This window comes from Stenotrophomonas sp. 107298_Sma, assembly GCF_056480345.1.
Genome location: NZ_CM151094.1, coordinates 2,364,256 through 2,419,583, shown reverse-complemented (window position 1 = coordinate 2,419,583; position 55,328 = coordinate 2,364,256). Strand labels below are relative to the sequence as shown.

General features: G+C 61.8%; 56 protein-coding genes (2 of these 56 only partly in view). 22 read left to right on the top strand and 34 right to left on the bottom strand.

Annotated features, from left to right (window positions below):
- Window positions 1-497, top strand: partial view of a carboxymuconolactone decarboxylase family protein gene (locus ACZK2G_RS11365; protein ID WP_478475581.1) — the 3' portion only. 193 nt of this gene lie to the left of the window's left edge; the window shows 497 of its 690 coding nt (coding positions 194-690); its start codon lies beyond the left edge, outside the window; the stop codon is at window positions 495-497.
- A 12-nt stretch (window positions 498-509) separates the two neighbouring features.
- On the opposite strand, the gene ACZK2G_RS11360 is transcribed toward ACZK2G_RS11365, so the two are convergent.
- Window positions 510-1,403 (bottom strand): LysR family transcriptional regulator, encoded by an 894-nt coding sequence (locus tag ACZK2G_RS11360; RefSeq protein WP_025877180.1) that lies wholly within the window; start codon window positions 1,401-1,403, stop codon window positions 510-512.
- Window positions 1,404-1,477: 74 nt separating this feature from the next.
- On the opposite strand from ACZK2G_RS11360, the gene ACZK2G_RS11355 reads away from it, so the two are divergent.
- Window positions 1,478-2,074, top strand: a complete 597-nt coding sequence (locus ACZK2G_RS11355) for a flavodoxin (protein WP_478473298.1) — start codon at window positions 1,478-1,480, stop codon at window positions 2,072-2,074.
- Between the two features lie 10 nt (window positions 2,075-2,084).
- Window positions 2,085-3,077, top strand: a complete 993-nt coding sequence (locus ACZK2G_RS11350; protein ID WP_478473296.1) for an aldo/keto reductase — start codon at window positions 2,085-2,087, stop codon at window positions 3,075-3,077.
- An 80-nt stretch (window positions 3,078-3,157) separates the two neighbouring features.
- On the opposite strand, the gene ACZK2G_RS11345 is transcribed toward ACZK2G_RS11350, so the two are convergent.
- Together ACZK2G_RS11345 and ACZK2G_RS11340 are read right to left on the bottom strand one after the other, a co-directional pair.
- On the bottom strand, window positions 3,158-5,134 hold the full coding sequence (locus ACZK2G_RS11345; RefSeq protein WP_088479174.1) for a TonB-dependent receptor plug domain-containing protein: 1,977 nt from the start codon (window positions 5,132-5,134) through the stop codon (window positions 3,158-3,160).
- A gap of 72 nt (window positions 5,135-5,206) precedes the next feature.
- Window positions 5,207-5,704 carry a MerR family transcriptional regulator gene (locus tag ACZK2G_RS11340; protein WP_295380848.1) on the bottom strand — a complete coding sequence of 166 codons (498 nt, stop codon included), beginning with the start codon at window positions 5,702-5,704 and terminating at the stop codon, window positions 5,207-5,209.
- Between ACZK2G_RS11340 and ACZK2G_RS11335 the strand changes: the two genes are divergently transcribed.
- Window positions 5,703-6,332 (top strand): cation efflux transmembrane domain-containing protein, encoded by a 630-nt coding sequence (locus tag ACZK2G_RS11335; RefSeq protein WP_295380847.1) that lies wholly within the window; start codon window positions 5,703-5,705, stop codon window positions 6,330-6,332. The genes ACZK2G_RS11340 and ACZK2G_RS11335 overlap by 2 nt on opposite strands.
- Window positions 6,333-6,376: 44 nt before the next feature.
- On the opposite strand, the gene ACZK2G_RS11330 is transcribed toward ACZK2G_RS11335, so the two are convergent.
- A complete protein-coding gene (locus ACZK2G_RS11330) occupies window positions 6,377-7,330 on the bottom strand; it encodes an alpha/beta fold hydrolase (protein ID WP_295380845.1) in 954 nt (317 codons plus the stop codon).
- A 168-nt stretch (window positions 7,331-7,498) separates the two neighbouring features.
- On the opposite strand from ACZK2G_RS11330, the gene ACZK2G_RS11325 reads away from it, so the two are divergent.
- Window positions 7,499-8,068, top strand: a complete 570-nt coding sequence (locus ACZK2G_RS11325) for a TetR/AcrR family transcriptional regulator (protein WP_478475579.1) — start codon at window positions 7,499-7,501, stop codon at window positions 8,066-8,068.
- Between the two features lie 61 nt (window positions 8,069-8,129).
- On the top strand, window positions 8,130-8,606 hold the full coding sequence (locus tag ACZK2G_RS11320; protein WP_049458548.1) for a nuclear transport factor 2 family protein: 477 nt from the start codon (window positions 8,130-8,132) through the stop codon (window positions 8,604-8,606).
- Between the two features lie 78 nt (window positions 8,607-8,684).
- On the opposite strand, the gene ACZK2G_RS11315 is transcribed toward ACZK2G_RS11320, so the two are convergent.
- The 6 genes from ACZK2G_RS11315 to ACZK2G_RS11290 all read right to left on the bottom strand — a co-directional run bounded on the left by ACZK2G_RS11315 (window position 8,685) and on the right by ACZK2G_RS11290 (window position 12,786).
- Window positions 8,685-9,116, bottom strand: coding sequence for a hypothetical protein (locus ACZK2G_RS11315; RefSeq protein WP_478473293.1), 432 nt, complete (start codon window positions 9,114-9,116; stop codon window positions 8,685-8,687).
- A gap of 39 nt (window positions 9,117-9,155) precedes the next feature.
- Window positions 9,156-9,512 carry a hypothetical protein gene (locus ACZK2G_RS11310; protein ID WP_478473291.1) on the bottom strand — a complete coding sequence of 119 codons (357 nt, stop codon included), beginning with the start codon at window positions 9,510-9,512 and terminating at the stop codon, window positions 9,156-9,158.
- A 454-nt stretch (window positions 9,513-9,966) separates the two neighbouring features.
- Entirely contained in the window at window positions 9,967-10,722 is a 756-nt protein-coding gene (locus ACZK2G_RS11305) for a hypothetical protein (RefSeq protein WP_478473289.1), read from the bottom strand.
- A gap of 174 nt (window positions 10,723-10,896) precedes the next feature.
- The gene (locus ACZK2G_RS11300; protein ID WP_478473287.1) at window positions 10,897-11,385 is read right to left on the bottom strand and encodes a YybH family protein; all 489 of its coding nucleotides are present in this window, start codon (window positions 11,383-11,385) and stop codon (window positions 10,897-10,899) included.
- A gap of 26 nt (window positions 11,386-11,411) precedes the next feature.
- Window positions 11,412-12,398 carry a zinc-binding dehydrogenase gene (locus ACZK2G_RS11295; protein WP_136639021.1) on the bottom strand — a complete coding sequence of 329 codons (987 nt, stop codon included), beginning with the start codon at window positions 12,396-12,398 and terminating at the stop codon, window positions 11,412-11,414.
- 10 nt (window positions 12,399-12,408) lie between these two features.
- Window positions 12,409-12,786 carry a YybH family protein gene (locus tag ACZK2G_RS11290; RefSeq protein ID WP_136639020.1) on the bottom strand — a complete coding sequence of 126 codons (378 nt, stop codon included), beginning with the start codon at window positions 12,784-12,786 and terminating at the stop codon, window positions 12,409-12,411.
- 132 nt (window positions 12,787-12,918) lie between these two features.
- On the opposite strand from ACZK2G_RS11290, the gene ACZK2G_RS11285 reads away from it, so the two are divergent.
- Window positions 12,919-13,809 carry a LysR family transcriptional regulator gene (locus ACZK2G_RS11285; protein WP_248298485.1) on the top strand — a complete coding sequence of 297 codons (891 nt, stop codon included), beginning with the start codon at window positions 12,919-12,921 and terminating at the stop codon, window positions 13,807-13,809.
- A 291-nt stretch (window positions 13,810-14,100) separates the two neighbouring features.
- Here ACZK2G_RS11285 and ACZK2G_RS11280 read toward each other — a convergent pair whose 3' ends face one another.
- The 11 genes from ACZK2G_RS11280 to ACZK2G_RS11230 form a co-directional block, all read right to left on the bottom strand.
- Window positions 14,101-14,481, bottom strand: a complete 381-nt coding sequence (locus tag ACZK2G_RS11280) for a hypothetical protein (protein WP_478473285.1) — start codon at window positions 14,479-14,481, stop codon at window positions 14,101-14,103.
- A gap of 562 nt (window positions 14,482-15,043) precedes the next feature.
- Window positions 15,044-15,403 carry a DUF3653 domain-containing protein gene (locus tag ACZK2G_RS11275; protein WP_478473283.1) on the bottom strand — a complete coding sequence of 120 codons (360 nt, stop codon included), beginning with the start codon at window positions 15,401-15,403 and terminating at the stop codon, window positions 15,044-15,046.
- 393 nt (window positions 15,404-15,796) lie between these two features.
- Entirely contained in the window at window positions 15,797-16,342 is a 546-nt protein-coding gene (locus tag ACZK2G_RS11270; protein WP_126412179.1) for a hypothetical protein, read from the bottom strand.
- Between the two features lie 826 nt (window positions 16,343-17,168).
- The gene (locus ACZK2G_RS11265) at window positions 17,169-18,215 is read right to left on the bottom strand and encodes an ATP-binding protein (RefSeq protein WP_072167141.1); all 1,047 of its coding nucleotides are present in this window, start codon (window positions 18,213-18,215) and stop codon (window positions 17,169-17,171) included.
- A gap of 22 nt (window positions 18,216-18,237) precedes the next feature.
- Window positions 18,238-20,088 carry a hypothetical protein gene (locus ACZK2G_RS11260; RefSeq protein WP_024956856.1) on the bottom strand — a complete coding sequence of 617 codons (1,851 nt, stop codon included), beginning with the start codon at window positions 20,086-20,088 and terminating at the stop codon, window positions 18,238-18,240.
- The gene (locus ACZK2G_RS11255; RefSeq protein ID WP_049401583.1) at window positions 20,081-20,797 is read right to left on the bottom strand and encodes a hypothetical protein; all 717 of its coding nucleotides are present in this window, start codon (window positions 20,795-20,797) and stop codon (window positions 20,081-20,083) included. The genes ACZK2G_RS11260 and ACZK2G_RS11255 overlap by 8 nt, the downstream gene beginning before the upstream one ends.
- A 375-nt stretch (window positions 20,798-21,172) precedes the next feature.
- Window positions 21,173-21,496, bottom strand: a complete 324-nt coding sequence (locus tag ACZK2G_RS11250) for a hypothetical protein (RefSeq protein ID WP_024956858.1) — start codon at window positions 21,494-21,496, stop codon at window positions 21,173-21,175.
- Window positions 21,497-22,216: 720 nt separating this feature from the next.
- Window positions 22,217-22,456 (bottom strand): hypothetical protein, encoded by a 240-nt coding sequence (locus ACZK2G_RS11245; protein ID WP_126412177.1) that lies wholly within the window; start codon window positions 22,454-22,456, stop codon window positions 22,217-22,219.
- 916 nt (window positions 22,457-23,372) lie between these two features.
- Complete coding sequence (locus tag ACZK2G_RS11240; protein WP_464816522.1) at window positions 23,373-23,897, bottom strand: Pycsar system effector family protein; 525 nt, start codon at window positions 23,895-23,897, stop codon at window positions 23,373-23,375.
- On the bottom strand, window positions 23,842-24,624 hold the full coding sequence (locus ACZK2G_RS11235) for an E2 domain-containing protein (RefSeq protein WP_369332838.1): 783 nt from the start codon (window positions 24,622-24,624) through the stop codon (window positions 23,842-23,844). The genes ACZK2G_RS11240 and ACZK2G_RS11235 overlap by 56 nt, the downstream gene beginning before the upstream one ends.
- 92 nt (window positions 24,625-24,716) lie before the next feature.
- The gene (locus tag ACZK2G_RS11230; protein WP_043033494.1) at window positions 24,717-26,249 is read right to left on the bottom strand and encodes an adenylate/guanylate cyclase domain-containing protein; all 1,533 of its coding nucleotides are present in this window, start codon (window positions 26,247-26,249) and stop codon (window positions 24,717-24,719) included.
- A gap of 133 nt (window positions 26,250-26,382) precedes the next feature.
- On the opposite strand from ACZK2G_RS11230, the gene ACZK2G_RS11225 reads away from it, so the two are divergent.
- Window positions 26,383-27,303 carry a TIR domain-containing protein gene (locus ACZK2G_RS11225; protein ID WP_088428977.1) on the top strand — a complete coding sequence of 307 codons (921 nt, stop codon included), beginning with the start codon at window positions 26,383-26,385 and terminating at the stop codon, window positions 27,301-27,303.
- 2 nt (window positions 27,304-27,305) lie between these two features.
- The gene (locus tag ACZK2G_RS11220) at window positions 27,306-28,007 is read left to right on the top strand and encodes an adenylate/guanylate cyclase domain-containing protein (protein WP_024956864.1); all 702 of its coding nucleotides are present in this window, start codon (window positions 27,306-27,308) and stop codon (window positions 28,005-28,007) included.
- Window positions 28,008-28,175: 168 nt separating this feature from the next.
- Here ACZK2G_RS11220 and ACZK2G_RS11215 read toward each other — a convergent pair whose 3' ends face one another.
- The gene (locus ACZK2G_RS11215) at window positions 28,176-30,140 is read right to left on the bottom strand and encodes an AAA family ATPase (protein WP_049402765.1); all 1,965 of its coding nucleotides are present in this window, start codon (window positions 30,138-30,140) and stop codon (window positions 28,176-28,178) included.
- A gap of 101 nt (window positions 30,141-30,241) precedes the next feature.
- Window positions 30,242-31,318 carry a site-specific integrase gene (locus tag ACZK2G_RS11210; protein ID WP_049401586.1) on the bottom strand — a complete coding sequence of 359 codons (1,077 nt, stop codon included), beginning with the start codon at window positions 31,316-31,318 and terminating at the stop codon, window positions 30,242-30,244.
- 104 nt (window positions 31,319-31,422) lie between these two features.
- On the opposite strand from ACZK2G_RS11210, the gene ACZK2G_RS11205 reads away from it, so the two are divergent.
- The 3 genes from ACZK2G_RS11205 (at window position 31,423) to ACZK2G_RS11195 (ending at window position 34,414) form a co-directional block, all read left to right on the top strand.
- Window positions 31,423-32,397, top strand: coding sequence for a DNA-binding protein (locus ACZK2G_RS11205; RefSeq protein WP_049402764.1), 975 nt, complete (start codon window positions 31,423-31,425; stop codon window positions 32,395-32,397).
- Window positions 32,398-32,545: 148 nt separating this feature from the next.
- The gene (locus ACZK2G_RS11200; protein WP_033836002.1) at window positions 32,546-33,151 is read left to right on the top strand and encodes a hypothetical protein; all 606 of its coding nucleotides are present in this window, start codon (window positions 32,546-32,548) and stop codon (window positions 33,149-33,151) included.
- Window positions 33,152-33,385: 234 nt separating this feature from the next.
- On the top strand, window positions 33,386-34,414 hold the full coding sequence (locus ACZK2G_RS11195; protein WP_049402763.1) for a hypothetical protein: 1,029 nt from the start codon (window positions 33,386-33,388) through the stop codon (window positions 34,412-34,414).
- A gap of 589 nt (window positions 34,415-35,003) precedes the next feature.
- Here ACZK2G_RS11195 and ACZK2G_RS11190 read toward each other — a convergent pair.
- Together ACZK2G_RS11190 and ACZK2G_RS11185 are read right to left on the bottom strand one after the other, a co-directional pair.
- Window positions 35,004-35,627, bottom strand: a complete 624-nt coding sequence (locus ACZK2G_RS11190) for a TetR/AcrR family transcriptional regulator (protein WP_208043166.1) — start codon at window positions 35,625-35,627, stop codon at window positions 35,004-35,006.
- A gap of 5 nt (window positions 35,628-35,632) precedes the next feature.
- Entirely contained in the window at window positions 35,633-35,968 is a 336-nt protein-coding gene (locus tag ACZK2G_RS11185; protein ID WP_043033500.1) for a hypothetical protein, read from the bottom strand.
- A 26-nt stretch (window positions 35,969-35,994) separates the two neighbouring features.
- Between ACZK2G_RS11185 and ACZK2G_RS11180 the strand changes: the two genes are divergently transcribed.
- Window positions 35,995-36,348: a hypothetical protein gene (locus ACZK2G_RS11180; RefSeq protein WP_043033501.1), complete on the top strand. Its 354-nt coding sequence runs from the start codon at window positions 35,995-35,997 to the stop codon at window positions 36,346-36,348.
- A 215-nt stretch (window positions 36,349-36,563) separates the two neighbouring features.
- Here ACZK2G_RS11180 and ACZK2G_RS11175 read toward each other — a convergent pair whose 3' ends face one another.
- The 3 genes from ACZK2G_RS11175 to ACZK2G_RS11165 all read right to left on the bottom strand — a co-directional run bounded on the left by ACZK2G_RS11175 (window position 36,564) and on the right by ACZK2G_RS11165 (window position 38,949).
- Window positions 36,564-37,682: an NADH:flavin oxidoreductase/NADH oxidase gene (locus ACZK2G_RS11175; protein WP_049402762.1), complete on the bottom strand. Its 1,119-nt coding sequence runs from the start codon at window positions 37,680-37,682 to the stop codon at window positions 36,564-36,566.
- Window positions 37,683-37,734: 52 nt separating this feature from the next.
- A complete protein-coding gene (locus tag ACZK2G_RS11170) occupies window positions 37,735-38,262 on the bottom strand; it encodes an SRPBCC family protein (protein ID WP_223224789.1) in 528 nt (175 codons plus the stop codon).
- 177 nt (window positions 38,263-38,439) lie between these two features.
- Window positions 38,440-38,949, bottom strand: a complete 510-nt coding sequence (locus ACZK2G_RS11165; protein ID WP_033836000.1) for a lactoylglutathione lyase family protein — start codon at window positions 38,947-38,949, stop codon at window positions 38,440-38,442.
- A gap of 93 nt (window positions 38,950-39,042) precedes the next feature.
- Between ACZK2G_RS11165 and ACZK2G_RS11160 the strand changes: the two genes are divergently transcribed.
- Window positions 39,043-39,951 (top strand): LysR family transcriptional regulator, encoded by a 909-nt coding sequence (locus ACZK2G_RS11160; RefSeq protein ID WP_033835999.1) that lies wholly within the window; start codon window positions 39,043-39,045, stop codon window positions 39,949-39,951.
- Here ACZK2G_RS11160 and ACZK2G_RS11155 read toward each other — a convergent pair.
- On the bottom strand, window positions 39,911-40,714 hold the full coding sequence (locus tag ACZK2G_RS11155) for an AraC family transcriptional regulator (protein ID WP_043033503.1): 804 nt from the start codon (window positions 40,712-40,714) through the stop codon (window positions 39,911-39,913). The two genes, ACZK2G_RS11160 and ACZK2G_RS11155, sit on opposite strands and share 41 nt — an antisense overlap.
- 97 nt (window positions 40,715-40,811) lie before the next feature.
- Here ACZK2G_RS11155 and ACZK2G_RS11150 point away from each other — a divergent pair, with 97 nt between their 5' ends.
- Complete coding sequence (locus tag ACZK2G_RS11150; protein WP_043033504.1) at window positions 40,812-41,720, top strand: DMT family transporter; 909 nt, start codon at window positions 40,812-40,814, stop codon at window positions 41,718-41,720.
- 123 nt (window positions 41,721-41,843) lie between these two features.
- On the opposite strand, the gene ACZK2G_RS11145 is transcribed toward ACZK2G_RS11150, so the two are convergent.
- Window positions 41,844-42,218, bottom strand: a complete 375-nt coding sequence (locus ACZK2G_RS11145; protein WP_080334755.1) for a helix-turn-helix domain-containing protein — start codon at window positions 42,216-42,218, stop codon at window positions 41,844-41,846.
- Between the two features lie 470 nt (window positions 42,219-42,688).
- Window positions 42,689-42,934: a helix-turn-helix domain-containing protein gene (locus ACZK2G_RS11140; protein ID WP_043033505.1), complete on the bottom strand. Its 246-nt coding sequence runs from the start codon at window positions 42,932-42,934 to the stop codon at window positions 42,689-42,691.
- A gap of 94 nt (window positions 42,935-43,028) precedes the next feature.
- On the opposite strand from ACZK2G_RS11140, the gene ACZK2G_RS11135 reads away from it, so the two are divergent.
- Entirely contained in the window at window positions 43,029-43,307 is a 279-nt protein-coding gene (locus tag ACZK2G_RS11135; RefSeq protein ID WP_033835997.1) for a hypothetical protein, read from the top strand.
- Window positions 43,308-43,350: 43 nt separating this feature from the next.
- On the opposite strand, the gene ACZK2G_RS11130 is transcribed toward ACZK2G_RS11135, so the two are convergent.
- From ACZK2G_RS11130 to ACZK2G_RS11120, 3 genes are read right to left on the bottom strand one after another with little or no spacing between them, the layout of a single operon-like run.
- Window positions 43,351-46,344, bottom strand: a complete 2,994-nt coding sequence (locus tag ACZK2G_RS11130) for a Tn3 family transposase (RefSeq protein ID WP_043033507.1) — start codon at window positions 46,342-46,344, stop codon at window positions 43,351-43,353.
- A gap of 24 nt (window positions 46,345-46,368) precedes the next feature.
- Window positions 46,369-47,640, bottom strand: coding sequence for a site-specific integrase (locus ACZK2G_RS11125; protein ID WP_005413373.1), 1,272 nt, complete (start codon window positions 47,638-47,640; stop codon window positions 46,369-46,371).
- Window positions 47,637-48,050 carry a MerR family transcriptional regulator gene (locus ACZK2G_RS11120; RefSeq protein ID WP_012480230.1) on the bottom strand — a complete coding sequence of 138 codons (414 nt, stop codon included), beginning with the start codon at window positions 48,048-48,050 and terminating at the stop codon, window positions 47,637-47,639. Before ACZK2G_RS11120 ends, ACZK2G_RS11125 begins: the two co-directional genes overlap by 4 nt.
- A 90-nt stretch (window positions 48,051-48,140) precedes the next feature.
- Between ACZK2G_RS11120 and ACZK2G_RS11115 the strand changes: the two genes are divergently transcribed.
- The 6 genes in view from ACZK2G_RS11115 to ACZK2G_RS11090 are tightly spaced (at most 55 nt apart) and all read left to right on the top strand, a layout consistent with a single transcriptional unit that may run on beyond the window.
- Entirely contained in the window at window positions 48,141-50,099 is a 1,959-nt protein-coding gene (locus ACZK2G_RS11115) for a cytochrome c/FTR1 family iron permease (protein WP_043033508.1), read from the top strand.
- Window positions 50,100-50,123: 24 nt separating this feature from the next.
- Entirely contained in the window at window positions 50,124-50,741 is a 618-nt protein-coding gene (locus ACZK2G_RS11110; protein WP_005413376.1) for a cation efflux transmembrane domain-containing protein, read from the top strand.
- Window positions 50,738-51,094 carry a hypothetical protein gene (locus ACZK2G_RS11105; RefSeq protein ID WP_012480228.1) on the top strand — a complete coding sequence of 119 codons (357 nt, stop codon included), beginning with the start codon at window positions 50,738-50,740 and terminating at the stop codon, window positions 51,092-51,094. The genes ACZK2G_RS11110 and ACZK2G_RS11105 overlap by 4 nt, the downstream gene beginning before the upstream one ends.
- Window positions 51,095-51,149: 55 nt before the next feature.
- Window positions 51,150-52,427, top strand: a complete 1,278-nt coding sequence (locus ACZK2G_RS11100; protein WP_043033510.1) for a TolC family protein — start codon at window positions 51,150-51,152, stop codon at window positions 52,425-52,427.
- The gene (locus tag ACZK2G_RS11095) at window positions 52,424-53,374 is read left to right on the top strand and encodes an efflux RND transporter periplasmic adaptor subunit (protein WP_021201906.1); all 951 of its coding nucleotides are present in this window, start codon (window positions 52,424-52,426) and stop codon (window positions 53,372-53,374) included. Before ACZK2G_RS11100 ends, ACZK2G_RS11095 begins: the two co-directional genes overlap by 4 nt.
- Window positions 53,375-53,382: 8 nt before the next feature.
- Window positions 53,383-55,328, top strand: partial view of an efflux RND transporter permease subunit gene (locus tag ACZK2G_RS11090; protein ID WP_049402758.1) — the 5' portion only. The gene runs 1,246 nt beyond the window's last position; the window shows 1,946 of its 3,192 coding nt (coding positions 1-1,946); its start codon is at window positions 53,383-53,385; its stop codon lies off the right edge, out of view.

Below are 55,328 nucleotides of genomic sequence, written 5' to 3'. Positions count from 1 at the left end.
TGCAGCTGTATGCCTATGCGGGGTTCCCAAAGAGCCTTAACGCCCTGGGCGAACTGATGAACGTGGTGCGCAAACGCGAGGAGCAGGGGATCGCTACCGCAGCTGGGCAGCCGCCGAGCGGAAACATCCCGGTGGGTGATGCACTGCGCGCCGTGGGTACCGCAAACCAGACGCGGATCTCCGGTGCCCCGGTGGCTGGACCGGTCATGGACTTCGCGCCCATCATCAACCAGTTCCTGCAGACACACCTGTTCGGCGACATCTTCGAGCGCGACAACCTGGACTGGCAGAGCCGTGAACTTGCAACGGTTGGCGCGCTGGCGGCCTTGCCTGGCGTGGAGGCGCAGTTGCGCTCACACATGGCAGCCAGCCAGCGCGTGGGGCTCAGCCGCGCACAGTTGCAGCACCTGGCCCAGTTGCTGGCACATAGCGGATATGCGGCCGCATCTGACCGCGCAGTGCAGGCACTGGAACAGACCCCGGCACCTTCGCCATGACCGTGCCGCCGTTCAATCCCGATAGCGCAACGCATCACGCAGCACGGTGAACGCAGGCGATGACTGCCTGCGGCTGGGGTAATACAGGTGGTAGCCGGGGAAGGAGGGGCACCAGTCCTGCAGCACGTGGACCAGGGTGCCTGCCTGCACATGGGGCCGCACCAGATCCTCGGGCATGTACGCCAGCCCCAGGCCTTCCAGCGCAGCGCCCAGCCGCAGGGCGATGTTGTTGAACACCAACTGCCCTTCCACGCGTACTTTTAGCTCCTGGCCTTTCTTCTCGAACTCCCACGCGAAAATGCCACCGTGGGTCGGCAGGCGGATGGTGATGCAGTTGTGCCGGGTCAGGTCGTGCGGTGATTTCGGCTTCGGATGGCGCTGGAAATAGGCGGGCGATCCGACCACGGCCATGCGCAGGTCGGGCCCAACACGCACGGCAATCATGTCCTTGGCCACCTGCTCACCCATGCGGATACCGGCGTCGAAGCCCTCGGCCACGATGTCGGTCAGCCCGTAGTCGACAATCACCTCGATGTTCAGGTCAGGATTGGCCGGCAGCAGCTTGCCCAGTACCGGCTGCATCACGGTCAGCGCAGCGTGTTCACCTGCGGTGATGCGAAGGCGGCCGGCCGGTTTGTCGCGGTACGCGTTGAGCTGGGCAAGCTCACTATCGATCTCCTCGAAGCGCGGTGCAATCACCCGCAGCAACTGCTCTCCGGCCTCGGTCGGCGAAACGCTGCGGGTGGTCCGCGCAAGCAAGCGTACGCCCAGGCGTTCTTCCAGCTGGCGCATCGATCGGCTGAGGGCGGGTTGGGACATACCCAGCTGGGCAGCAGCCCGGGTAAAACTGCGTTCCCGCGCCACCAGCGCGAACATGGCCAGCTGATCGTAGTTCTCGACGCTCATTGATGCGCACCGGATATAAGCGATATCCGATTATGCCTCTGCACGAATGTGTTTTGGGGGCGTAGATTGGCGCCATGACGATTCCAACCCCCAATCCTGGTCGCCGGGGAGTCGTCGCTGCCTTGGCATCACTCCCGCTGGGATGTTCGGCCGCAGCGCCGCAGGAAGGCACGGCAGCTGGTCGATCAGGCGCACGGACAGTGGTTGCCTGCTTCTCACGTTCGGGCAACACCCGGGTGGTTGCCGGGCTCATTCATCGCAGCATGCCCAGCGACCTGTTCCAGGTAGAGCCTGCCATCGACTACCCGGCGGACTATCTTGAAACGGTAGCCAAGGCGCGACAGGAGCGCGACGACGGGGTAGAGCCAGCACTGCGCACCCGCATTGCCGACATTGATTGCTACGACACCGTGTACCTGGGCTTTCCAATCTGGGGCGAGACCGCGCCGCCGATCATTCGATCGCTGTTGTCGCAGCACGACATGAGTGGCAAGACCATCGTGCCGTTCATCACCCATGGCGGCTGCGGCGTGGGCAGCAGCCTGCGCGTGCTCGCCCACCATGCGCCCAACGCACGCATCCTGGAGGCATTCGTGATGCAGGCCGACCAGGAGCGCAGAACCATGGAGAGCGTCAACGCCTGGTTGGCCACTCCGCACACTGCCCGATGAGGATTCAACCATGAGGTTCCGTACCCTTGGACAAGGCCTTGAAGTTTCCGCCCTCGGCCTGGGCTGCATGGGCATGAGTTCGGCATATGGCCTGGCCGCCGACAAGCAGGAAATGATCGCGCTGATCCGCACAGCGGTGGAGCGCGGCATCACCCACTTCGACACCGCCGAAGCCTACGGCCCCTTTGCCAACGAAGAACTGGTGGGCGCGGCACTGGCGCCCGTTCGAGACCAGGTGGTGATCGCCACCAAGTTCGGCTTCGACATCGACCCGGTCACCGGTGCCCGCGGGGCAGGCACCAACAGCCAGCCTGCACACATCCGGGCAGCTGTCGAAGCCAGCCTGAAGCGGCTGCGTACCGAGCGCATCGACCTGCTGTACCAGCACCGTGTTGACCCGGCGGTACCCATCGAAGAGGTTGCCGATACCGTGAAGGCGCTCATTGCAGAGGGCAAGGTCGCGCATTTCGGCCTGTCCGAAGCGGGTGCGCAGACAATCCGCAGGGCGCATGCAGTGCAGCCGCTGACGGCTGTGCAGAGCGAGTACTCACTGTTCTGGCGCGAGCCCGAAGCAGAGCTGCTTCCCCTGCTTGAGGAGCTGGGCATTGGCTTCGTACCCTTCAGCCCGCTGGGTGCTGGCTTCCTGACTGGAAAGATCGACGAGCACACGCAGTTCGATGCAACGGATTTCCGCAATGCGGTTCCGCGCTTCTCCGCCGAATCACGCCGGGCCAACATGGCGTTGGTGGAGGTGGTGAAGGCGATGGCTGCAGGGAAGGGTGTGACGCCGGCGCAGGTCGCCCTGGCCTGGCTGCTTGCCCAGCACCCGTGGATCTCGCCGATCCCGGGTACGACCAAGCTTCATCGGTTGGATGAAAATCTGGGTGCAGTGGATCTGGTGTTGGACGAGGCCGACTTGGCACGCATCAGCGAGGACGTTGCACAGATCCGGGTCAGTGGCGCTCGGCTGCCGGAGGCTGCGTTGAAGATGACCGGCAAGTAGTCGGGGCTCGCCACTTTTCTGGTTTGACGGATTCCCGCTTTTGGCCGGAAGCGGACATCGCCTCCCGCATTAACCCAACCCTAGAACTTCAGCCTCACACCACCATTCACCACAAACCCTTCCAGCGGCGCCCATGCATCCACGGTCCACTGGCCATCGTCGGCACGGCGAGGCCGCAACATCGGGTTGTAGCCGCTCTGGCGGACGTTGAGGATGTTTTCCAGGTTGAGGAACAGGCTGACTCTTCCCAGCACAATCTCCCCCAGTGCACCCACTTCCAGATACGGCCGGCTGCGTCGACGCCAGGGATTTTCGTCAAGCGCCTGGATGCCGGTGTAGTAGGCTTCCAGGCCCACGCGACCACGGTCATGCTGCTCCCACATGGCAACCAGTCCTGCGCTGTGCCGGGGCGTGAGGGAGACCGGGCGGCGGCCAGCGCCCTCCGCGCCGGGCTCTCGCGCGTCGGTGTAGACATAGCTGCCGGTCACCGTGATGTCCTGCCAGCGGTAGCGCAACAGCAGTTCACTGCCACGGGTGCGGGTGACACCCGCCACATTGATCAGCTGCACACGTTCACCCGGGGCGGTTACAGACTCCACCAGGCGCACCGCATGGTCGATGTCGGATGCGAACACGCTGAGGTTCAGCTCCCAGGGGCCATGCACGTAGCCTGCATCGATGGACCCCGTGGTAGCGATCTCCGCACGAAGGCCACTCAGCGGCTCCAGGCGTGACAGGCCAGCGGCCTCGATCTGTTCGACGAAGGGCGTAGGAGCATAGAAGCCTCTGCCGATCGACGCGCGCAGGGTCCAGTCGTCAGGGCGGAACAATAGTGACACGCGGGGGCTGAAATGCCCCCCATAGGTGCTGTGGTCATCCCAGCGCGCACTGCCGGAAAGCGTAAGGTCATCGCGCAGCGCCTGCTCGGCCTGCACGAACAGGGCGGGCACGGTGTAGCGGTAATCAAACTGCGCGTATCGGGCGGAACGGAACCGGTCCTGCTGCGCGGCAATGCCCGCCAGCCAGCTGGTGGCGCCTACGCCGGACGCATAGCTGACTTCCGCAAAGCCGGTCTGATGGGTGTCGTTGTCCTGCTCAGAGCCATACCCGTGGTCGTGATCGGTGGACATGGCCGATGCGCGCACCTGCAGGCGGTCGCTCTCGCGCACCGGAACATCGACCACCGCGCCGGCATCAATGCGCTCCGTGCGCTGCGTGAGAGCGAAGGGCTGCCCGTCGGGCGCCCGTTGACCGGGCAGGGTCCCGCCCAGCCGACTCTCGCGCATTGCGCCTGCCGTCAGCAGCGCACGCGCACCATTTTCCGATTCCCAGAACAGCCGTGGCCTGACCGTGGCACGCTCGTAGCCGGGGATGTCAGCCCAGCCGTCTCCGTCCAGGTCGTGGCGGTCTTGGCGATGGTAGCCACCCACCACCGACAGGCCCCAGTGCGCGGCCAGCGGCCCGGCTGCGTAGCCGGTCACGTCCTGGCCGCCGCGGCTGGTGGCATTGAGCAGCATCTCGGCCTCGGCAGTCTCCTTGGGCCGGCGCGATATCAGGTTCACCACGCCACCCAACGCAGCCGGGCCGTACAACGCCGACGCGCTGCCCTTGATGATCTCGACACTACCAAGGTCGGTCGGGGGTATCTGCAGCAGGCCGATGGACGATGACTGACCGCCGTACAGCGGCAGACCATCGGCCAGCAGCTGGGTATATCGACCGCGCAGACCCTGGATGCGGATGTTCGATGCGCCCATGCCCGGCGAGGTGTTCTGCACCCGCACGCCCGCCGTCTCGGCCACAAGCATGGAGACGTTGCCCGGCGACATCAGCAGCTTCTCCTCGATCTCCTCCTGCGATACGACGTCTACCCGGATCGGTTCGTCGGAAACGCGACGCCCTGACCGGGTTGATTGCACCACCACCGCATCCAGCTCCACAGCCTCATCGTGGTGGTCGTCGTGCGCGGCGGGTGGTTCATGCGCACTGGCCGAGGCAGCGGCGGACAGCAGAGCGGCGCTCAACGCCAGGGCAAGCGGATGGGGAAACAGGGTCATGGGTCGTCAGGGCGGCGGGGCCACGCGGTGGCGAAGTAGCCCGGCGTTGTAAACCTTGATCCAGCTACAAGGTCAAGGGCCAGGCTGCGGCTGAAGGGCTTCCAGCACCCTGCAATCGGCCACGCGGCCGCCCGGGCAATTGCCGATCATTCGCTTCAGTTCGCCCTGCAGCGCCTGCAGGTCATGGATCCGGCGCGTGATATCCGCGATGTGCGCTTTCACCACGTCGTCCACCGAACTGCATTCGTGTTCGCGCTGCTCACCAAAGGCGATCAGCTCGCGGATCTGCTCGATGGAGAAGCCAAGCTCGCGGGCGCGGCGCACGAATGACAGACGCCGCTGGTCCTGGGCGCTGTAATAGCGGTAGTTGCCGTCCGACCGCAGCGGTGGTTGAAGCAGGCCGATCTTTTCGTAATAGCGGATGGTTTCGGCCTTGGTGCCGGTCTGGCGGGCCAGTTGGCCGATGGTGAGGTGGGCGGACACGGGCTTGACCTTGTAGTGGCTACAGGGTTGATAACGACTATCCCAACCTTTTTCAAGCCCGGCCACAGCCTGGCGGGAGTCATCCATGGACCACTGCTGCGGCCACAAGCGCCGGGAACTGGAAGCGTTGGCCCTCCACAGTGCGCAGCGGCGCGTACTGGTGGCGGTACTCATCATCAACCTGGCGATGTTCTTCATCGAATTCGGCGCGGGCATCGTAGCGCGCTCCAGCGCCCTGCAGGCCGATGCAGTGGACATGCTGGGCGACGCGATCGTATACGGCCTGAGCCTATGGGCAGTGAACCGGGGGGCGCGCTGGGAAGCCGGTGCAGCCCTGGCCAAGGGTCTGCTGATCCTGGGCTTCTTTGTCTTCATCGCGGTGGAGGTGGTCGGCAAGCTGGCCCACGGCGTGCCGCCTTCCAGTGGCTTGATGCTGGGGTTCGGAGCCATCGCGCTGTTGGCCAATCTGGTGTGTCTGGCACTGCTGTGGCGGTTCCGCACGCTCAACATCAACATGAAAAGCACCTTCGAGTGCTCCCGCAATGATGTCGCCGCCAACCTCGGTGTACTGGTGGCTGCCGGTGGCGTTGCGCTGACCGGACGCGGCTGGCCGGATATCGCGGCGGGCGTGGTCATCGCGCTGCTGTTCCTGAAGTCCGCGATTGGCGTCATCAACGAAGCGTGGCCCGCGTGGCGTGCGGCTGCGAAAGCGTGAGGTGATGGAAAGGGCTCCGGCGAGATGCCGGAGCCCCAGGGGACTCACTTTTCCTGCAGGAACGTCAGCAGGTCCTGGTTGACTCGATCCTTGTGGGTGTCGGTCAGGCCATGCGGCGCACCCGGGTACACGATCAGCCTGGCGCCCTTGATCAGCTTCGCCGACTGGCGGCCGGAGATGTCGATCGGCACGATCTGATCGTCGTCGCCGTGGATGACCAGAGTGGGCACATCGAACTTCTTCAGGTCTGCGCGGAAATCGGTGGCCGAGAACGCGGCAATGGAGTCGTAGGTGTTCTTGTGGCCACCCTGCATGCCCTGTGCCCACCATGCATCGATCAGACCCTGCGATACCTTCGCGCCTGGGCGGTTGAAGCCGTAGAACGGGCCGGACGGGATGTCCTTGTACAGCTGTGCGCGGTTGTCCATCTGCGCCTTGCGGATGCCATCGAACACTTCGATCGGCAGGCCGTTCGGGTTGTCGGCGGTCTTCAGCATGAGCGGCGGCACCGAGCTGATCAGCACCGCCTTCTTCACCCGGCCGGAGCCATGGCGGCCGATGTAGCGCGCCACTTCGCCGCCGCCAGTGGAGAAGCCCACCAGAGTGACATCGTGCAGGTCCAGCGTGTTGATCACCGTGGCCAGGTCATCTGCGTAGTGATCCATGTCGTTGCCTTCCCACGGCTGGCTGGAACGGCCGTGGCCACGACGGTCATGGGCAATGACGCGGTAGCCGTGGTTGGCCAGGAAGATCATCTGCGATTCCCAGCTGTCCGAGTTCAGCGGCCAGCCGTGGCTGAAGGTGACGACCGGGCCGTCCTTCGGGCCCCAGTCCTTGTAGTAGAGCTGCACGCCATCGGCGGTGGTGATGTAGCTGGCGGTGCGCGCGATGCTGGTGACTGCTGCCGGCTTGGCCGGTTCGGCGGCTTGGGCGGACAGGCCGGCCTGGACCGGGAGGGCGAGGGCGGCAATGGCCAGGGTGCGGGCGAAAGTGTTCATGCAGGGCGTCTCATGGTTGGGTGGTGAGACGTACTTTGCGACCTAAATCGGGCGTCTGGATGATGAAATGTACGCATTTCTTGATAGATCGTCTTGCATGGATGTGTGCACCCGAAACGCCGCCCATTGCCTGTTGACAAGGTAGAACGAGCGTTCTACCTTGGCATCGTGAACACAATCACCACCGATACCCAACAGAAGATCCTGGCCACGGCCGAGGCGCTGATCTACCAGAACGGGATCCATGCCACCGGCATGGACCTGCTGGTGAAGACCTCGGGTGTGGCACGCAAAAGCATCTACCGCCACTTCGAAAACAAGGACCAAGTAGCCGCAGCTGCACTGAACGCGCGCGATGTTCGTTGGCTTCAGTGGTTCCAGCAGGAGTGCGACAAGGCCGACAGCCCGGAAGCACGCATCCTCGGCATGTTCACCGTGCTCAAGGGCTGGTTCCAGTCCGAGGGCTATCGCGGCTGCGCCTTCATCAATACCGCGGGCGAGGTGGGCGATCCCGACGATCCGATTCGCCACATCGCAAAACATCACAAGCAGAAGCTGCTCGATTACACGCTGGAACTCACCACGCAACTGGATATCAAGCAGCCTGCTGCACTGGCGCGGCAGCTGCTGGTTCTCATGGAAGGCGCCATCACCGTCTCGCGCGTGATGGGCGACTACAACGCCGCAGACACTGCAAGGGATGTTGCAGCGGTGTTGTTGGAGCAGGCTAGGCGCTGACGCCTGAGTGATCAAAACCCGTCGAAGCACCCCGTTCATCCACTTGATTGGAAGCCCCACCGTGTCCACTGAAGCACCCCGTCCGCCGTTGCCGCCGTTCACCCTTGAATCGGCCATCGAGAAGGTTCGTCTTGCCGAGGATGGCTGGAACTCCCGCGATGCTGACAAGGTCGCACTGGCCTATTCGCTCGATACCCGCTGGCGCAACCGTGCCGAGTTCACCCACGGCCGCGAGGAAGCGCGGCAGTTCCTGGCCCGCAAATGGAAGAAGGAACTGGACTACCGTTTGATCAAGGAACTCTGGGCCTTCAGCGGCAACCGTATTGCCGTGCGCTACGCCTATGAGTGGCACGACGACTCCGGCAACTGGTTCCGTTCCTATGGAAACGAGAACTGGGAATTCGGAGCGGATGGGCTGATGGAGCATCGGTTCTCGAGCATCAACGACATGCCGATCAAGGAGAGCGAGCGCAAGTTCCATTGGCCGCTGGGGCGTCGCCCGGATGATCATCCGGGGCTGTCTGATCTGGGCATGTGAGCGGCCGCAGCGGCGCTGTCAAAAGTGCGCCTCGGCTTCGATGAGGCCAGCGCCCCTGTAGAGTCAAGCCGTGCTCGACTACGGCATGCCACATCGCACCCCATCAGGCACCTCGCCAGCGAGCATCTGCAGCACCCGATCCATCAGAACAGGCTCCGGCACACCAGCCAGCACCTGTTCCAGATAATCCAATGGCTCCAACTGCCATTGGAGGATTGCCCGCATCTGCAGAACTGCGGGCGCCCGCTGCTTCGCATCCAGTGACGCCTGCAACAGCACATGCGGCGCGCGCCTCTCCAGCCACAGCACCGGAACGCCTTTGCAGTGAATCTGGAACGAGGCATCCCGATGTTCTTCGACGAACTGGAAGCCCTGTCGTGGCCGAGACTCCACCAACTGCATCGCCTGGCGGCGCAGTTGTGAGAATCGATCGTCGTTGATGCTTTGGAACCCGATGGGAGATGGCAGTGGGGGCACCAGCCACCGCGTCTGTGCCGCAACCACCGCCACGAGGCACAGCGCAGTGGCCGCCCAGCAGTACCGCGCCACTCAGTCGTCCGGCCGTACTCGTGTGCTGGCGTGCGCCGTAAGTCCCAGCCCAGCCATGATCAGCCCCTCCATGACGCGCGGGCCAACGTATTGCTCCAACTCGCCGTTCTCGCGGGCACGCTGTGCGGCCAGCAGGATTTCCAGCACCACCCGAAGGCCGGCCAAGGAGCAATCGGTGTCCGCCAGGGCAATGCGCCGCCCGGGCATCTGATGGCGCTCCGGCCAGGGCTGGCCATCGGAGGCAGCGCCGGAGCCGATGCTGTGCAGCAGGGCGATGAGCGTGTTCGGATCGAGCGCGGGGCCGTTGGCAGGCGCGTCGTGGATCGGGTGCGGGGTAGGGGAGTGGGGCTCGGTCACGGCTGGCTCCTTGCGTGCATGCAGAAGCCGCCACCGATAAAGGTGGCGGACGGTGCGTGGTTCGAAACCCGGTGTTCGCTGAACCGGCAGGCACAAGGCCTCCACGCACCGCCCGCCATAGCCGACCGACGGATTGCCAGCCGGCACCACACAGGGTGATGCCGGCTGGCAAGCGTTTACTTCAGCGAACTACCGGGGTTTCGAATCCCGGCCACCCGTTTCCGGTGGCACGCAAAGGAATACGCCCGGTTGTGCGCGATGCCAATGCAGTAAGGCCGATGCCGTCACCACTTTCAACATTTTCAGAATCGTTGCATACGGCGCAATGAAGCTCGAGCCTTGGGCTGCAAGGCTATCGGCGATGTAGGTGGTACAGGCCTGCGGGCTGTCGGCATCCGGCCGGCGAGGCTGTGAGCGAGGCGGATGCGACAGGATTGCCAAAGGCCGTCAGGCGTCAGTGGCCCTTCAACGCGGCTTTGGTTCGCTCCAGCCAAGCGGCATTGTGGCTGCGCGCGTGGCGTGACCAGTGTTGGGCATCGTCGATGATGCTGGCGAACAGGCTGCGGGCCTGCTCGCGGTCGGCGGGCTGCGGTTGTGTCATCAGCCATTCGGCATACAGGCAGCGGGCGGCCGCATCGTTTCCGCATTCGACGGCGCGCTCGAACGCGGCGCGGGTGCCAGTTGCTTGGGCGGCGGCCAGTGCCTGTGCATAGAGCAGGGTCTGTTCCGGCTTGCGGCGCACATCTGGATGACGGGCGAACAGGCCGTCCGGCGTCTCAACTGCAAGCGCGGCGTGCCCGGACTCGAGGCGGGCGCGCGCCAGACCGGTAAGGATGTAGGGGTCGTCACCCAGTGGCGAGCTGGCCGCCTGCTCAAGCAGGGTCCTGGCTTCCTCCGCTTGGCCTGCATCCAGCAGCGTCATGCCGAGACGAACCCGGTTCTGCACGGTGGGCGTTCGCGACAGCTCAGCGCGTGCGTTACGCAGGTCCTGGCCCGGGTCCATGAGCTGCTTGGCGGAGCGGATTGCCTGCCGTGCGCCGCGCGAGTTGCGGGCTTCCGGGAAGTAGATCGCAAGGAAGTAGACGACGCTGCCGAGTAGCGGGAACGAGAACAGCAGGATCAGCCAGTAGAGGCTCTGGCCCGAGCGGATGGCGTGCACCGCGAAGTAGATGGCCGCCAGTACGTGGAGTCCGATTCCGATATAGGGCATGTGTGCCGCCTCGTCCTTGTGGGGGTTGGCACTATAGTGGGAGAGGGGTGGGGCGCCAAATGGGTGGTGCTGATCGGGTGTGACGCGTCACGATAATGGGGCGGGCTCTGCGGGGCAGAGCGCTGCATGTCACCACGGGGTAAGGGATTGAAGAGAAGTGTTCATGCTCATGGCTCACGGCTGACGCGGAGGATTGGTGGTGGAGAAGATGTAACGGGCGAATTTCCATTGCCCATCCTTGCCACGGTGCAGCAGGAAGATTTCCTGATTGGCTTCGGCCCCCGCCGGTCCATCCTTGGCCAGTACCTTTACCGTTCCGTTGGAACGCGTGCGGGCGAATGCCCAGTCGCGCGATAGCGGCTGGATTTCATCAATGGTGAAGTCGATGCTCAACCGGATGGTCTTGAAGATCTGCTGATAGGCAGATCGAATTGCTCCGGCTCCCGCGACCGGCAGACTGTGCTGCGGCATGAAGACCGCATTGCCCGAGTAGAGACGCATTACCGCGTCGACGTCAGAGCTGTTGAGCGCCTGCTCATAGCGCTCAAGCTGGCGGGTGATTGCCGTGGTGTCCGGGCTTGGCATGGCAGTTTTGCCAGAGGCCAGAGCTGCGAAAGGAGACAGAGCCAGTAGAACGGCGAGTGAGGCGAAATAGGTACGCATGGGATTTCTCGATTATCTGTGAGAGGTCAAAGCTGTACGACGAACTTGCCGACGGCCGCATTGCTTTCCATCAGTCGATGGGCCTGCCGGACGTCGTCGAAATCAAAGGTCCTGGTACGCGACGATGGGATCCGGCCGGCGGCGATCTCCTGCGCAATCCAGCGAAGCGGGGATTCGCTCAGCGGCAATGCTGCGGTTCCAAGCAGTCCACTCGGGAAGAAGTTCAGATGGACCGCGCCAGGAAGGTCCTGCATCAGGTGGAACGATTCGAGTACCGGTGCACCACCCAGAAGGCCGATGACCGATGCTCCGCCAAAGGGGCGAAGCGCTTTGACCGAGTCTCGCAGCGTCGCTGCGCCGACAACCTCCAGCACGGCGTCCACGCCGACCGGGATCGACCGTCGAACCAGGGCCGCGATCTCTCCGGTATCGACGATGACCTCGTCAGCACCCGCGTCCTTCAGCCGCGCTTCGTTGCTCACCGTGCGCGTGGTGGCGATGACATTCAGTCCACGTGCCTTGGCGTAAGCAACGCTGGCCATGCCGACTGCCGACGTGGCACCTCGCACCAGCAAGGTCTGCCCGCTCTGGATCCGGAGGCTGCGATCCAGCGCACCCCAGGCTGTCAGATAGGACTCGGGCAGTGCCGCCAGCTCGTCCCAGGCAAGGTCGATACCGTCAAGTGAGATGAGATTCTGCGCAAGCACGCTCACCTGTTCGGCATAGCTGCCTGGGCGGCTGAACTGCAGTCCGCCCATCGCCGTTGCGACCCGCTGTCCCGTGCGGAAGGTGCCGCTCGGATCCCGGATGACTTCACCCACGGCCTCGATACCGGGTACAACGGGGCTATCGATTGGGCCCATCTTGCCTTGGCGTCGATAGACCTCGGCACGATTCAACCCGAATGCGCGGACCCTGACGAGCACCTCATCGTTGTTGCTCTCGGGTGCGCCAATGTCGCGCAGCTGCAGAACCTCTGGGCCGCCGGCCTGTTCAATCACATATGCCTTCATGACGGATTCCTCAGGAGCGCGGCTGATTGGTGGCGAACAGGTAGCGATGGATCTTCCACTCGCCGGCCTCCAGGCGGAACACGAACAACTCGTTGTTGCCCTCAGTCACCTCGACGCCGGCGGCCAGGATTCGGGTGCGGCCGGCCGAGCTCGTGCGCACCCACGCCCACTCGCCAACCTGAACGACTTCGTGGATGTCGAAGGTCACATTGAGCTTGATGGTGGCGAATACCTGCTCATAGCCCGCACGTACGGCCTCACGCCCCTCTAGGGCAGGCGCGTTCTGCGGCATGAAGACCGGTTCGGCGCTATAGAGACTCAGAATGGTGTCGGTGTCTCTGCCATTCAGGGCGGTTTCGTAGGACTTGAGAACTGCTGCAATAGACATGGGATGTTCCAGTTGGCTCACCGGGGATCGGTGGCGTGGAGCAACTTTGCGGGTTTCACAAATGAGATAGAATCCTCATATTTGAGATCGCTCCTGCCATAAATGAGAGGCTAGATCGTGGACTTGAACGCCGTGCAGATGTTTGTCGCAGTGGTGCAGGCCGGAAGCATTTCGGCTGCAGCCGAGCGACTCCAGCTGCCTCTGCCTACCGTGAGTAGGCGGGTTCGGGAGCTTGAGCGCGAGTTGAACGTTCAGCTGTTGGAGCGGTCGGCTCGAGGCACCCGCCTGACCGACGCCGGCGCACGCTTGTACGAGCACGCGGTGCGCGGGATTGAACTGCTCGCCGAGGCACAGCAATCCGTGGTCAGTGACCAGGCGCGCCTGAAGGGACGCCTGAGGTTGTCACTTCCACCTGCGTTCGAGCCTTGGTGGGAGCTGCTGTCGCGGTTCCAGCTGCAATACCCGGACATTCAATTGCAGGTGCACACCACCGAAAGGCGCATCGATCTGATTGAAGACGGAATCGATGTTGCGCTCCGTGTCGGCACCATTACCCATGAAGCCATGGTGGCGAGACGGGTTCTGGAATATCGCCATTTGCTGGTTGCGTCTCCAGCACTGATAGAGCGTCTTGGGGTTCCGGGATCGATCGACGATCTTCATCAATTCCCGTGCGCCACTTGGGTCTTGGGTGCAAATGCACGGGGTCGTTGGCTAATCGGGGGGCACGACGTTGAGCCTCGCAGTGTCCTCGCCACGAACGACTATGCACATCTGCGCAGCCGCGCTCTGGCCGGAGACGTCGTGACCGAGCTGCCCCCCTTCCTGGCGGCAGATGCAATTCGCACGGGTGACCTCGTGGAACTGTTGCCTCAGTGTCCATTGCCCCAGCAGCAGATTCACCTGCTGTATCCCTCGCATCGGCATCCTTCGTCAATCATCAGAACCTATTTGGACTTCTGCCAGGCCGAGATCTCATTGCTCAGCAAGGACTGGCTGCAGCAAGGAGAGGTACGTGCCTGATCTATCCCATGTGAGTAGGGCTTGCAGCGACTACCTGTCTAACGGCCAAAGGTGGGCGGGCACACTAGTAGCTCTGAGGGCACGACTTGAGGCCGATCCGTTCGTCGTGTCTGCTATTGGCCAGAAGCGGACATCAGCGGGGCAGGAGGCAAGGAAGATTTATCGGGGTAGAACCCGGTGAATGGCTCCACTGCCGGGAGCAGTGAATCAGCAACCTAAAAGGGCACATCAAGCGCAAACCGGAGCTTATCTTGATACCTAGCCTGTTTCTTTAGGAGCGCAGTCACCGATTCAGATAGCTCGGAATCCTGATTCAACAGAGTGAGCTGCCGACTCAGTAAGACACTTCAAGTACTGGGGCAGGGCGCTCGCCCGAACAAAGTGCACCAAGGCGGACAGCTCTCTTCGATTGACCATATAGCGGGAAAGATGCGTGATCCCGTCTATTTCGGTCACAGTCGGCGAATTCCCCTTGTAGAAGACATCAACCAAGGGAGCATCCACGATGGACAGCAAGGTGAAGTGATACAGCCGCTTCTTGTTCTTTGCCCTGTTCGGCAAAGACTCCATATCCTTCTTGCAGCTTGCGAGCACGGCCGAGACCACCTCCAAGTCTTTATTTGTAACAGTCCTGTAGGCAATGAGATCGAGCTCTCGAGCACGCCCATCCACATCGTCTGCGTAACCCGGCGAGCTTCCGATTAACGTGACGCGTCACGGTCAACGATCTCGCGGCGAAAGGACCCAGCCCCCATCAGCATCCATCTGTCTGTATTGCTTTCCAGCAAAGCACTGCACAGCACTGGCCGGGAGGTCGCCACACCGAGAGCCGGGAAGGTTCTCCCACCCACCTTCAATTCGACGGAAGAACATCCCATTGATACAGCGCAGACCCTGCGCTTTCTGGGGTGGCTGTGCCTGCAGGCGTTCGGGAGGCGTCGATGGCATCGAACTGACAGCTGTCGACCGCTCAGGCCTCGCCGTCGACGACTGCTCAGTGGCCTCGATAGATCGCCGCACACCTTCAAAACGCTCACTCCAGGCACTGTTAGTCCGGCCAAGCGTAAGCACGCCGATGGTTGCAAGGCTCACCAGAGTCAAAAATCCGGTGATCAGCCACAGGAAATTCCAGCGCCTTCGCTCAATAGGCGGAAGGTACTCAGGCCGTTCGCGCTCCATACGCCCCCCCACAATCACGTCCAGACTGCAGGGGCAGCGCCCCTACGGAAGCGCCTTACACGCGCTGGCGCGGTCTCGGCCCACGACTCATGTAGACCACATTGGATGCCTCGGCGTCGGGGCCGGGATCACGCACGCCGAACCGTCGCTCTCGGCGAATTCTGAGAGCTTCGGCTAGGTAGATGACGCTGGATTTCGCCGTGGTCGAAGCTTTCCGCGAAGCTGAGGTCCGGGGAGCCGCCTCAGCCATCATCAGCCGCCATTTCCGTGCGATGTTGCAGGTCAGGGACCACCAGGTCATGTCGCAAGGCTCCAACTGGTGACCCTCAGGGGTGAACATGTGCCCACCTTGGAATCCAAAACCGGCCCAAGGGCCGGTCAGTTCGATGCGATCATGGGGATCGATCTTGCTCATGCTGCAATTGTCTGCCGCACCGAAAACGCCCGGCCTCTAACGCATTGATTTTAGAAGATATGGATGGGGTGAGCTTAGCCTCTTCCTGGCAGCTTCCGTCCACCAAAGATGCCCGATATTTCCGGAAGTCCACCAAAGATGCCCGATATTCCCGGAAGTTCACCAAAGACGCCCGGCATTTCCAGAAGTACATAAATAACGCCCAACAGTTCCGGAAGCCCATAAAACACGCCCACGACTGCCGGGGGTTCATTAGAATTGCCAATTAGCCCACGCGGCGGCAAAGCCTCCCCTTGTGTTGCGTACTCGCATGAAGGCTACTGCCGTTCGCAGTCCGGCACGAGACAGTGCCGTTGCCCCAATGATGGCAAAAATTGCTAAGAACTGCCTGCCTTAGGATTTCTGCTGGATTCTAGCTGTTTTTCGAGGTGTCACCCAGGCGACCCGGACTTCTCTCAAGGAACGGGCGGAACCCTGAAGCTCGATGACCGGATACCCACCTGAAGGCAGTACATCCTTCGGATTCAGCTTGAACACCCTTGCAAGCGTCAACGCCAAGCCTTCCTCATAAGCGGTTGCCAGAACCCACACAAGCGCGTCGACCAAGGCGGATCTTCCCTTAATGCTGTCCAATACCGAAGCGACGATTACGGAAGGGGACCTATCCGGCTTGTCGTTCGCGATACCAAAGGCCGCAGCGGCCAGCTCCAGCGCTGTGCCGCACGCTAACGTTACCATCGGGTCGACAACCGAGAGATTGAGCCAAGTCGCGCCGCTGGCAGAAACACCATAGGGAGCTAGGAACGACTCGTGCCGCTCTACCTCAGTGGGTCCTTGGGTGTCGTAGTGCGTTGAGCGGAAGCTCAGGACAGATAGGCCTTCAAGTCCGACCCTGGCGCATGCCGCTGCAGTGGCCCGCGTCAAAGCATCGTAGGCCATCAATGGGAGCGGAGCGCACATGAGGCCCGAGTTGCCGCCAATCATTGCCCAGCCCCAGAACGCCCCTGGCTCCGGATCGTCAGCGGATGGCTGGAAAGCCTCATACCTTACGTGAGCATTGCCATCGTCCTGGTGGACGGGCGGCATAGGAGTCGTTCTATCAATCAGGCGCGCCAGAGCTGAAGGCCAGCTTTGCGCATCACTGGGGAAGTGAATCACTCGGCCTGCCCGCTGGCGTGATGCCCAATGAAGGTAGTCATCCACCCACTGCGACACTTCACGAGCGGGAAATTGCCTGACGTCCAGTAGCGCTGTGTGGGCGTCGATTGGCTGAAATCCACAAGTACAAGTCCCGAGACCACCGGAGTGGTCAAAACTGGTGCCCAGCGTCCTTCCGCATGCCTCGCAGTGGCTGATGAGCTTCTCGCCATGCCAAGGGCACGCAGAGATGGAAGGAAGGAGAAATAGTGAACAATGGTAGCCGTGAAGTGCGCATGCGGGGCACCGCATATATGGAAGCTCACTACCCGCGAGAAGTCGAAGTGATTGAACTGGAAGCCACGCGGCCGGATTCCATAGATTCTTCGTTGTGACGTCACGGACTTCGATGGCTGACGCAAAAGTATCCTGCACCCGGCCCGGCAGAAGCAAAGGGCGGAGCATGGAGCGCCCAGTCTTACGCCTCACCCCCATGATCATGAGTTGCTCACTTGTTGGCATGCCCAGTGCAACGATCCGCTGCAGCACGCCGTAGCCCGATATGTATGGATAGAACTCATGCTCTGCGCCGACAATCCGAGGCGTAGAAGGATTTACGGCGCGAGAGCTATTCATTGCTTCCCCCTACCTGGTTTGCCGTATTCTGTATCTTCTCAATGATGGCGATTGCCTTGTCGGACATCTTCTCGCGCATGCGAATGAACTCGGTTCGCAGGTACCCGACATGCACAAGCGCAGCACGGACGTCAGATGGAGTGAAGCGTTCGAAACTCTGCTGAAACCAAGCGTTCGTTAGCAGATTCCGCACGGTCGATGTGAAGGAGCACATCGGCCAGCCACTATGTTCGGGAAGTCCCACCTCCCTCCGGAGGGCGGACACAGCATCGCAAATCATCTCCGTTTCAGATTCCAGCCGCCATCCGCGATCAAATGCGTCGGTGGCGAAGTATCTAGAAAATGGCATGTCCTCTGTCGGCCACCATGCTGCGCCGTCGTAGCGCGACAGGGCATGCCTGACCTCATCTCGCGCCGCAAGAGGAAGAAATGGGGCTGAGTCCAGAAACCACCGGCGAACAACATGTGACGGATGGTGCTGCCACATGTCGCCAAGCTCGATGCCCTGCTGGTCACTTTGGTACACAAAGACCAAAAAGAGAGTAAGCCTGTCCTTGCTCATCAAGTTATCAAGATCTTCTAAGCACTGAAACTCAAGATTGGTGAGCCGTTGAGCACTGTCGATGAACAATACGTACCTGCGTACGTCGGCGTGCCCACACGCGGCGCGCATGTGATTGTGTATTCGTGCCCTCAGCTCGTGAGGCCTGGCCGATGACCAGCGCGGCATTCCCAGTTGATGTGAAAGCGCGTGCCAGAAGCTCAGCGGGCTCCTGCATGCATCTGAGGTTGCGACGATTGCCCTGGCCACACCTGCGCGGCGTCCGTCCTCCACGAGCCAGCGCCAGTCGGTTTCGACTAGATAGTCTTGCGCCGTGGATTTGCCAACCCCGCTCTCTGAATAAAGAGAGCACCCATGATGACCCTGCTGAATGTTGTACAGAACGAAATCCGCCATGCGTTCGACAGGCTTCGTGTTGATACGGTAGCCAGACTCAATGAAAAGTGGATGGTCGGGGTCAAGGCGACGGACGGCCATGATGGCCTCCGCAAGGTCCGATCTAGTCATCAAGATTCACCTTGCCTCCCCGGGGGACTCTTACCGGGATGTGAGCTGGCTGGGACCGAATGTCGGGCAGACGGCCGAAGTGCAACTGCTGCAAGCGCGCAAGTTGGTCGACTGCGGGTTGGGACGTGTCTGCAGTAGATCGAAGATGCGCTATGAAGGCTTCAATTGCACACTCCACGCCAGCGATTGAGAAATCACTGCGCTGTTTGGACCAACGACAGATGATCCTTCGCGTCCTCTCGTCATGCGGCGCGCGCGACCAAGGCGCTCGCGCGGTAGCCACTCCGAATGGCACGGTGGCACTTTGAAGTAGCACGATTGAACGAAGATCGCGCCTATTCACGCGCGCAAGAATCCTGGTGCCAATCAGTCCCCATTTATCGTTAAGGGAAGGGGATCGGTAGTCCGCATACAAGTAGGTGACATGGGGCAACTCCCCATTATCCTTGTTGCCTTTTACGGGCAGGCTTACGATTGTCGAAGCCATATCTGCAGCATCCAGGCCACAGGTTTCCGGCGCAAACGCAAACGCTGACTCTTTGCGATTCGTGAGATACGCTAGCGGCGTCATCTGTCCGAGTGCGGAGTGAGGCGTCGCGTTGTAGTTGGCTATGATGACGTCCAGGAGCTCCTCGAGAAGGTGCATCTGGATGGGATGGGCATCCGGAGAGAAGTTGCTGATCCTGATCTTGTTTTCCCCCAGCCGTTTGGCGGGCTCAAAACCGCCGGGGATCTTACGCAGCGCACCACGTTCCAAGCGCGAGAAGAATTGCTCTACAATGGGTCGTGAGCGCGGTGTGTGCGACTTTCCGAAGATCATCACACCTCCCCGAGCCCTGCAGAATGCTGCTTCGAGTGCATGGGCCGAGTGCGCAAGGAAGTTGTCCAGTGCGACAGCGGCCGAGCGCGTGACTATCGGCGTTGCTGCCTGATAGACGGGCATTCCAGCGCCAGGTGCGTAGAAGAGGTCCGGGATCGTCAGGTCCCTGGGAGCCCAGGGTTCCATTGACTTGGACAAGCAGAGCGCTACATCAAGATTGTCATAGCTCTGGCCGACACAGAGAAGCCATCCCGTTACCGCCCTGGATTCAGTCTCTATTTCGATGAGAAGCCATAGCCGTGACACTTTGCGCGTAACACGCGCGCCATTGGGCATATCGATGGAGATCTTGCATTCAACATCGATTTGGTGCGCGTCAAACTCCGTTCTGGCGAACAGGCCCATCCGTACTGCTTGCTCCAAAGCGACAGGAGCGTTCGATGCCGATTGAGGTTCATAAAGGTCCACGTCGGCTACTGCCGACTGCCGCCGCTTGAGCAAAGCAAGCAGCGAGCGCTTCCCCTTGCCAGGATCGTTCAGGGGGAATTTGTCCTCCAGGTTGTGCTGCTTCAGCTCCGCAAGGACTCGTTGGTGCAATTTTACGAACGCGCTTGGAGGGCGGCCCGGCGGCAGATGGGTTGCAAAGCCATCGATCAAGGCTTTAACACTCGGCACAGCTTCGGAGACTTTGTGCCACGCAAATCTTCCTGGAACCAGCGGCAATTCCGCGGGTTCGAAGGAAAGCTCAGTCGAGTAACTGCCCCATGGAATGCATACGCGAAATCCGTGCGGCATGCCATCGTGGGCTATCGTGGGCGCTTTCATTGCCATGCGCTTCAGGCGTTTGTGGCAGATTCCATATCTCCGGGATATAGCGGTGATGGTGGAACGGCCCAGAAGCAAGGCGGTGAGTGCTTCCTTGGCCACGCGGAACTTGGAGAGATGATCTGGTGCAATATCAACCGGATGTGGGGAGTACCACTCGTCGAGTGTCGCCTGATCATAGATTTCGTACCTAGCCATGACGCACCTCCACGAGGGCATCCGGATCCCCTGGGCGATAGTCCACGAGTTGTACGCGGCCGGTGTAGACGAGGCTTGCCACTGCGCAAGCCACTGCGAACCGGGCCTGGCCCGTCTGCAGTTGTAATGCGCTCATGGTGAGGCGCTCAACGTTCTGGAGCATGTCCTCAATCCTCACTTCCAACTGCCTGGCCCCCGCGATCTTTGCATTGGCCCAGACAAGCGGAAGTAGTTCGTAGGCAACAGCGACCTCGCTGGCGCGAGATGCCAGAGAGTTTTCGTGGACAAGTCGCAATACGAGCCCTTGATTCAAGGCCATGTGGATGAGCTCGTCATCTGCGGGAAGCTTGACTAAGCCAACGCTCAGTGAAGCCACCCGTTTTGTAGGGATTACAAACTGGTAGTGCTGGGTGCCATCCCTCCGCCCGACCCAGAAGCTCAACTCAAGGTCGCGCTTCTCGCCTACCGTGATTCGACGCGGCCTCTCAACATACATCTCCACCTGGGGGTCAAATTCGAGCATCAGCGCCTGGCAAAAGTTGACCAGGTCGGCCACCGTTACGGTCCGCCCATTCTTCGGGGACTGAAATACAAAGATTTCGCGGCGGTCGCGCTTGCCGCGTGCTAGCTCGAGAGGGGAATGGGGCAGATGCCCCTCACGGCGGTCTTCGTCCGTCGGTTTGGCGGTCGCGCTTTTTCCTGCGGTCATCATCCTGCTCCTCAGCCGTCGGCTTGCGAACGTCTGCCCGGTCTCGAGATTGGAACAAGGTGCCCATTCAGGTTCGCCTCCGCCATATGAGATGGGGAGGAAATGGGCGCACCCCTCCGCGCGAACGGGAAGTCGCTTGACTTTGTCAAGGAAAAGGGTGAGCCTCAGGGTACAGGCTGAGTTTCACCACCATCTGCTCCAACAGATGTCACTTGCCCCCGCGCCAACGGGGGCAAGTCATTTCCAGGGTTCGGAGATGTTAGTTTCCGGCTCTTGGTACTCTCCTCGGCGCTCGGCGAGCGCATCTTCGGGGACGTCTTGAGTCTGTTCTTGAAACGCTACAAGCCCGGCCCCTTGAGTTTGGGTTGTGGGGCGTCATTCCTGGTTGGGCTTCAGAGCAGCCGCTTCATCTTGCGGGGTGCCAGATACTGCCGGCGGACTGATTGCGGCCCTCAGCCCAACCATCCAGTCGGCGATGTCCATCGCAAAGGCAAATTTGCCGCGGCGGCCGGGCACTTTGAATATCTTCACGGGCAAGGTTCCGCGTGCCTCTGCTTGGCGGAGCGCGTGGCTGGAGCGATAGCCAAGAGCTCGCGGCAAGTTTTCATAGCCGATGAGAGGCCCGAAATGAAAGGTCAATTCTCTTTCGATCTCACGGCGTTCCGGGGCCAGGATTGATTCGTTGGTCCGCTCCGTCATGGCGTGGTCACACCCCGTCGCTTGTGTCCTCCTGATTCTGCCCCTCTAATACGGATGGTGGAAGGAGTAACAAACTCGCGTTTCGTTACCCATCAAAGGTGAATGGGGAGGGGCACGGCCATGGCGCTCAAAGAGATACCCTTTTACGGCGAGGCGCGACTTGCCCGCATGCGTGCAAGCACGAGCATACTTCCCGCCAACCGAGCCGTGCCGTACTGCCTGCGATCACTCAGTGTCGGATTGTGGTTTGAATGCTTGCGAAGCCGAATGGGCCTATCCAGCGCATACGCGCTCGGACAGTCGATATCCCCGGAGCGTCCCGGCTGCCACTCCAATGTGTGGGTGAAATATGCCCATGCGGAACACGTCCCGTCCCAGGCGACGCAGGCAGCAGCCGAGGCGCGCTATCCCGGCTCCCGCATGGTTCTATGTTCACCGGTCTGGGCCGCTCTGAATGTCCACGAGGCACTTGGCGGTTGTGGAGAATCAATACTCATGTCGCTCAGTGCACCTGTGCAACTGGAAGTGTTCAGCGGAGCGAGCTTGCGAGCCGGCATGTTTGTCCGCCGAGACCGTCGGTTACGAGAGATCACCGAGGGCTTGTGCGGGCTGGGCACTCTGGATAGCCTGGCGGCACTAGTGGTGATGTTGAGGGTCGCCCATGAGCAGGGCAGACGGCATGACTGCTTTGCCTTGGGGCGTGCACTGCACGATTGCCTGCTACTGGTGGGGCAGGATAGTCCCATCCAGCTTATTGCCGAAGAGCTGTTCTGGTACTTCAGCCATTTCGTGCTTCCTTTCACAGGGTGCCGGGGTGTTCGGATTGCATCGTCGCGACGCCGCTTGCTCCTGCAGCATGAGGTTCTCTCCCGCCTCGTACTTGAGCTTGAAGACAGCGGGTTCGACTATCTCCCAGGCATGCGTCACCCGCTCTTGCGGGTAGTCCGCAATCAGCAGCATGCTCCGTCTTCGCGCTTCTTCTCGCCCGGCGTCGGACCCTGCAGCGCAACATCGCGGCAGATGGCGCGGTAGCGCTATCAATACAGAGTCTTGTTGAGACGAGGAGGCATCCAGGATGGTGAGCGCAGAGACTAAAGGCTCGACCGATTACGAAATGAGCCGCTTGTGGTGGGCGGCACGGCTGTCGCAGTCGAGTAGAGGCTCAAGATGATTGCCTATCTTGGTTGGGGGTCGCTGGTATGGCAACCCGACGGTCTACCGGTTCGTGGACAGTGGCTGGCAGACGGGCCAACGGTTTGCGTAGAGTTTTTAAGGCAATCCGGCAATGGACGGCTTACGTTGGTCATGCATGCGGCCGCGTCTGCTGTCACCTCCTTCTGGGTTGAGGCTGGTACCGACGACGAGGGCGACGCCAAGCGAGCCTTGCGTGAGCGGGAAGCCATTCCCTCAAAGAACATGGAGCGACACTTGGGGGTCTGGACACATGGCTGTCCAGCACCGGCGAGTATTCCTGGGCTCGCTGACTGGGCCGCTGCTCGCGGGATTACCACTGTGCTATGGACGGCGCTGCCACCGAAGTTCAACGGGGAAAATCAACGCGTCCCATCAGTGGAAGAAGCAGTTGCCTACCTCGCAAGCCTCTCAGGGCAAACTGCGACGCTCGCAGAAGAGTACGTCCGGCGAGCCCCGCCCCAGATTGACACCGTCTATCGTCGTGAGTTTGCTGCACGTCTAGGCTGGCATCCCCTTCCGAAAGGGAGCTAACTGCGACGTGCGTGTGATAGCCGATGGCCAAACTCCGGCAATGGCCAGCACCGTTTCTCACCTTGGGCCGACTTGGGCCGGAAGGCCCGGCCCTGTCAGCGCTGCCCGGGGCTCCGGCTCAACAACTGGATGAGCAGAAGCCACTTGTGTGTCACTTTGCCGGCGGAGGCAGCACAACGATGAGTGCCATCCATGGGGCGATTGCCAGAACAGTGGCAATGTACGCGTACTTCAAACAGCTGAATTTTGACGAGAGAATCTTGGAATTGCGCCAACATTGACCCAGGAGGTCTTCCTCGAACTCCATCAGCGTACGCTCCGCGCACTTCTGCAAGAACTCGTGCTCGGCCATGCTCGACACCCGTTCAAAGAAGATGAGCGAATTTGACCCGCCTCGCAGTTCCGGAAAATATCCGTACCACAGGTGCCAGAAGCTAACAGTAAGCGGTGTAAGGAACAAAACGCCCGCAACCGAGATCAGGGCCGTTAGTTCATCAAGTTTCGGCAGCCGCGTCGCGATCATGGCAAGCATGCCCAGGTTGATACCCAGGCCGACCGAGAGTTTTGTGTCTACACGGGAGAAGAAGCCCAAGACCAAATTCAGCTGCTGCCAAGCGGCACTAACGCGGTCGCTTTGATTTGGCGGGTGGCCGCCAGAATTTTGAGGTTCTTGCACGGGGTGAGTTCTCTGTCTTGAGGGATACGGTTTGTGTTCGTTTGATGGCAGATCGAAGACCGCAGATGTCCAGCGTTCCGCAGCAGCGCGCTCCTGCAGCCGCACAATCCTCAAGGAAAGCTGTGTCGGCCAGCGCACATCGGTGCTGTTCCAAGATGAAAGTGACCAGGGCCGCAGCGTGGTCGCCACATGCAGTGATCGCACCGTCAGGATCGCGGCCACATGGGCAGACTGGGGGTCTCCCGACCAAGGTTTCAGTGCGCGTCGACACCCGAGCAAGGAGTAGTTTGCCGTGCCAGAGCTCGAGCCTCCGCTTCTGAGGGCGCGAATCCTTGCGGACCATGAACTGCCCCGCGAGCACATCTGCCTTGAATGCCGGACCCAGTCGTTCGGCTGCCTGCTCAGCATTGGCCTGATGCTGCGCAGCACGACCGTGCGCGCGGCCGTTCTCCGCTCCAGGAAAGACCCGGCGGGCGTTCGCGCCGATCTGGTAGGTCAGGTACTGGTAGACCGTGGCCCACCAATGCCTCGCTGCTGCTTCGTCTTGGATCCGGCTCGGATTGTCTTCTCCCCAGCCGAGGCAGAAGCTACGGTCACCGTTGATATGCCGATCGGGACAGAACCCCGGCAGCATGCCGGGGTCGGCGATCTCGCGCACTGAGACGTGCTCGCCTGCAACGGAGACGAGCAATCTAAATGCGTACTCGGCTCCGCCGGCCCGAACCACTGTGATCCCAACCAGCCCCCCGACAGGGTCTACGATCAACGTGGCACCGTAGTCCGGTGCCACGCGCTGCAGCAGCTCCAAAGGCCTTGGCGTCACGTCGCGGCCACATGAGGACGGATCGGCTGCGCGAGCGCAGGAGCCACTGCGGGTGCCACTTCAGCGTAGTGTGCCTCCAGTGTTGCCTTCGCCACGCGGTCCCCGGATGCGGCGAGTTCCTCCACCGCTGCGGCATAGTCTAGGTTCGCCGCCTTTCGCTTGTCGGTAAAGACGGTCCGTATCGCGGCGCTGGCGGCCTTGTAGGCATTTTCACCAATGGCCGTCTCCACACCGTCGCAGAGTCGTTGTTGGGCTTCAGATTCCAACACCGCTCGCCCCGTGGCACACCGCAGAAGGCTCCCCTTCATGCCCAGGCGGGAAATGGCAAGGGGGCCAAGTTCGAAGCCAATGGCCAATCCCAGCTCTGCCACTTCCGCGCCTTCGGCGCTCAGTTGCTCCAGGGCAGTGGAGAAACTGCTGCGCAATGCACCCGCGCACTGGGCAGCGGTGCTGACCGTGTCCTGCGCATCTGTCGTCTGTGACGTGCCCTCCAGCAGCACCCCATGAAGGCAGTCGCCAATAAAACGGACACGACGCCCTCCAAAATCCTCGTGTACGACCGCATCCAGCTCAGAGCGCAATACGTGCAGTGTTCGAACCAGATGTTCGGGATCCTCCTCTAAGTGCTTGTCCACGAAGTCGGTGAATCCGTCAATGTCGGCATAGATCGAAACGCCATCAAATCGCCTTGAGTTCGCCGCGCTGAGCAGGGAGAAGTCCAGATCAGAAAGCGGAGGCGTCGGTCGACTGAACTTGAATTCGCCGATAGGGAGCTCGGCCTGTTCATCTTTCCAGAGTTCGATGATGCGCGACTTGGAAATGCCGAGTGCAGCGGCCTCGACGCATGCGGAAATCTGAGCATCGGTCAGCGAAGTGGTGCGGTCCTTGTTGCCGGTCAAGGTAGGCAGTTCAAGCACGGCACGTGCGCCGTGCGTCAGGTAGATGCCTTCAGCCCCTCCATGCCCGGCACACTTGGCCGCCTGATTGGCTGGGGAGCCTAAGAAAAGAGGTTCTCGGCTGGCGCGACGACCATTGTTGACGGCCAACGCCATCCCGCTGTCAATGCCGACACGAACCTGGGCATTGGGGATGTGCGCGTCCGAGTCGCCCGTTTCAGCCAGCACATCGATGGCGAGCTGGGCGATCGCAACCGCGCGCTCGATCCGGGCGCGTTCGTTGGCATCGCCGTACGGCTTGGTCACAACCGCATGCAGCCGCTGGTTGTGAAAGTCCACACGGATGGCATCACTTTCAACGAGGATGCGATGGACGGCGCGGTAGTGCTGATTCAGGAATCGAAGGGCCCGCTTGTGGCAGGTTTCGCCTTCGATGTCAGTGCAGCTAAGCATGTCCGCCAGATTGACGATGTCGATGTAGACATGCGCCCCTTGGACGCGATAGGCGCGATTGACTGGAATATCCACCAGCGAGGTTTCCCGCTTGTAATCGCGGATGTCCACGTCGCGGACTTCGGCGTAACGGGTGGCAATGCGCTTCTTGGTGCGATCTTTTTTCCAGCTGTGTCCCATCGTGCTACTCCCTGCGCCCAAGAGGAGGCCAGGCCGGGCGGGTCGCGTCGCCTACGGCGTGGCTGGCAGCCGGATTCATTCCAGCTCCTTTGGGCGTATATTGGGACCCAGTTCACACTTTCAAGGGGGCAGTATGGGGACTGGGATCGTCGAGCGCCTCGCGGCGGATGATGGCAGGCGACTGATCGCCGCCTTGGCTGAGTTCCGCCTGCTGGCCGGCTTGGACGCGGCCGCAGCCCAGCTGGCACAGGCCGGGGAATTGCTCGACGTGGGGACAGGGCAGGCCTTTATCACTCAGGGCGCCCCAGAGACCGACGTTTTCTTCATTGTCTCCGGCTCCGTGGACGTGCTGGTCAACGGCAAAGTGGTTAATACCCGAAGGGCTGGGGACCACGTCGGCGAAATGGCAGCCATCGAACCGGCGCAACTGCGGGCGGCAACTGTTACTGCACGCGAGCCGACCGTAGTGCTAAAGGTGCCGGAAATCGATTTCAGCAGGATTGCGGATTCACACCCCGTCATCTGGCGGCGGCTGGCCGCGACCCTTTCGCGCCGTCTAAAAGAGCGCAATCACATGATTACCCAACCTCGCGGACAGGTCCGGGTCTTTGTGATGTCGTCGGTGGAGGCGCTCCCTGTCACGCGGTTGCTGGTACAGCACTTCGAGCACGACCCGTTCCTGACGGTGGTATGGGACCACGGGGTGTTCCGCGCCGCCAACTACACACTTGACGAGCTCGAGCGCCAGCTGGAACAGGCAGACTTTGCCATTGCCGTGGCCCACGCGGATGACATGGTCATCAGCCGCGGTGACGAGTGGCCTGTCATGCGCGACAACGTCGTCTTTGAACTGGGTATGTTCATTGGATTCCTGGGGCGTCGGCGCGCCTTCTTGATGGAGCCGCGCGAAGACAAGCTGAAGCTTCCCAGTGATCTCACGGGGCTCACGACCGTCCCCTACCGATACACCCCTGGCCCGGACGCCCGGGCTTTGATTGCACCGGCATGCGAACAAATTCGCTCCCGCATTCTCGAAGCTGGGCCGAGGGACTGACGGTGGCACTGCTGGAAGAGATGACGGCCGCCGTGCAGGCGATAGCACAAACCCGATGGTCTACACGGAGAGGTCAAGTTGTACCCGATCCAGAAGATCTGCGATTGGGCAATGACGCAGTGGAGTTTGATCGTGCCACTGTTTTGTACGCGGACCTGAACGGCTCAACGAATATGGTCGACACCGAAGCCTGGCAGTTGAGTGCAGAGATCTACAAAGCGTTCCTGCACTGTGCAGCGACGATCATCAGGAAAGAGGGCGGCAAGATCACCTCCTACGACGGAGATCGTGTCATGGGCATCTGGGTGGGTGACCGGCAAGCCACGCCGGCGGCTAAGGCCGGGTTGAAAATCAACTATGCGGTCAAGATGATCGTCATGCCAGCGTTGAAACAGCAGTACCCCGACTGGACAGGTACCGTGAGGCATGTCGTCGGAATCGACAGCAGCCCAATCCGAGCTGCTCGCACGGGTATTCGAGGCGGCAACGACATCGTCTGGGTTGGACGCGCGGCCAATCATGCGGCCAAGCTCACGGACCTGGACCTTGCCCCGTCAACCTGGATTACCGATGAGGTGTTCATCCGGTTGGCTGATGAGTTGAAGTACGGTGGAACGCCGCCGACTCTGATGTGGGAGGCGTTCCGCTGGAACCGGCAGGGTGGTCGCCGCATTCACGGATCAGACTGGGCTTGGCGCGTCTAAAGCGCCCTCTGCGGACCCGGCATTCGCAGGGCCAGCATGGCAGGGAAAGGGCGCACTGTTAGAGGCCGATTTCATGGCGCGGGAGTCAGGCAGCCGAGTCCTGCCCTCCGATGAGTGCGCGCCGGGAGAGGAACCCGCTGCCATTGCGGAGCTCTGGCAGAGGTTCATCTACGCACCGGCCCCTAGCGCCGCATTGATCTCAGCGAAGGCCTTCTCAAAGCGCTCCAGCGTTTCATTGATGGCCGTAGTTTCCGCGGCCAGCACGTGCTGATTCTGGATGAGCCAGTTGGCGGGAGTGAAATGATCCAGGGGCGGAACGGAAGCCCCCATGACATTAAACAGTGCTTCGGCCTGTTTGACCTGGCGCGTCAGGGCACCGTCTTGGCTGAACTGCCGGGCGGAAATTTGCCCTTTTCCCTTCAGACCGTAGGCACCGTTGAGGATGTCGGCGAAGACGGCGGGTGCGAAGAAGTCCTCAATGTCGCTCTCCGCCTTTCCGGTGAAATCCGTGGCTACCAAGACGCCGGAAGTCTTCATGATCTGAGACTCCCTCAGCCGCTGCACCTTGCCTTTATCGCCATTGCCGTAGTCACACAAGGCGACCATGTGGATGCCCTTGCCAGAGAAGAGCGAGGCGAACGATTGCACTTTGTCTATGCCGCCTGTGGGGCAGATCACCCACCGGCTGTCCAAGCCTTGGCGCTTGCGTTGCTTGAGCGCGTGCGATGCCGCCTGAAGATAGAGCACATCCGAAGGTCCTTCGACCAACAGGGTATGCGCTCCCACAAACAGGCTTTGGGTAACCTCGTAACCGAGATGGGCCTGAAGGGGGAACAGCGTGTCCTGATCGACGCTCAGGACGTCCGCGGAGACCTGTGTGCCCTTAACGGTGGGGCGGCGACGCTGGTCGTAGGTGACAACGTCCTCGACGACGCGAACGTCCGCAAGACGATCGGCCGGCACCATAAAGGGCGAGTGGGTGCTGTAGATGACCTGGGGGTCGGGGAGTAGACGCTCAATGATGTAGCGGAGCAGATCAGCTTGCGCCTTTCCATGTAGCGTCAATCCAGGCTCATCCAGAAGGATGATCGCACCGGGGTTCCTCTTTCGCATCTGCTTGAACTGCGACAGGAAGGAGAAGAACCAGACGAATCCGGCGCTGCGCTCAGACAGGGGCACCGAAACCTTGTGGTTGTCATTCCGAATGCGGATTTTGGCAACAGTCCCGCTATTGAAGGGGGCGGGATCCTCGGAGAGGCCTTGGGCAAGCGCTATCTCTACACTGAGCGCGTCGTTCTGACTCCAAAACTCGAAGATCTCATCGGTAATTTCATTGGAGGCGGCTTGGCAACGTGCGTTGAGCTCTTCCAGGCGTGTGCTGGACTGCAATTCGCTGACCGACGTCCCGGCGTACTCGAGGAAGTCGAGGAAAATCTGGTCACCCGGGGAGATCGTCGCGCCGCTTTGGGTGTCACGAGACAGCTTGTCCAGCGATATCTCCCCGGACATGCGATCAAAGTGAGAGGTATAGAAGAACGCCGGCATCCTTTTCTGCAGGATATCGATGGCCGCCAGCACTGGTTTCCCCTTGCGGAAGCCGCTGATGGACCGCTTGACCGCCTGCAATTGGTCAGACGGCTCGGGGTGCGCATCTATCTCGACCACGAGTCGATCCAGCAATATCTTGGAAAACTTCTCCCGCTCCTCGCCTGCCACACCGTGCTGGTCGAGCAGAAACGCGCGCACCACGTTGGGATCGACGTGAATGCTCCAAGTGCTGTGGCCACTGTAATCTGTCGTTACGTCAACGGTCGTACTACTTAACGCGCCGGCACCCAGGACGTCGGCGACCGCCTTTTGGTCTTCGTGGCTGAGCTCCCAGGTCAGGGTGGCAACCGGTGCGGGTTCGTCGTCGTGGCGTTCCTCATACCGCGTGAGGAAGCGGCGGGGGTAATCGTGCACCGTGTCGTAAGCAAACTGGTCGGCGATGGGACGGGTACCAAACAACGCCGTCAGAATTGCAGTCTTGCCCGCCTCGTTCTTACCGACCAAGCAGGTCAGCTCTCCGACATCGAACGTTCCGGAATCCTCTGCAGAACGGAAGTTTCGGATCCGTGCCTTGACTAGCTTCATGCTGCCCCCTGATTCCTGCCGTGGATGGTGCGCGTCTTGTGCAGGATAGGGCCCGAGCGGGGCACATTCAACGCGCACTGCTGGCCGCTCGGGCCGGAGGCTCAGTCCTCATCCATCAGGCGCGCGGCGGGGTTGCTGCCGACGCCGCCCTGCTGGAAATATCCGATCACGCTGGCCACGGAGCGGTGATCGGTCATCGCCATCAGCGCCGGCAGGGCCACCCCACGCCGCGCACCTTCGGTAACAAAGCCCGAGCGCAGGCTGTGGCCGGCAAAGTCCCCGTCCAGACCGGCCAACCGCGCCCGGTCCTTAACGATGGCGGCGACCGCCTTGCCGCTGAGCGCGCCGCCCAATGACCGTGGCCAGACGCGCCGGAACAGGGGGCCGTCGGTAATCTCGGCCATGTCCAGCCAGTCCTGCAGTGCGGTGGCTGCCTCTCCCAGGATGGGCTTGTCGGGGCTGCTGCCAACCACTGGCCCGGACTGCAAGGTTTTTCCGTGATCCAAGCGATAGGTGTAGCCGCCTTCGGGCAGTCGGGTGAGGTGATTCACCGTCGCCTCGGCGACTTCGCTGCGGCGGCGCCCGCCGCTAGCAAAGGCAAAGTAGAGCAGGGCGCGATCGCGCTTCCCCTTGAGCGAGGTGTCGCAGGTGGCCGCCATTGCGCGCAGATCTGCGGCTGACAGCGCGGTCTTCTTGGCCGGGCGCTCGCCTCGTTTGTGAGAAGCCCTGCGCCCCTTGGACAGTAGGGTCCTCACGGCGCGATCCTCGCAAGGGTTGTCTTGGCGGGCCTGCTTGTGGGCCGCCGACAAGACCGCCACCCGGTGGACCAGGCTGGAGAACGCCAGCGGCCCAGGCTTCTTCTTCAGGCCCGCATGCACCAAGGCACTATCCAAGTCTGCAGGCAGATCCCAACGAAGCCCCAAATCGCCTGAGCGCCCCATGTGATCCACGATGAACTGAACCACTGCCGCCGGGGGGACGGGTAGGGCGATGGGCCTGCCATAGCGCCCTTCGAACCAGCCCGCCCAATAGCGCAGGGCGCCGGCGTAGCTGCGAATGGTGTTAGGCGCTTCGGCCTCCTGCAGGATGTCTCGCACCGCTTCTGCGGCGGAAGTGGCCAGCCGCTCCGGAACCAGCCCCGAAACGAGTTCCCCTGACGCAGCAGTGATATTATTCATATGTACTATGTATTGTGCACTATGATTAGGTTGAGCTACATCTGATAAATATGCCTTATCAGACATGGCCTGCCAATTCTCACCGTTCCGCAGAAGGACACCCAATGGCCAAGGGCATCAGCGAACTGGATGTGCACCAGGCAGCGGACGACATCATCGCCGCCGGCGAACGTCCCACCGTCGAGCGAATCCGAGCCCACTTGGGCACCGGCTCGCCCAACACCGTCACGCGTTGGCTGGAGACCTGGTGGCAGACCGTAGGCTTTCGCCTGCGCCAGCGCGCCATTGAGGCGGCGGTTCCAGGCATCCCAGAGCGGGTAGCTCACCTGAGCCAGCGTTTGTGGCAGGCCGCGCTGCAGGATGCCGGCGAGCTCGCTCAGACCCAGCTGGAGTCGACCAGGCACGCACTGGAGGAACGCGAGCGCCTGCTGGAGGAGGACCGGGTGGCCCTGACGCTGGCGATTGAGGCCAGCCAGAAGCGCGAAAGGGAGGCTCAGGTCCAGACTCAGGCCGCCGCCACCACCGCGGAGCAGTTGGCGGCACAGGTCTCCCAGATGACGGCACAAGTACAAGACCTGCTGCGCCAACGCGATGGAGCCTATGGACGGGCGGAGCGACTCGAGCAGGAACTGGATGCCGTACGCCGCAGTCTGGGCGAGGCCGCGGCCGCTCACGAAGAAGAGAGGAGGGCGCTCCAGGCGCACGTCAGGGCAGTGGAGGATCGTGCCCATACGGAGGTTGACCGGCATCGCCAGGCGTTGCGGTCAGCCGAGCAGGAGTGGGGGCGGGAGCGCATGGCCTTGGCCACCTCATTGCGAGAGAGCGAGCAACAAGCCATTGCTGCTGCCAACCGCGAGCAACAGGCATTGCGCCGACTGGAAGGCGTGAACGCGCGGGCTGATGGCTTGGAGGCGCAGCTGACGTCACTGAAGGAAACCACTCGGCAAGTTACCGAGGCACTCCGACAAGGGAGAGCGAACACGGCAACGCCAAGCAGGCAAAGCAAGCCACGCCGCACCGCGCCCAGAAGAGTGGGCGAGCCGACACAAGAACCCAATAGCAGGAAATCTAAGACTTGAGGCCATCCATTCGATCAAGGCTTCTTTCCCCGAAAGACTTGGAGGACGTACACGCCCCCCCCAAAGTTCATCCTCGACCGCGCCCGAGAGCACGGCGCGACAGGCCCCGTACGAACGGTAGAAACCAGCACGCCGGAGGAGGAACGCCATGAAGCAGGGAAGAACTGACAGAGATTGGGCGGTGGTCGCTGTGATGACCTTTGCCGCAGGAGCCGTCTTGACTTGGGCACTCATGAGCAAGCCGAGTCCCAAATCCGCCACGTTAGCGCTTGACTGGCCGGCGTGGGTGCAAGCGATCGGCAGCATCGCAGCCATCATCGCCGCGGGACTGATCCCCCTTTGGCACGCCAGAGTCAGGAGACGGGAGGTCACACAGTCCCTCATAGAGCTGATTTCCTATGCGCGATTTCCAGCGACACTGATGCTGGCGCAGTTCGAGGGAGGATTCGGCGGCCCCCGGCTGATCTTGGCGCATCTGACCCAGCTTCATAAGGCTTTCGATTCAGTCAACTATGTTGACGTGCCGAACCGATCCTTGGCGATTGCGCTGCAGCAATCAGCAACGGCTGTGAGTGCACTTAAGGAGATCCAGGAACTCTTTCTGAGAAAAGAAGAGATGAAAAAGGGGCGGGGGAGCGAGATCGTTAAAAAGTACCTGCTCATGCTCGATAGAGCCGTCGAAGAAGCAATCAAGGCAACCGGTCAGCGGCCTCGAGACTTCAACTACGACACAATCGTGCTGCCTAATGAATAGCCCATGCAAATGCTGTTCGTTACAACTACGCGGTAATAGTCACAAACCTCTCTCTAGTAATCCACTGCCGAGGGCTATCCGGCAAATCGTGCGGAGTCGGAGGGAGTAGCTGGCGTCTGAACGGGGGAACTCGCCTGGCGATGTAGCAGGGGCCTGGTGCACTGGACTGTAACAGAGCAGTTTCACTGTCACCGCGCCTTGTTACGGTAAAGAACCTCCGTTACATTCGCTGCTATGAACGACCTCGACGCCGCAGCCCGCTATCTTCAGGGTCTACTACCCGACATGGTCGGTGAGCTCGAGCCCTGGCCCAGCTCCAAGACGCGCGGCTTACCCCACTTCCTCGCCACCCTATTCGGCCTGGCCGAGCTTGACCTGCTCGGCCACAGGGTGCTGCTGGCCACCGTCCCGGCGCAGACGGAACCGTTGCCACCTTTGCGGCTGATCGCGCAGGTGCATCGATTGGCGGAAAAGGCCGGCTTGAGGGTCATTCTCGTGCTCTCCGGCGTTTCGCCCTACATTCGCTCCAAGCTCATCGAGTCTCGGGTGGATTTCGTTGTGCCTGGTAGCCAACTGTTCGCTCCGAGCTTCCTGATGAGCTTACGCGAGCGCGATTCGTCTCCAAGGGTGCTCACATCCGCTGGGGAGCGGTTGAGCCATCCGGCACAAGCGGTTCTGATCGCGGCCCTGTTGCGGCCCGACTTGGAGGAGCGCGGCATCCCTGGCAGCGTCCCGTGGGTGCCGCTCGACCTGGCGCGCGAGGCAGGCTACTCACGCATGACTGCCTCGCGGGTCGCCCGTGAACTGGTGGCGGCTAACCTCGTCAGCGCCCAGCGCGAGGGGCGGGAGACGAAGCTACGGTTCTTGAAAGCGCGCCGCTCCTTGTGGGCGGTCGCGCTGCCGCGGCTGCGCTCGCCGGTGCTGCGCACCACTTGCATCGGCAAAAGTGGCTTGGACATGCTGCTGGCCGATCATTGTCGTGCTGCGGGAGAAACCGGCCTGTCCGTTCTCACCGAACTGGCGGCGCCATCGCGTCCGATCGCTGCGATCGGACGAGACTGCTTCCGTCGGCATCCGGAGCCGGAATGGTTTCCCGTGGCCGGCGAGGGCTATGCAGACGTGCAGCATTGGGCGTACTCCACCCGCCTGGGTGGCGCGGGCACCGTCGTGGACCCGTTGTCGCTGTACCTGTCCTTGCAGGGACAGGGCGACCCGAGGCTGAACGGCGCGCTGCGGGACCTGCTCGATGAGGTCTTCGTCTGATCGCAGGCGCGCGGGAGCTCGGCGAGTGGTGCCTGAACTCCGGTACCAGTCCGCGGTCATCGGGGCCGTTGCGCTGGCCGTCGTAACGCAGGAAGCGAAGCGGCAAGTGGGGCCACGAAGGATCTGGAACGTGGTGCTGAGCGTGGAGGCGCTGACGCTTGCGTTCGGCCAGCGGTTCTCGGGGGGATATCGAGGCAGCGGCTACGAGGTGCGCCAGCCCTCGGACCGACACTCAACGTTCTATCGCTTCCGGCGGCCTGCGCCCAGAAACTGCAGGAGTGGCCGACGGGTCGTTTCGACCTGATCGTCTGCAGCGGGATGGACGACTAACCCGGGCCGGATGCCCTGCTCGAACTGCGTGACGGTGCGCATGGGGCGACGAAGGACGGTAGCCTGCTGGTGGCTTGCCAATGGCTGCCCATCCTTCAAGTAGCAATGCCTTGGGCGCATGCGCTGGCTAGGATTGTGCCGCGCTGAATCTGCTTCTGGCCGGCAGACGATCACCCTCGAAGTCGCAGGGCTAGGACAACTGATCTCAATCATGGAGGGATAGATGTGGCCTAACCCTTAACAACTCCGTGAGGGCGGCTTACATCGCATCCACAGTGATGCCATGAAGGATCATTGAAGCATGCTGGGACGCAAGTTTGTCCAGCGCAGGTGCATGCGGACTCGAGGTCCCGAACAGCTCGTGGAACAGCACACCCATTACGATCGGAGCCGTGATTGAAAAGGCCATGAGATTTGAGTCGCCGGCGCGGACGGTCCCCTTGGCCTGCGCCCGCTCGACAGCGCTTGCCACCAGCCGGATCATGCGAGATGCAACTTCGTCATGCCAGATCCTCGCAAGCTCAGGAAACATTCGGCTCTCCGATAGCACCATTCGCAATGCTGCAGACAAGCGGGCATCGCCACCTGATGAGACCGCTCGCTGGAGGAGCGTCGGGATTAGCTCCTCAATCGACCCGTCGAAGGTCGCCTGTGCCGTCTCAAGGCCTTCCAGATTTGTGGAGATCAACTGGCGCGCTGCGGCTCGAAACAGCTCTTCCTTGGTTTCAAAGTAGAGGTAGATCGTGCCCTTCGCGACTCGTGCGCGCTTCGCGATATCAGAGAGCTTTGCGGCAGCAAAGCCGTTCTCAAGGAAAACATCTACCGCAGCGTCTACAATCTCGAGCGGCCGCGCCTCCTTGCGACGACTCCACTTAGGTTGCATCTCGCTCACGTGCTCAATCTCTTGCCCATGCGGGAATCCCAATAGCGCTGCAGCTCGTCTAGGGACTGCGTTGGCTGTGCCAATCCCACCCAAGTGTCAGGCCGCAGAACGTAGACAGCGTCCTGCTGACGTCCAGCGCGGCCATGTTCTTCGTGCCAGGTAAACTCGCGAAGAGCCATGCCGCGGCTGTCGCACCAGCCCTTTAGTTCAGTACTGGCTCGTCCATAGACATGGACCTGCCAGCCGATTTGCTCTGAGATCGCGTAGTTGTCCTCACCACGCGTCTTCACCCAGGGCAGGCGATCGCCGCCTTCAATCTTTCCAGCCTTGCCCTGGCTCAAGGGGCTATGCGATCTACAGCATCATCATGATCAACGTTGTCTTCCACGTGATCCCGCTGATTCTCGGGGTCGGCTACGGCGCGGGAACGCTAACTGCGATCATCATCTTCATCCCCCTCTGCGCTTGGATGATCTACACATCCTTTGGCGCGGGTCGTATGAGCTATCGAGCACTAGCCCTTTTGGTTGGTGCGGGAGTGTTGTTCCATGCCCTACTCACTATTCCGATGATTCTCCTGCTGCAAGGTGCAATCTCAGAGACGTCCGTAGTCATGATTCAGGTAGCCAACCCCTTTGTGCTGATGGTCATCTTGTCGGCGGCGGAGCGCTCGCGCTTGAGCATGCCGGCAAGGCAGCGTCGGCCAAGTGCCTCTCGCTAGCTCGAGTCTTCTTCGGCGCCTAGTCAGACCTCCCATCCCGTCTCGCTCACGCAGCCGCTTCGGTGACCCCTGGCGGACAAGGCGGAGCAACTTTAATGGTGCCTGTCCCCGCCTGTGTTGAGGCGGGGTAGCAGCTTGCAATGGCGTTAGGGATTCTCGATGGGAGCCAGATCATTTGCCCCTATTGCTCGATGGAGGAGGGGGCTGGCTCGCTCCTATTGAGCCGACGCCTTGCCCGGGCCTTTGTATCTGCTCAGCCAATAGCTGTAAGGCGTGGGTAGCACGCTGGCTGGGAGCTCCTGGCCAAGCGCAATGGCCATTTGGTACGGATAGTGCGGATTGGATAGGTGGGCCCGCCCGATCATCACTAGGTCAACCTGACAGTCCGCTACAACGCGCTCGGCAGTCTGTGGATCATCGATGCACCAACCTGTGGCCACCGGAAGCCCAGTTTCATTAGCAAATCGCTCAGCAAGGGGTGCCAGGAACGCCTGTGTACCCCATGGGACGCGGCCACCAAGAGCACTGAAGCCAATGCTCACGTTGAGCAGATCAAGCCCCAACTCTCGCATTTCTTTGCCAATCTCAATGGAGTCGACCAGTGCTTGGCCATCGCGCGAGTTGTACTCCACAACTCCAAAGCGCGCGGTCAGCGGCAGATGCTCGGGCCAAACCTTACGGACGGCCGCCAATGTCTCCAGCAGGAAGCGTGCTCTGTTCTCCGCACTGCCACCGTAGCGATCCTCCCGCTTGTTGCTGTCGGGGCTGAAGAAGCTCTGCGCCAGATAGCCATGAGCGAAGTGAAGCTCCAGCCATTCAAATCCTGCAGCAAGCGCACGCTTGGCTGCAGCGACGAAATCCGCTTGAACGCGATGAATGTCCTCAACCGTCATCTCGTTGGGAACTCTATCGAGCGAGCCGCCAAAGGCGATCGGCGAGGGACCAAGGATCGCCCATCCTGCGGGATCATCGGCTGCGATGTGGTCATCGCCTTGCCATGGCCGATTTGCACTAGCCTTGCGCCCTGCGTGGCCGATCTGGATGCCAGCTACGGCACCGCCTTGCTTGATGGCAGAAGCGATGGCTGCCATTCCTGGAATTTGCTCATCACCCCACAGGCCAGCACATCCCGGGGTGATGCGTCCTTCCGGAGACACGGCGGTAGCCTCGACAATCACGAGCCCAGCGCCTCCGCGCGCAAGCGCGGCATAGTGGCTGAGATGCCAATCGTTGATACGGCCGTCCTCCGCACTGTACTGGCACATGGGCGGCACCGCGATACGATTCTTAAGAGTGACACCTTTGAGCTCGAATGGGCTAAACAGGGCAGACATAAACGGGGCTTTGGGGAGAGCAAGAGGAGCAAGCACGGGGATTTACTCCGGCTTAGGACGTTGACTTGGCGGCTCGAGCTGCTTCCACCAGGCCGTCCAGCCAATCCTGGTGACCATTGATCATTGGATTCGGCTTGGCCAGACGCAGGGCTTCTGCAGGCTGTCCCTTCTGCGTCTCCTGCGTGAGGATCCGCACTCGGCCACCATCAAGGTCTTCGACAATCCACGCATGATGAACGTCAAGTCGATCGGCAGACCCGGGCTCACCGGCCCAGCCATGCCAAGCGATCCGGCCCGGACCCTCGGAGGTAGGAGCCTCATGCTCGACGCATTGAGCCTCCACGGGGAAGCCAAAGGTTTCAAAGTAGAATCGATCCCCGTTTCGCAACAGAGGGCCGGCGCCATCGTGGAAGCGCACATTGGCTGAATTTCCGTAGTAGGTCGGCCACAGACGTGGCTCTTCAAGCAACGGCCAAACATCAGCTGCGGCAAGGCCGAGGACGATCAGCTCATTCGAGACAAAGTTTTCGGTGTAACCAGGAAGGTAGCCTTCCGGCCAACGAATGCCGTTCATTTTCATCATATGCTCCTTAGGGCTAGCGGCGCGGCTCGCCGATGAATCGTTAAAATTACGTTCGCCAGCTTCTAACTTGCAGACCTCTGACTTCTACAGCCGAGACACTTGCTCCGTACCGTCGTGTCTCAGTTTGGCGAGGACTGCCTGGCAGTCGAAAGCTGGCTGAGGGTGTGCGTGGAGCTAGACGTACGCGCCAGCTGAATACGTAAGCTCGTAGCTGTGGCTGTAGATCTCCAGGATGTTGCCCAGCGGATCCTCCATGTAAACCATCCGATAGGGCTTCTCCCCTGGGAAGTACTCTCGAACCGGCATTCGCTGCTTTCCACCAGCTGCCACAATCCGAGCGGCCAGGCCTTCAACGTCCGGATCCTGAATACAGAAGTGGAAGACGCCCGACTTCCAGTACTCGAAGTTGTTCGCGGGACGCTCGGCGTTATTGAACTGGAAGATTTCGACTCCAACCCGGTCACCAGTGGATAGATGTGCAATGCGGAAGCTGCCCCATCCAGGCCCAAACACATCCGTGCACATCACGCCAATTGCGCTTTCGTCTTCAGCAATCCTGGTCGGCGGCATGACGAGGTACCAGCCCAAGACTTCTGTATAGAAGGAAACCGCGGCATCGAGATCGGTAACAGACAGGCCGATGTGGGAGAAGGCGCGAGGGTAGGGAGGGGGTAGGGCAGGCACGGCACACCACTGAAGAGAGGGGTAGCCGCAAGATTAGACCCTGCAACTCAACCATGATCTGATCCATTTTTATCAGATTGATAAAATATTCTTATGCTGAATGAGCATTGGCTCCGATCCTTTCGGGCTATCGCAGAGGTCGGGAGCTTTACCAGGGCCGCAGGCCAGCTGCAGCTCACCCAGGCTGCGGTCAGTCAGCATGTACGTCATCTTGAGCAACAGCTGGGTGCCCTGTTTCTGCGCAGACCACGATTTATTGAGCTGACGCCGGCGGGAATGGCTCTATTGCAGTACTGCCAAGAGATGGATTCGGCCGATCGCCGGCTTCAAGCCAAGCTCGCGAGCGCGGACAGCGATCAGGGGGAGTTTGCGCTGATAACCCCCGGGAGTGTTGGCCTTGCTCTTTACCCGGTGTTGCTGGACTTCCAGCGCACCCATCCCGGCTTGATCATTCGTCATCGCTTCTCGCCGGACCCAGAAATCCTATCGGCGGTACTGGAGAAGAAGTACGAGGTGGGTCTACTTGCACTTCGGCCGGATGACCCTCGGCTGCGGGCTGAGCCCTTCACCGAGGAGGCGCTTGAGCTGGTAGTTCCGAGAGGTGCCTGCGCGGACAGCTGGGCGGATCTTCAAAAGTTGGGTTTCGTTGATCATCCAGATGGCCAGGCTATGGCCACCCGCCTTCTCGCCCGCAAGTTCCCAGGAAATCCAGGCGTACGCGCGCTTCCTATACACGGCTTCACCAATCAGGTTGCGCTCATCCTTGAGCCGGTATCGCTCGGGCTGGGATTCACTGTCATTCCGCGACACGCCCGTGAATCCTTCGCTCGGCAAGACGCAATTGAGGTGGTTGACTGTGGATCTCCGGTGGTTGACACCCTCTGGATGATCCATCGATCCGAATGGCCACTGTCTGGGCCAGCTAAATGGTTGACCCAACAGCTTCGAGGCCTGCCTCGATTCAGCGGGAGGAGGGCTCCACCTCTCGCTGGAGCGGACTGAGGCCCCTTCTATACTGGTCTGGGGTCCGGCCAGAGTGTCGCTTGAACATCTCACTGAAAGACGTTGAGTTTGCATAGCCCAGATCGTCTGCAATCTGCGTAATTGATCGGTCTGAACCCAAGGCATCAATTGCCCTCAGAAAACGAAGCCGACTGCGCCACTCTCCGAACCCCATCCCTAGCTCGCGCTTTGCCAAGCGCTCAAGTGATCGAACACTAATGTGGTGGCGCTCTGCGACCTCAAGTGCCGACGGAGAGTCCTGAAGGGAGGTCTCGGCATAGCTCAGAATCCGCTTTAGCACGTCACCGCTGGCCAGCGGCAGGAAGCTCGACATCACCGGCGCGGCCAGAATCAGGTCAAGGGCGACCGCGGAGAGTCGCCGGTCTTCTGGCTTAACGGCCTCGCCGATGTCACGACGGGCCAGTTCGTCCAAGATCTCCCTAAGCAACGAGCTAACCGCTAACGCAGTCGGAATGCTGGGCATCTGCGCCGACGCGCCGACCGAAAGGTATGCGGATCGATAAGCAACCGCACCACGGTTTCGGGATGAGTGGTGAACACCAGGCGGAATCCATATCGCATAGTGGGTAGGGGACACCATCCAGTCCTCGCCTACCTGTAACTCCATGACACCCTGCGCAACATAGTTGAACTGCCCCCACGGATGCACACGAGCATCCCAGTCGGAGGGAGGCAAAGTCCCTTGCCGAACGTAGATGTCTCCAGGGATGGAGCTGAACGAGGGGACGGGGTCCATTGCCATGTCGCATTCAAGATGAAGATTGGCGCAAATTATGGATGTAACGAAATTCCGCCAAGTCTACGCTACTGGCTGTTGATATCCAGTATCTGAGGATGCCATGTACTACCTGCTCCCCCTCCTGGCCTGCCTTCTCTGGGGCGCCAACACCATCGTTACAAAGCTCGCTGCAGGGACCGTCGGCCCGGTCGATATTAGCTTCTGGCGATGGCTTGCTGCGGCCATCATCTTGCTCCCATTCGCCCTGCCGCGCCTGAAGTCGAACCTAGCGGTCCTGAAAGCCAATTGGGCACGCTTCCTCGTGCTCGGTGCTTTGGGCGGTGTCATGTTCCAATGCCTGGCGTACTACGCCGCACATTTCACTTCTGCGACCAACATGGGCGTTATCCAGGCACTCATCCCGTTGATCGCTCTTGCCTTGTCGCGCATCTTCATGGGTCACGCAGTCCGCGGTGGCGCAGTGATTGGTTCGATCATCTCCTTGGTTGGGGTGATAGCGGTAGTGTCCCATGGTGACTTTGAAGCCTTGGTTTCCCATGGAATCAACAAAGGTGACGCCCTGATGCTGCTGGGCGCTTTGGCTTTTGCCACCTACAATTTGCTGATGCACAAGTGGCGCATTCCCGTAACGCTGATCGAATCCCTGTTTCTTCAAGCCATGTCTGCAACGATCCTGCTGCTACCTCTTTTCCTTGTCGCAGGCACTGGCGTCCAGGGTGGCGCAGCCATCGGCTGCATTGCATTCGCAGCAATCGGCGCTTCGATCATGGCACCGTTGGCATGGATGACCGGCCTGCATCGGCTGGGCTCTGCTCGCGTGGCCGGGTTCTTCAATCTCGTCCCGATCGTCACTGCATTGCTTGCGGTGGTGGTCCTCAAAGAGTCTCTGAGCACCTGGGTCGTGGGTGGCGGTTTGATGGCAGTATTTGGTGTGGTACTGGCGGAGTACGCAGCTCGCAAGAAGCCTGACGAGGTCATGGTCGTGGATGACACCTCGACCAAGCGCTGAAAGACAATTGCATAGCTGCAGTTCAAATGAAAACGGGCCGCTTGAGGCCCGTTCTCCTTGTTCGGGGAACGCTTCTTCGGCTAGCCAGGTTCAAAGGGCCCTCTCCTCAAGGTGAAGTTGCATCTAGACAGCGCTCTTCAGCTGAGTTGGGCACATGCCGGTTAGTCGGCGAAACATTGCAATAAAAGGGGAGGGGCCGCTATAGCCCAGCCGCTTGGCAACATCACCAACTTTGCAGTCGCTCTGGAGGAGAGGGAGGGACGCAGCAAGCTTCAGCCTCTGGCGCCACTCACAACATCCCAGGCCAGTAGCGGCAACCCAGCGTCTTGCAGGAGTCCGAGAGGATACGCCAGCAACTTCTGCCCATTGAACTAGTGACTGGCCACTTCCTGGATCGGCTTGTAGCGCATCGATGATGGGGGCTAACAAGCGCGAAAACGCCAAGAATGCGCGGCCAAAGCTTCTGTTCCGGTAACTCAGCGAATGACCGGGGATCACCCCAAAGCGGAAAGGCTAACAGTAGGAACCGGGGATGCTTCGCGGCCCAGCTGCGCATCTTGCGCTGCCGCCGCCAAGCGATAGCCTTTGCGTCTCGAAGCTTGTGTAGGGCGCAATCCTCCACGTCAGACAGTCGCGCCGAAAGGGTATAGGCCCCGCGACAAGCCCATCGGAGGCATTTAGGGGTTCGCTTTAGCGACCTGTGGAGCTGCTGTGGAGTGGGCCGGAGAAATGTCTTCACATCAACAACTGTAAAGACGTCGCTTCACCCGGATCTACACGAGGGTTCAGACCCCACGGTTCCACAAAACAGCCTAAAGTTTCGACCCGGCACGCCGAGGCCGATCTACGTCACGGATTTCCGGCAGGGCGTGCCCCTTCCATCCGGTTGGCCGTCTGTCACTGGCGTGTGCGCCTGGTCCCGACCGGCCGGCAAGAAGCGCGAACCTACCGCTACACCCTAAGGGGCTTTAGTCTTTGATTCGCTTCTCAAAGTTTGTGATCAACTTGCCCAGCGAAAGGCCTGTCAGGCGGGCGATATCTCTCAGCTCCACCACATCAACCCTTCTCTTGCCTGTTTCGACGTCGCTGATGAATGACTGGCTGCGGCCCAGCATGCTGGACACCTGGGCCTGGGTCAGACCGGCAGCTAGCCGCGCCTCGCGAACAGCCTCAATGAGGGCAGCGTACTCTTTTCGATGGATGGACTTCGACACGACCGCGCCTTGGCTGAGCGGCCTAGAAAGCTATATCCAGTTCTCCGATATCTAAAAACCAGATATTCTGTCTTCTTCATTGACAGGGGGACGCATGAGCGAACAGCCATACCGCTTCATCACCGCGGCCAGAAGCAGAGCAACACTGATCCTGGCAGCATCAGCACTGCTAGCTGCCTGCAGCGGTCCGACAGACAAGAAGATGGTTACGAATGGAACCCAGCAGCAATACCGGCAGTCAATTGACGCTATCGACGCGGAACTCAATGCCCACGAAAGAGCGGCCTTCAACTGGGCAGTCGCTGGGATGAACCTTGAAGAGGGTCGGCAGGGAATCATTACGTACAGGGCCAAAAGCTGCCTAAGCGACTGAATTTCAAAGTTGATTGCTCGTCTCTCGATCAGGTTCTCCCCATCTATGGGGTCTGTTCAAGCACCTTGGCTGTGTAGCTCAGCGGCGCCACTTCCCTTTCAAGATCCAGGTGGTAGTCGCCGAAGCGATTGATGTGGCTGGTCCGATAAGGCGACAGGCCGGCCAGGATCTCGGGCGTCAGTTCAATCCCCTCCTTCCTCATCTCGGCCAAGGTCCGGCTCATGCCTTCCACGTTGTGGAGGATGATCATGTTGGCCACCAGCTGGCTGTACTTGATGATCTTGCGCTGCTCGTGTTGGACGTTCTCAGCAATGATCCCCTGGCTGCCAAAGAACACCCATTTCACGAAGCCGTTGTATTCCTCGCTCTTGTTGGTGGCAGCATGGATCGTTTTGCGGATCTCATTGTCATCAATGTAGCGCAGCAAGAACAGCGTTCGAACGGCCTTGCCAAGTTCCCGGAAGGCGAAGTACAGCTTGTTCTTCCGGCTGTAGGTGCCCAGCCGGCGCAGGATCGAGGACGCGGTGATCTTGCCCAATCGGATTGAGATCACCACCCGCAGCATGTCGTGGAGATGGGTGGCGATCAGTTGCCAGTCGATGCTGTCCCCGAACAGTGCCTGGATGTTCTTATAAGCCCTACCCGGTTCGGGCCGAAAGAATGTCAGGTCCTTGATGTTCCGGATCCGGGGCATCAGCTGGATGCCCAGCATGTGGGCCAGGCCGAAGACCGGATAGCTTTGGGCCTGCGTGTCGCCATGGACGATCTCAGGCTGGATGTCGGAAGTGTTGGCCAACAGACCGTCGAGGATGTAGATGCCCTCGTGCACGCCACAGGGAATGAAGTGGCTGAACGGCGCTACGTATTTGTCGGACACGTGGCAGTAGCCGATGCCACCGTAGCCGCCGTAGCGGATGTGATACTCCGACAGCAGGTTGTCCTCGTAGACGCTCCACTTCGTGCCATCAGCTGATGCGCTCTTGCCGCTGCCCCAATAGCCAGGCAGGTCGAATCTGTTGTAGGTATTGATGACCTCCACGATGGCCTTCTCAAGCACATCCTCGGTCACGTATTTCAGGTTGAGCCAAGCGACTTGGCGCCGGCTGAAGCCCTTGATCGACCGCGCCGTCTGCGTCGGCCCCAGGTTGCAGCCATAGCAGAATAGCGTGGTGATCACACGTCGGGGCAGATCTTCGACCTGGCTCTCGGTGCCGGCGATCGGGCGGAAGAAACGGTGCAGATCCAGCCATTGGCTGGCATCGATCAGGACATCGACGATGCTGGATTCTGGAAGCCGTTCGGCGATGAGGCGATCCACCGTGGTAATCGCGCTGGAGACTTCGGCGCGTTGCCCCTTCCGCAGCACCAGGCGCCCATCCAGGATGTCCGCATGTACGTTCTCCGGGAAACGCGCGTCGACCTCATCGGCCAGGGAGGTCAGTTGTGCACGTAATCCCGCCACGAAAGACTCGGCGTCGGTGGGCAGGCCTGACACCTGGCCGTAGGCTTCCAGTTCCTGGGCCAAGGTGGCTTCATCGACCAGCTGCTCACGGTAGTCATCAAACCGTTCGCTGCTGGGAATGAAGAGATCTCCGGACTTCAGTTCGTCCTTGACCTGCACCAGCACGGCCAGCTCGAAGTACTTACGGTGCATCCAGCCGGCGCCGGCTGCACTGGCCCGCTTGCCGAACACGTGCTGACACCAGAGCTTGGACATCCAGTCAAAGTCCTTTTCCGGGTCCAAACCGAGGGAGGCGACCTCGATCAGCTCACGGCGCTGGTTGCGCAGCGAGAGCACCGCTGCGATCAGCGGCTCCATGCCGGCGTCGTGGCTGGTCGCCCGAAGTTTCATCAGCTCCAGCCCATTGAACAGCAGCGGCCTGACCGCGCCATAGGGCTGCAGCATGAAAGGCAGGTAGTTCTTCCCGGCGTAGGCCATATGTTCTTCGCATTCGGCCAGCAAGGTCGACACTTCCGCTTCCAGGCTGTTGTCGATGGCATCCACGCGCTGACTATCGCTGCCGTCTAGCTGATAGGCCTGCAGGATTTCCTTGAGCTGGCCGATGAGGAAGTCGGCCCGTTTGGCATGTTCGAGCTGGTAGGCCAGCAATTTCTGCTGGGCCGTGTTCTCCAGCCCGCGCACCTGCTTGATGAACAACTCGGCTGCATCATCCAGTGTCTTGGCATGCTGGGCGCGAATGAAGATGGTGGCCAGCGCATAGCGCTTGTCCGGAGCCAGTTCGGCCAGCTCGCTGGCGTCATAGGCCCGAGCCATTGCACGGAACTGCTTGAGCTTGGGCACCGGCACATCGATGGGAGGCAGCTGGTCGGCCAACTGCTGCAGCATGCGGATGTGCTGCAGGTAGAACCGAACTTCCTTGTTGGTGGGCCGGCCGGGCTCGCGCTTGAGTGATTGCCAGCCGGTGAACCTGGACCCTTCCGGTGCGCGCAGCAGTTCGTCGATGAGCGTGCGCGTGGCAGGCGTCAGCGCGTGGCTGATGCTGCGGTAGTAGCCCAGATTGACCCGCTCACGGGCGCCGATGGCGGCCAGCTCCAGAGTGCGGAAACCGGGCAGTTCGTAGCGATGGTGCACCAGCTCTTCGAGCAGGACGTTCACGATGTCCGGGATGGTGTGCTTGGTCTGGGCTGCTCCGGTGGCCACTGTGTCCAGCCAAGCCAAGCCCGATTTATCCAGGGGACGTACCCCGATGAATTGCCGAAGCTGCGGCATATGCCGGCGCTGGCTGCCGGAAGCGTCGTAGCGTTCGAGCTGGTCGGTGTCCAATACGCGCCCGAGTCGGGCGGCCTTGGCGATGTGCTTCCGGATCCGCTCGGGTACGTCGGCCAACAGCGTGAAGTAGCCCAAGCGTTGGAAGAGCTTGAGATGAATCAGTACCGCCAGCTGCGGACCCGGCTGGGTGGTCAGCTGCTTGGCGAATGCAATCTCAGCGGCGGTCGGGGTATAGATCTCCTCCAGTTCCTTGGCGGTGGGATCAGGCTTCAGTCGCGGGTAGGCGGTCTCGTGAAGGGTAGCCATTGGATCCGGAGGGTGTGAGGGGGATCAGTCCCAGTGCCGGCCGTCGTCTGTACTGAGCGACGCTTCCAGGAAGCACTGGTGCGTATCGGCCATGCGGTGCATGTCATCGAGCAACGTGGCCAGGATTTCATCCAGATCCCTTTCGGGATCGGTGGGAGCAGTCAACTGGTACTCGCTGCTGGCGGTGTTCAGGCGCACAGCCTGGAACGGGGCCAAGCAGATCTCTTCAATTCGGCCTCGGGCCTTGGCCGCGCCGCGGCCCGTGCGGGCAAACGGGGTCAGCACCATGCGCAGGCGCAGCTGCAGGGCCGATTTGCCCTCCGGCGCCGGCAGTGCCATCGCCGGTACCGGCACGGTTGGACTGGGCAGGCTTGCTTCAATGCGGTCCCGGGCAAACGGGTCACGCCCGTCCAGGTAACGCATGGCCGACTGCACATCGCGCCAGCCCACGTACTCCATCAAGGCCTTCATGTCCCAGCCTTGGTCGTTGGCCCAGCTGGCAAAGCCGCGGCGCAACGAATGGCTGCTGTGGAGCCCCGCATCGGCAAAGCCTGCACTGGTCAGCAACTCGCGCAGCAGGCGCACCAAGCTGTTGGGATGCAGGCCTTCGGCGCTCACCTGGCCCCATTGGTTGACTGCCCGAAACACCGGCCCTTCTTGCAGGTCGGCCGCCTGCAGCCACGCCTGGGTCGCCTCCACCGGACATAACCGCGACAGCGCCGGCACCTTGTAGGTGACGCCGGCTGCTTGGCGATCACCCTTGCTGCGTGGCAAGAAGCAGGTCATCCCCTGTCCCGGCACCAGCGTGAGATGGGCCACGTCCAGACGCAGCAGTTCATCGCCACGGAATCCCCGCCAGAACCCGAGCAGCACCAGCGCTCGGTCTCGTTGATGGCGCAGCGCCGCCGGCCCATCGCCCCGGGCATGTGCCGCAGCGATCGCCGCGGCCAGCCAGTCATCGAGCTCGACCAGCCGCCGAATCTGGAGCGGCGCGGCTTGCTTGACCTGGCCCGGGTGCAGGGTCTGGATGCCTTTGAGCACCTTGCGCACCAGCGGCGATCGGGTCGGGTCGACAAAGCCGTGGTCGCGGTGCCAAGAGGCGATGGCCGCCAGACGTTGGCGGAGGGTGCTGGTCGCCAAGGTCTGCGCATAAGCGGCCAGGTACCGGGCCACGCTGTCAGGTGTCGCTGGGAGGTGGCCTTGCCATTCAACCTCGAAGTGCCGCAGCGCCGACGCATAGCTGCGCACCGTGTTCTGGCGCGTGGCCGCATCGAGGTAGCGGTCCAGTTCGGTCACTGGCGCGTGGCCTCCACCGAGGTCGTCTGGCGCAGCGTCGACAGGATGGTGCATTCCGCCCGCTGCCCGCCATGGCAACTGGCAATCACCCGTTCCAGCTCGCTGGCCATGCGCTGCAGGTCGGCCATGCGGGCGCGCACGTCGGCCAGATGGCTGCGGGCCAACCGGTCCACGTCCCCGCACGAAAGCTCCTCATCGCCGGCCAGCTGCAGCAGGCTGCGGACCTCCTCCAGGCTGAAGCCCAGGTCCCGGCCACGCGCAATGAAGCGCAGCCGCTCGATGTCGGCCGGGCCATAGACCCGGTAGCCGTTGCCCGTGCGCCCCGGGCGCGGCAGCAACCCGATCCGCTCGTAATAGCGAATCGTCTCCAAGTGGCATCCGCTGGCGTCGGCAGCCTCACTGATTTTCATTCGTAGTACGCTTGACTCCGTAGTAGCTACGGACTTTACGCTGAACCCGTATCCGCCGCCACTCCGGCCGCGGCGCTGCATGTGACGACCATGCCACTGCCCATCGCCTTGATTCGCTACTGCCTGATTGCCTTGCTGATCGGCTGGGTTCTGCCCGCTTCTGCTCAGGCGGAGCCTGCCGCAGCAGACCTGCGCCAAACCTGGCAGATGCTCGATTACATCGCGGTCGACTACCCCGGCGCGGTCCAGGCCGGTCGCGTAATTGCCCCCAACGAATACGCCGAAATGAGCGAGTTTGCCGGCGCCGTGCGCAGTCAGCTGGCAGCATTGCCCAGTGGCCAGAACCAGCAGGAGCTGACGGCCCAGGCCGACCGCCTGGTCCAGGCGGTGGCAGAGAAGGCCGACCCGGCGCAAGTGGCAACGTTGGCGCGCGGGCTCGGCACGACGCTGTTGGCCCGCTACCCGATCGGCGCTGTTCCGGCGAGCGCGCCGAAGACCTCCCAGGCCGCGTCCATCTACAGCCAGCAGTGCGCGGCCTGTCACGGCCCCACAGGTCACGGTGATGGCCCCGCCGCGCAAGCGTTAAGTCCGCCGCCGATCGCGTTCACCGATGCCACTCGCGCCGCGCAGCGAACGCCGCTGTCGTTGTACGAGGTCATTTCCCAGGGTGTGCCGGGTACCGGCATGGTCAGCTTCTCTGGGCTGTCAGAAAGTGATCGCTGGGCGTTGGCATTCTATGTGGGCAGCTTGGGGTACTCCTCGCAAGCCAAGGCTCAAGGTGAGGCGTTATGGCGCACCAGTGCCGAGGCCCATACGCACATTCCCTCGCTCGAAGCGCTGACACGCACGCGAGAGGCCGATCTTGCCACCACGATGCCCGCCGATCAGGCAAACGCGATCATCGCCTACCTGCGTTCGCAGCCACAGGTAGTAAACGAAGCGGTACCAGGAGCCGATCGCTTTGCGGTGGCGCGGCAGCGACTGGCCGCCAGCCAGCGCGCTTACGCTGATGAGGACCTGGCTCAAGCCAAAAAGCTTGCGCTCTCGTCCTATCTGGATGGTGTAGAGCCGCTTGAACCCACGCTGGCCACGCGCAATCCGTCATTGCTGCGAGAGATCGAGACGGCCATGGCAGGCTACCGCGCGCAGCTGGATCAGCATGCGCCCGCGGCTGACGTTGCCGGGCAGGCAGCGCAAATTGCCCAGCTGTTTGATCGCGCGGACGTGGCGCTGCAGGACACCCGAATAGGCGCCAGCACCGCGTTTCTAGGCAGCTTTACCATCTTGGTACGCGAAGGACTGGAAGCGCTGCTGATCGTGATTGGTATCGTGGCGTTCTTGCGTAAAGCCGAGCGGTCTGATGTGTTGCCGTATGTGCATGCGGGTTGGATCTGCGCGTTGTTGGCAGGCGCAGCTACCTGGGCGGTGGCCACTTACTTTGTTGATATCAGCGGTGCGAACCGGGAAGTCACTGAGGGCGTCTCGGCCTTGTTCGCTGCCGCTGTCCTGCTCAGCGTAGGCATCTGGATGCACCAAAAGAGCCTTGCAGGGCGGTGGCAGGAGTACCTGCACGCCAAGCTGACGACTGCGCTGACACGGCGCTCGGCTGTTTTCCTGTTCATGCTGGCCTTTGTCGCGGTGTACCGCGAGGTGTTTGAGACGATCTTGTTCTACATCGCGATGTGGAGCGATCAGGCGTCCACCGCCATCCTCGCAGGCCTGGCGGCGGGAATCGCGGTGTTGGCTGCGGTGGCGTACTGGATGCTGCGCATGAGCAGGCGGCTGCCGATTGGCCGGTTCTTTTCGATCAGCTCGATTCTCATCGCGGTGATGGCGGTCATCCTGATCGGTAAAGGCGTGGCCGCGTTGCAGGAAGCGGGCTGGATCTCTCAAACACCGCTCGCGTTGCCGCGCATCGAGTGGATCGGCCTGTATCCCACCTGGCAGTCGCTGCTGGCGCAGGTATTGGTAGGCACCGCCGCCATCGTGGGGTTCCTCGCCAATGCCCGTTCCGGTGTGCGTAGACAGCCAGGCGCAAACAAGCAATGAAACAACACAGCAGAGGACCAAGACATGAGTGATTGCGGGTGCCACCACGAAGCCAAGAACAAGGAGGAGCGACGCATCCTCTGGATCGCCTTGGTCCTGAATGCAGCGATGGCCGTGATCGGCGGCATTGCCGGCTGGATTGCCCATTCCACCGGGCTGCTGGCTGACGCGCTGGACATGCTGTCTGACGCCACCGCCTATGCCATTGGCCTGGTCGCTATCGGGCGCACGGCGCGCTTCAAGGCCAACGCCGCGTGGGTCAGTGGCAGCGTGCTGCTGGTGCTGGGCGTAGGCGTGCTGGTCGAAGTCGGCCGCCGGGTGATGTACGGCGCCGAGCCGGTCAGCGGTTGGATGATCGGTACCGCTCTGGTCTCGCTGGCCGTGAACCTGAAGGTGCTCCGTATGCTCGCCCCCTTGAAGTCTGGCGAAGTGCATCTGCGAGCGACCTGGCTGTTTACCCGCGCCGATGTGGTGGCCAACGTTGGGGTGATTCTGGCCGGCCTGTTGGTGTGGTGGCTGGCCAGCCCCTACCCGGATTTCGTGATCGGCGCCCTGATCGGCCTGTATGTGATCAAGGAGGCTTTCGAGATCTTGGGTGATGCTCGCCGGGCGCGTGCCGACGCGCGCAAAACGCCTGCATGACAGCGCTTGGCCGGCTGAGCTGTGGCCTGCGCTGGCTGCTGCTGGCGCACTTGGCCGTGGGCCTTGTGACGCAGCCGGTGCTGGCAGTGGTTGGCGAGCTCCATGCTCAAACCCATCTGGCCGCGGCCGACCATGACCCGGCAGTGGCATCACCAGCTTCCGAGCGTGGCGTAGACGCCGCGCTGCACCGGCTACAGCAGCTGGTGCTGTGCTGTAGCCAGGCCGCGCCGGCTCCAGAAATAGTGTTGGCCATTGCTCATATCGGCCGGCATTGGCCGTCGGCGACAGCCCATGCGGACAGATATCGGCATGAGCACCTGCTCGCGCCGTTCCGGCCGCCGATCGCAGGGTGATGCGCGCCGGCGTGCGCCGGATCCCTGTTGGCTATCGAAAATTCTGGAGTACTTCATGCATGTGCGATTGGCGGCCCTGGCCGCGTGGCTACTGTTGAGCGCGGCGGCAACGCCGGCGACAGCAGAAGAGCTGATGACCTTGGACGACGCGTTTGCACGCGTGGCCCAAACCCACCCCGAGCTGCGCCTGGTCGATGCGCGAGCCACGGTGCTCGCTGCCGAGCGCGACCAGGCCGTGCAGCGGCCACCGTGGACGTTGGGGGCGGAGGTTGAAAATGCGCTGGGCACGGGCGCGGCCCGTGGCCTGGACAGCGCGGAGTTGACCTTGAGCCTGAGCTCGGTCCTGGAGCGCGGCGGCAAGCTCGACGCCCGCCGCACCTTGGCCCAAAGCCGGATTGATGCACTGGCCGTGCAGCGCGAGACCAGGCGGCTGGACCTGCTCGCCGAGACGGCGCAGCGCTATTTGGCCGTTGTCGGTGCCGACCGGCAACGCAGCCTGACGAACATGGATGTCGGCCAGCGCCAGCGGACCGTCGCCGCTGCCCGGCAGCGCCTGCAGGCTGGCGCGTCTCCCGAATCGGTGATGCTCACCGCACAAGCAGCACTGGCGAGAGCAGAGTTGACCCGTGATCGGGCCGAGCAGCAGCGCATTGCCGCCCGGCAGCACCTTGCTGCCCTCTGGGGCGAACGTGCTCCGAGCTTCGAGGTGGCCGCGGCGGATCCCATGACCCTGCCGGCGATCGCGTCCATGCAGTCGCTGGCCGAGGAATTGGAGCGCACTCCCGAGTTGGCGCAGTTTGCCGATGCCCGCCGGATCGCGCAGGCACGACTGCAGCTGGCGCGTTCGGCGGCCTCGCCGGACTTGTCGTGGCAGCTGGGCGTGCGCCGCCTGCAGGAGACTGACGACACCGCGCTGGTGGCCAGCCTGTCCATGCCACTGGGCAGCCGCAGCCGCGCGCAGCCGGAGATCCGCGCCGGCGAAGCCGAGCTGGAGGTTCTGACGATCGAGCGCGAGGCCAAGGGCCTGTCGCTGTATTCCACGCTGGTCGAAGCCCATGGTCGCTACACCGTGGCGCAGGCCGAGGTGGCACGGCTGCAAGGCGAGGTGCTGCCGAAGTTGGCCCGGGCTGAGAAGGCCGCCGAGCGCGCCTATCGCGCCGGCGCGATCAGCTACCTGGAATGGGCACAGCTGCAGTCCGAACGCACGGCCATGGCCCAGCAGCAGCTGGACGTGGCGCTCGATGCGCAGCGCGCCCTGATCGAAATTCAACGCCTGACCGGCCAAGCGCTTGTCGCGCCGCCGGCGGCTGCTTCCACCGGAGAGACCCCATGAATCGCTTTTCTTGGACCGCACTGGGCATGGCCCTGATGATGCTGGCCGCCTGCAACGCGTCGGCCCCCAACGAAGCGTCCGAAGGCGGCGCCGCCGCTGAGGGCGAAGAGCACGGCGAGCACGAGGAAGCGCCGCTGGAAACCAAGATTGCCGCCAAAGCTGCGCAGGCAGCGGGTATCCAGGTCGCACCGGCAGGCCCCGGTGAGATTGCTGACGAGCATGAGGTGCAAGGGCTGTTGACCCCGATTGACGGTCGCATCGCGCAGGTCACGGCACGCTTCCCCGGACCGGTCCGCTCCGTGCGTGCGGGCGTGGGTGATCAGGTACGGGCCGGCCAGGCACTGGCCACGGTAGAGAGCAACCTGAGCCTGACCACCTATACCGTCACCGCGCCGATCAGTGGCGTGGTCATGGCGCGCACGGCCGCCGTAGGCATGGCCGCCGCTGAGGGCGCGCCGCTGTTTGAGGTCGCCGACCTGTCCACGCTGTGGGTGGACCTGCACATCTTCGGCGCCGACGCCCAGCACATCGGTGCTGGCGTGCCGGTGACGGTTACCCGCTTGAGCGATGGCGTCACCGCACAGACCACCTTGGAGCGCGTCCTGCCCGGCACCGCCACCGCCAGCCAAAGCACCATTGCGCGCGGCACGGTGGCCAACACCGATGGCCTGTGGCGGCCGGGGTCGGCGGTCAAGGCGCGGGTCACCGTGGATCGCCAATCGGCAGCGTTGGTGGTGCCGATCACGGCGCTGCAGACCGCAGAAGACCAGGACGTGGTCTACGTGCAGCAGGGCGAAACCTACCACACCCGGCCGGTGAAGCTGGGGCGCCGCGACGCCGAACGCGCCGAAGTGCTGGAAGGCCTCAAGGCCGGTGAACAGGTGGTGGTGGCCCAAAGCTTCCTGATCAAGGCCGACATCGAAAAGTCCACCGTGGAAGAAGAATGAGGCCCGCCATGCTCGAACGCCTCATTGGGCTGTCCATCCGCCATCGCTGGCTGACGCTAGTGCTCACCGCTGCGCTGGTTGCGCTGGGCGTGTGGAGCTACCGTCACCTTTCCATTGACGCCACACCCGACATCACCAACGTCCAGGTCCAGATCAACACCCAGGCCCCGGGTTACTCGCCGCTGGAGGCCGAACAACGGGTCACCTTTGCCATCGAAACGGCCATGGCCGGTCTGCCCAAGCTGGACTACAGCCGCTCGCTGTCGCGCTACGGGCTTTCGCAGGTCACCGTCGTCTTCAAGGACGGCACCGACCTGTACTTTGCCCGCCAGCAGGTCGCCGAGCGCCTGCAGCAGATCGCCTCCCAGCTTCCCGAAGGGTTGGACCCGGAAATGGGGCCGATCTCCACCGGGTTGGGCGAGATCTTCATGTACACCGTGGAGGCCGAGCCCAACGCTCGCAAGCCCGACGGCACCCCGTACACGGCCACGGACCTGCGCACCCTGCAGGACTGGGTGATCCGGCCGCAGCTGCGCACCACGCCCGGCGTCACCGAGGTCAACACCATCGGCGGCTTCGAGCGGCAGATCCACATCACTCCCGATCCAGCTCAGTTGGTGGCGCTGGGCTTCACGTTGAACGACGTGGTCGCCGCGGTCATGCGCAACAACCAGAACATCGGCGCCGGCTACATCGAGCGCAACGGACAGCAGTTCCTGGTGCGCGTGCCGGGCCAGCTAGCCAATCTGGAGGCAATCGGCAACATCGTGCTGGACCGGCGCGATGGCGTGCCCATTCGGGTGCGCGACGTCGCTAGCGTGGGCGAAGGCAAGGAGCTGCGCACGGGCGCGGCCACCCAGAATGGCCACGAGGTCGTGGTCGGTACCGCCTTCATGTTGTTCGGCGCCAACAGCCGGGAAGTCTCCCAGGCGGCCGCGGCCAAGCTGGATGCCGCCAACGCCAGCCTGCCTGCCGGCGTCCATGCCAAGGCCGTCTATGACCGCACCGCGCTGGTGGATCGCACCATCGGCACGGTGTCCAAGAACCTGATCGAGGGCGCGCTGCTGGTGGTGGTGGTGCTGTTCCTGCTGCTGGGCAATGTGCGCGCCTCGTTGATCACCGCGGCGGTGATCCCGTTGGCGATGCTGTTCACCATCATCGGCATGGTGCGTGGCGGCGTGTCGGGCAACCTGATGAGCCTGGGCGCGCTGGACTTCGGCCTGATCGTGGACGGGGCGGTGATCATCATCGAGAACTGTCTGCGCCGGTTCGGCGAGGCGCAGCACGCGCTAGGCCGCCAGCTCAACGATGAAGAGCGCTATGACCTGACCGCCTCGGCCACCGCCGAGGTGATCCGTCCCAGCCTGTTTGGCCTGGGCATCATCGCCGCGGTCTACCTGCCGATCTTCTCGCTGTCCGGGGTAGAAGGAAAAATGTTCCACCCGATGGCGATCACGGTGGTGCTGGCCCTGACCGGCGCCATGGTGTTGTCGCTGACCTTCGTGCCGGCGGCGATCGCCAGCTTCCTGCGCGGCCGTGTGGCTGAGCACGACAACCGCCTGATGCGCTGGTCGCGTGCCCGTTATACGCCGCTGCTGGATTGGGCCCTGCGTCGGCGCGTGGTGGTGCTGGCCGGCGCGGCCGTGCTGGTGGTGGGCTGTGGCGTGCTGGCCACCCGCTTGGGTTCGGAGTTCGTGCCGAGCCTGGATGAGGGCGACATCACCTTGCAGCCCATGCGTATTCCCGGCACCAGCTTGGAGCAGTCGGTGGCCATGCAGGAAACGCTGGAGAAGCGCCTGGCCCAGTTCCCGGAGGTGGCCAACATCTTCTCAAAGATCGGCACCGCCGAGGTGGCCACCGATCCTATGCCGCCGTCGATGGCCGACACCTTCCTGATGCTCAAGCCCCGCGACCAGTGGCCCGACCCGCGCAAGCCCAAGGCCGAGCTGGTGGA

What these genes read in the sequence shown, in the direction of transcription:
- ACZK2G_RS11135 (WP_033835997.1), top strand. Translation starts at nt 43,029, where the DNA reads ATGAGCGAACAGCCATACCGCTTCATCACCGCGGCCAGAAGCAGAGCA.
- ACZK2G_RS11350 (WP_478473296.1), top strand. Translation starts at nt 2,085, where the DNA reads ATGAGGTTCCGTACCCTTGGACAAGGCCTTGAAGTTTCCGCCCTCGGC.
- ACZK2G_RS11300 (WP_478473287.1), bottom strand. Translation starts at nt 11,385, where the DNA reads ATGCGTACCTATTTCGCCTCACTCGCCGTTCTACTGGCTCTGTCTCCT.
- ACZK2G_RS11225 (WP_088428977.1), top strand. Translation starts at nt 26,383, where the DNA reads ATGGGGACTGGGATCGTCGAGCGCCTCGCGGCGGATGATGGCAGGCGA.
- ACZK2G_RS11170 (WP_223224789.1), bottom strand. Translation starts at nt 38,262, where the DNA reads ATGAAAATGAACGGCATTCGTTGGCCGGAAGGCTACCTTCCTGGTTAC.
- ACZK2G_RS11355 (WP_478473298.1), top strand. Translation starts at nt 1,478, where the DNA reads ATGACGATTCCAACCCCCAATCCTGGTCGCCGGGGAGTCGTCGCTGCC.
- ACZK2G_RS11245 (WP_126412177.1), bottom strand. Translation starts at nt 22,456, where the DNA reads ATGCTGCTGATTGCGGACTACCCGCAAGAGCGGGTGACGCATGCCTGG.
- ACZK2G_RS11210 (WP_049401586.1), bottom strand. Translation starts at nt 31,318, where the DNA reads ATGAATAATATCACTGCTGCGTCAGGGGAACTCGTTTCGGGGCTGGTT.
- ACZK2G_RS11175 (WP_049402762.1), bottom strand. Translation starts at nt 37,682, where the DNA reads ATGTCTGCCCTGTTTAGCCCATTCGAGCTCAAAGGTGTCACTCTTAAG.
- ACZK2G_RS11265 (WP_072167141.1), bottom strand. Translation starts at nt 18,215, where the DNA reads ATGGCCGTCCGTCGCCTTGACCCCGACCATCCACTTTTCATTGAGTCT.
- ACZK2G_RS11255 (WP_049401583.1), bottom strand. Translation starts at nt 20,797, where the DNA reads ATGACCGCAGGAAAAAGCGCGACCGCCAAACCGACGGACGAAGACCGC.
- ACZK2G_RS11360 (WP_025877180.1), bottom strand. Translation starts at nt 1,403, where the DNA reads ATGAGCGTCGAGAACTACGATCAGCTGGCCATGTTCGCGCTGGTGGCG.
- ACZK2G_RS11130 (WP_043033507.1), bottom strand. Translation starts at nt 46,344, where the DNA reads ATGGCTACCCTTCACGAGACCGCCTACCCGCGACTGAAGCCTGATCCC.
- ACZK2G_RS11115 (WP_043033508.1), top strand. Translation starts at nt 48,141, where the DNA reads ATGCCACTGCCCATCGCCTTGATTCGCTACTGCCTGATTGCCTTGCTG.
- ACZK2G_RS11095 (WP_021201906.1), top strand. Translation starts at nt 52,424, where the DNA reads ATGAATCGCTTTTCTTGGACCGCACTGGGCATGGCCCTGATGATGCTG.
- ACZK2G_RS11250 (WP_024956858.1), bottom strand. Translation starts at nt 21,496, where the DNA reads ATGACGGAGCGGACCAACGAATCAATCCTGGCCCCGGAACGCCGTGAG.
- ACZK2G_RS11345 (WP_088479174.1), bottom strand. Translation starts at nt 5,134, where the DNA reads ATGACCCTGTTTCCCCATCCGCTTGCCCTGGCGTTGAGCGCCGCTCTG.
- ACZK2G_RS11305 (WP_478473289.1), bottom strand. Translation starts at nt 10,722, where the DNA reads ATGCCCTATATCGGAATCGGACTCCACGTACTGGCGGCCATCTACTTC.
- ACZK2G_RS11270 (WP_126412179.1), bottom strand. Translation starts at nt 16,342, where the DNA reads ATGGCCTACGATGCTTTGACGCGGGCCACTGCAGCGGCATGCGCCAGG.
- ACZK2G_RS11160 (WP_033835999.1), top strand. Translation starts at nt 39,043, where the DNA reads ATGCTGAATGAGCATTGGCTCCGATCCTTTCGGGCTATCGCAGAGGTC.
- ACZK2G_RS11200 (WP_033836002.1), top strand. Translation starts at nt 32,546, where the DNA reads ATGAAGCAGGGAAGAACTGACAGAGATTGGGCGGTGGTCGCTGTGATG.
- ACZK2G_RS11230 (WP_043033494.1), bottom strand. Translation starts at nt 26,249, where the DNA reads ATGGGACACAGCTGGAAAAAAGATCGCACCAAGAAGCGCATTGCCACC.
- ACZK2G_RS11120 (WP_012480230.1), bottom strand. Translation starts at nt 48,050, where the DNA reads ATGAAAATCAGTGAGGCTGCCGACGCCAGCGGATGCCACTTGGAGACG.
- ACZK2G_RS11195 (WP_049402763.1), top strand. Translation starts at nt 33,386, where the DNA reads ATGAACGACCTCGACGCCGCAGCCCGCTATCTTCAGGGTCTACTACCC.
- ACZK2G_RS11105 (WP_012480228.1), top strand. Translation starts at nt 50,738, where the DNA reads ATGACAGCGCTTGGCCGGCTGAGCTGTGGCCTGCGCTGGCTGCTGCTG.
- ACZK2G_RS11330 (WP_295380845.1), bottom strand. Translation starts at nt 7,330, where the DNA reads ATGAACACTTTCGCCCGCACCCTGGCCATTGCCGCCCTCGCCCTCCCG.
- ACZK2G_RS11340 (WP_295380848.1), bottom strand. Translation starts at nt 5,704, where the DNA reads ATGGATGACTCCCGCCAGGCTGTGGCCGGGCTTGAAAAAGGTTGGGAT.
- ACZK2G_RS11190 (WP_208043166.1), bottom strand. Translation starts at nt 35,627, where the DNA reads ATGCAACCTAAGTGGAGTCGTCGCAAGGAGGCGCGGCCGCTCGAGATT.
- ACZK2G_RS11260 (WP_024956856.1), bottom strand. Translation starts at nt 20,088, where the DNA reads ATGGCTAGGTACGAAATCTATGATCAGGCGACACTCGACGAGTGGTAC.
- ACZK2G_RS11290 (WP_136639020.1), bottom strand. Translation starts at nt 12,786, where the DNA reads ATGTCTATTGCAGCAGTTCTCAAGTCCTACGAAACCGCCCTGAATGGC.
- ACZK2G_RS11215 (WP_049402765.1), bottom strand. Translation starts at nt 30,140, where the DNA reads ATGAAGCTAGTCAAGGCACGGATCCGAAACTTCCGTTCTGCAGAGGAT.
- ACZK2G_RS11275 (WP_478473283.1), bottom strand. Translation starts at nt 15,403, where the DNA reads ATGAGCAAGATCGATCCCCATGATCGCATCGAACTGACCGGCCCTTGG.
- ACZK2G_RS11150 (WP_043033504.1), top strand. Translation starts at nt 40,812, where the DNA reads ATGTACTACCTGCTCCCCCTCCTGGCCTGCCTTCTCTGGGGCGCCAAC.
- ACZK2G_RS11155 (WP_043033503.1), bottom strand. Translation starts at nt 40,714, where the DNA reads ATGGCAATGGACCCCGTCCCCTCGTTCAGCTCCATCCCTGGAGACATC.
- ACZK2G_RS11205 (WP_049402764.1), top strand. Translation starts at nt 31,423, where the DNA reads ATGGCCAAGGGCATCAGCGAACTGGATGTGCACCAGGCAGCGGACGAC.
- ACZK2G_RS11100 (WP_043033510.1), top strand. Translation starts at nt 51,150, where the DNA reads ATGCATGTGCGATTGGCGGCCCTGGCCGCGTGGCTACTGTTGAGCGCG.
- ACZK2G_RS11110 (WP_005413376.1), top strand. Translation starts at nt 50,124, where the DNA reads ATGAGTGATTGCGGGTGCCACCACGAAGCCAAGAACAAGGAGGAGCGA.
- ACZK2G_RS11295 (WP_136639021.1), bottom strand. Translation starts at nt 12,398, where the DNA reads ATGAAGGCATATGTGATTGAACAGGCCGGCGGCCCAGAGGTTCTGCAG.
- ACZK2G_RS11180 (WP_043033501.1), top strand. Translation starts at nt 35,995, where the DNA reads ATGATCAACGTTGTCTTCCACGTGATCCCGCTGATTCTCGGGGTCGGC.
- ACZK2G_RS11335 (WP_295380847.1), top strand. Translation starts at nt 5,703, where the DNA reads ATGGACCACTGCTGCGGCCACAAGCGCCGGGAACTGGAAGCGTTGGCC.